This window comes from Mesorhizobium sp. Cs1299R1N1, assembly GCF_037179655.1.
Lineage (GTDB): Bacteria > Pseudomonadota > Alphaproteobacteria > Rhizobiales > Rhizobiaceae > Mesorhizobium > Mesorhizobium salmacidum.
Genome location: NZ_JAPYKR010000013.1, coordinates 53,982 through 109,180, shown reverse-complemented (window position 1 = coordinate 109,180; position 55,199 = coordinate 53,982). Strand labels below are relative to the sequence as shown.

Here is a 55,199-nt window from a genome sequence, read left to right as displayed (position 1 = left end):
TCGGGATCTGGTTGATGTCGACCATTATTCTGCACCCCCTTCAAAACCTTCGCGCGGACGGCGCGGACCACGGTCGCCGCCTTCACGATCGCCGAACGAACGCGGGCCACGATCGCCGCGGTCGCCGAAGCTGCGCGCCGGACGATCGCCACGGTCGCGATCGCCGAAGCCGCCGCGCTCGGAGCGCTCTTCGCGCTTCTGCATCATGGCCGAAGGGCCTTCCTCATGCGCCTCGACCTTGATGGTCAGGAAACGCAGCACGTCCTCGGACAGACCCATCTGGCGCTCCATCTCGTTGAGCGCCGCCGGCGGGCAGGTGAGGTCCATCAGCGTGTAGTATGCCTTCCGGTTCTTGTTGACCCGGTAGGTGAGGGACTTCAGTCCCCAGTTCTCGACCCGGCCGACGGACCCGCCATTTGCTGCGATGACGCCCTTGTACTGTTCGACAAGCGCATCGACCTGCTGCTGCGAGAGGTCCTGCCGGGCAAGAAACACATGTTCGTAAAGAGCCATTATGTATCAGTGCCTTTCTTCGTTTCTCTCCCGGTTCCCGGCGGCAAAAGCCTCTGCAACTTCTCTGACCCGCGTGTGCCTCGAAAGGCGCGGGGAAGAAAGGAGCATGACGAGACGGTCGAGAGCGGAGACACGGGAGGCGGAAGCGCTTCTGGCATCACACGAAGGTTCTAGAAAAAACCTCCGGCCCTCCGTTCAGCCCCCAGCTGGGACCGGCAGATTGGCGGCGTCTATACAGCAATCCGCTGATAAGGCAAGGGCAAGCGGCATCCCTGATGTCGCAGCCACCAGAAAATCAAGCCGCGGCGCGCGCAAGGCCTGGCGGTTTTCCCGGCAACCGGCGCTTAACCACAATATCAGCTTGCGCCGGGTTGAGCCCCACCGTCAACGGTCGATTCATCATGCAACATGCAAAAGACCGGGCAGCCGCGCATATCAAGCGGCAGGCATTTCCGGGGGTAAGGATGCTTCTCAACAGATTCTGGCGCTCGAAGAGCGGCAATTTCGCGCTTTTGATGGGGTTGGGGCTGCCAGCCATTCTGTCAGCCGTGGCCTTCGCGACCGATGTCTCGACCATGATGCGGGCGAAGAGCAACCTGCAGAACGCGCTCGATTCCGCAAACCTTGCCTCGTCGCATCTTGGCGATCTGGACATTACCCGCACCGACGCCTTCAACCGCTATTTCCAGGCAAACATCGCCGGGCATGGCGAACTCGTCAACGCGCAGGCGACGCTGACCGTCGACAAGGGCGTCAATTTCGTCAAGACCAAGGCGGTCGCTTCGGCCGACGTCAATCTGAACTTCGCTTTCCTGTTTGGCCAGAGCAAGCACATCGTGGTCGATGCCTCGGCGGTCGAATCGAACAATCAGCTCGAAGTCGTGCTGGTGCTGGACAATACCGGCTCGATGCGCGGCGCCCGTATGACGGCGCTCAGGGCCGCGACCAAATCATTGCTCGATACTCTCGAATCGACAAAATCGCCGACGCGCCAGGTCCGTGCCTCACTGGTGCCATTCGTCACGGCCGTGAACGTCAACGGCGACGGCTTCGACCCGTCCTGGATCGACATGGACGGCAAATCCTCGACCAACGGCATAAATTTCCCCGTCATCGACGGCAAACGCCCGAACCACATGGCGCTGTTCAAGCAGCTCAAGGACACCGGATGGGCCGAGCCCGGATGGAACGACACGGGATGGAAGGGCTGCGTGGAGGCGCGGCCTGGCGCCTACAACATTTCCGACACGCCGCCCGATCCGACCAAGCCCGACACGCTGTTCGTTCCCTATTTTGCGCCGGATGATCCCGGAGATGCGCAGATGCCGTCCAGCACCTATGGCAATGAGGCAAAATACTACAACAATTCTTATCTCGCCGACACTGGCGACACGGTCAAGCTGGACAAACAGAAAGGCAACAACCGGCTCGGCATCGACTTCAGCGGCCTCGGCAGCGATCCCGACAAAGCCACCAAGGAAAAAGTCGCCAAATATGTGGCGCCAGACAAGGAACTTATCACCGAGACAGGAACGTCCGTCACCGTTGGCCCGAACCGTTCCTGCCCGACCCCTGTCGTTCCCTTGACCGAAGATTTCGACAAGCTGCGCAAGGCGGCAAGCCAGATGACCGAGTGGAACGGCTCGGGCACCAACGTGTCGGAGGGCCTGTCGTGGGGCATGCGTGTGCTGTCGCCCGCTCCGCCTTATACCGACGGGGCGCCGTGGAAGACGCCTGGCATCAGCAAGATCGTGCTGTTGCTCACCGACGGTGAGAATGTCGTCTATGGTGCCAGCGAACAGCCGACGAAATCCGACTACACATCCTATGGCTATCTGGCGGGTGGCCGCTTCGGGTCGGATAACCAGGCGACGGCGGCCCGCAATGTCGACGGCTGGACCAAGAGCGTCTGCACGCAGTTGAAGAACGAGGGCGTGCAGATTTACACGATGGTGCTGCAATCCGACACGCCCGCCAACCGCACGCTTTACAGCGCCTGCGCTTCCGACCCGAGCAACTATTATGCCGTCAATGACCCGACCAAACTGCCGGACGTGTTCCTGCAGATCGCCAACAAGTTCTCGAAGCTGCAATTGACGAATTGAAGCCATGGCCCGAGAGCATCGGGCCTGAGCCGACCGGTCGGCTCAACTCGTATGGGAGACAACCTTGTCGACCGTTTCAGGGAAGAAGTCGGGTGCCGCGAGGCGTTTGCCGAACATCATGTCGTATTGCAACAGACGGAAATCGCGGATCGCCGGGTCGATCTCCTTCTGCCGCGCCCAGTCGGACGTGGCCTCGCCCGTCGGCGTCAGCAACAAGTTGCGGTCGACGACGCGATAGCGCTCCCGCATCTCGCCCAGGAAACCCGTGTAGTAGGGGTGGGTGATGCCTGCGGCAGTCAGGATATGATAGGGCAGGAAGGCAGGGCTCACCGTCCCCAGATTCTCGACCGGGCCCGAGCGGTTCGACCAGATGATCAGCGGTGTCGCGTGATGTTCGAGGGCGGCCTCCGGCGTCGGTTCCTTGCGTGGCGCGACGTTGTCCTTCAAGAAGCCCGTCTCGACATAGACCGGGCCGAGCGGCGGCAGGTGGTCACCGAAAAAGGCGACAATCGTTGGCCGCTCGCGCGTCTTGGCCCACTCGATCAGCCGCTCGAGGCCGCGGTCCGCGTCGGCTGAACCCTCGGCGTAGGAGATCAGCGAGTCACGCGCCCACTGGCTGATCGGGGCTTGCACCGAGTGGGTCGGGTTCGAATAGCGGTTCGGTTCATACGGGCCATGGTTCTGCAGGCTGACGGCGAAGAAGAAGACCGGGTCTTCGCTGGCGTCGGCTTCGCGGATGATCTCGTCGGTCATCGCGGCGTCGGATGCCAGCGGTCCGCGCTTTTCCATGGGCGGCAGCGTCTCTTCCGATTTGAAGTCGTTGAAGCCGAAATCGGCATAGACCGCGCCGCGATTCCAGAACCAGTTTGTGCCCGGATGGATGGCGCGTGCCCTATAGCCTTCGCTCTTCAGGAAGGTCGCCATCGACGGCGTCGGGGTGCGTACATATTGCTGGTAGGGGATGCTGCCGGCCGGCAGGAAGGCGTTCGAGAACCCGGTAAGCGCTTCGAATTCGATGTTGGCGGTCATACCGCCGAATTCAGGCGAGAACATCGAGCCCGAGCGGAGCGCCCGCACATTGGGGATCGGATCCGGGGTGATGGTGACGCCGGGCAGCTTGGTCGAATCCCAGAAGGATTCGCTCATGACGACGATGATATCGGGCTTCTCGGTAGGCACCGAGGCCGTCACATTGGTTCGGTCAATGGCCGCAATTGCCTTGTCGGAATAGCCTGGTGGTGCCGAGACATGCGCCATCGGCACGTTGAGCGCGAAGGCGAGCGCAAAGCCGTTGGAGGCGTAGTTTTCCTTCTGGTCCCACATGATGGGGATGATCTGCAGCCGGTCCCGCGTCCACGAGAAAGTGGCGTAGTCCATGATCGAGACGAAGAAGGCGAGCAGCGGCACCGCCAGCGTCAGCCGGGCAAGGCGGCCCTTGTGGCTGAGGGCTGGAACCTTGCGGCGCCAAAGCCGCCAGCCGTAGACGAGCAGGGACAGGCCCGCGACGATGCCCGCGACCATGGCGAGCGCGGTCATAGGCCGCTCGCGCACCAGCAGCGGCAGCAGGGCGAAGATCTGGCGGGCATAGAGAAAATCCGTCGGATAGAGCGGATCGCCGAGATAATGCGATTTCTGGTGGCCGACAAAGGCCAGCGACAGGGTCAGCGGCGCCACGATCATCAGGCTCTGATGACTGCGCCCGAGCACCGCGTCGAGACCGATCAGGACCAGCGCGAACACGACGATGGTTGTCCAGCCCGGCTTGAACGGCTGCAGGAAGAAGGAAACGGTGCCGGCAACGTCGCCGCGCACGATCAGTTCGACGGCGAACACCAGCACGGCCGAGATCGCCAGGCTGATCAGCCCGTAACGGACGACCGGCCATCGCCGGCCCGGCAGATAGCCGGTGGACGGATCGTCTTCCAGGAACTGCGGCGCGGCGTTGCCGGCACGTTTGAAGCTCTTTGCCACTTTAACTTCCCACCCCAAGACAATCCACGTCATTCGATTGTCATATAATTGTCACGCAAAGCTAGCGCCTATGGCGGAAATAAGAAGAGCCAGCAAACGATTCGTGAGCGGTTTTCATCAGGTGTGATCGCCGCAAAGCCCTTTGGGAACAGGCGCTCGGCGCATGGTTCGGATTCGGCGCCGGGTTGAACCGGGCTTGACTTGGCGGCCTGCCTTGCGTCACAGGCAGGGAAAATTCGTAGTATCAGGCAAGCAAAACAAGTCTGGGGAGCCCTCGCATGGCCATCGCATTCACCTTTCCAGGACAAGGAAGCCAGGCTGTCGGCATGGGCAAGGATCTTGCTGATGCCTTTCCCGAGGCGCGCGGGATCTTCCAGGAAGTCGATGACGCGCTTGGCGAAAACCTGTCGAAGCTGATCTGGGAAGGCCCCGAAGAGACCTTGACGCTGACGACCAACGCGCAGCCGGCCCTCATGGCGGTATCGCTGGCGGCGATCAGGTCGCTGGAAGCGCGCGGTTTCTCGCTGAAGGACAAGGTTGCCTATGTCGCCGGCCATTCGCTGGGCGAATATTCGGCACTCGCCGCCGCCGGCTTCGTTTCTGTTGCCGATGCCGCCCGTCTGCTGCGCATTCGCGGCAATGCCATGCAGGCGGCGGTGCCGGCCGGCGAGGGCGCCATGGCGGCGATCATCGGATTGGAGCAGGCCGATGTCGAAGCTGCCTGTGCCGAGGCCGCCTTGGGCGCTGGCAAGGGCGCTGTCTGCCAGGTGGCGAACGACAATGGCGGCGGCCAGCTGGTCATATCAGGCACGAGAGCCGCGGTGGAACTGGCGGCGAGACTGTGCACCGAAAAGGGTGCCAAACGGGCCCTGATGCTGCAGGTTTCGGCGCCTTTCCATTCCGCGCTGATGACACCGGCGGCCGAGATCATGCGCGAGGCGCTGGCGAGCGTCGCGAGGGCCGCGCCGGTGGTGCCCATCGTCTCCAACGTCACCGTCACTCCGACCAGTGACCCCGATGAGATCGCACGGCGTCTGGTCGAACAGGTGGTTGCCCGCGTGCGCTGGCGCGAAACGGTGGAATGGTTCGGCGCCAACGGTGTCTCCACGCTTTACGAGATCGGCGCCGGCAAGGTGCTTTCGGGCCTGGCGCGGCGCATCAACCGGGACATCGCCACCGCCTCGGTAGGTTCCGCGGCCGAGGTCGAGGCGGCATTGGCGGCGCTTGCATAAAACGCCATTTGATACCATCCCTATACGGGGTGCCCTCTTCTCAACCTGGAGACAAAAATGTTCGAATTGACCGGCCGCAAGGCGCTTGTCACCGGCGCATCGGGGGGCATCGGCGAGGCGATCGCCAGGGTGCTGCATGCGCAGGGCGCGATCGTCGGCCTGCACGGCACGCGCCTCGAGAAACTGGAAACGCTGGCCTCCGAACTGGGCGACCGGGTCAAGCTGTTCCCGGCCAACCTGTCGAACCGCGACGAGGTCAAGGCACTCGGCCAGAAGGCGGAGGCCGATCTCGAGGGCGTCGACATTCTGGTCAACAATGCCGGCATCACCAAGGACGGCCTGTTCGTGCGCATGTCGGACGCCGACTGGGATACGGTGCTGGAGGTTAACCTCACCGCCGTTTTCAGGCTGACCCGTGAACTGACCCACCCGATGATGCGCCGCCGCCATGGCCGCATCATCAACATCACTTCGGTGGTCGGCGTGACCGGCAATCCCGGCCAGGCGAATTACTGTGCCTCCAAGGCCGGTATGATCGGCTTGTCGAAGTCGCTGGCGCAGGAGATCGCCACCCGCAACATCACCGTCAACTGCGTCGCTCCGGGCTTCATCGAATCGGCGATGACCGACAAGCTCAACGACAAGCAGAAAGAGGCGATCATGGCGGCGATCCCCACGAAGCGCATGGGCACCAGTGCCGAAGTGGCGTCCGCCGTTGCCTATCTGGCTTCGAACGAGGCCGCCTACGTAACCGGGCAGACCATTCATGTGAATGGCGGTATGGCGATGATCTGAGCGAGGATCTGAGCGAGGTCCGCGGTAACATCGCCGCGCTGTGAAAACCCACCATTTCGGCTTGGACCTTGGCTATTTTTCGTGTAATGCGGCCCGCAACCCGGCGGTTCGGGCAAAAACCGGTCCGTGGCCGTTGCGTTTCCGGCAGGACCATCTTTCAGCTTGATTAGCGGCATTCCGCCCGCTAACGAAGACAGACAAACAAAAGACGAGGATGCCCAAATGAGTGACACCGCAGAGCGCGTCAAGAAGATCGTCATCGAACACCTTGGCGTCGATGCCGACAAAGTGACGGAGCAGGCGAGCTTCATCGATGATCTGGGCGCTGACAGCCTCGACACTGTCGAACTGGTCATGGCGTTCGAAGAAGAATTCGGCGTCGAGATCCCCGATGACGCAGCCGAGACCATTCTGACCGTCGGCGATGCGGTGAAGTACATCGACAAGGCTTCGGCCTGACGCTTTCCGCAGTCGTCACCGGGGAGGACCTGCGATGAGACGTGTCGTCGTCACGGGCCTTGGCCTGGTTTCACCGTTCGGCATGGGCTTCGAGCACGGCTGGAAGGAACTGCTGACCGGCCGCAGCGCCGCCAAGCGCGTCACCGAGTTCGAGGTGGACGATCTTGCCTGCAAGATCGCCCACGTCATTCCGCGTGGCGACGGCTCCAACGGCACGCTCAATCCCGAAGCCATTCTTGAGCCGAAGGAACTTCGCAAGATCGGCGACTTCATCCTGTACGGGATCGCGGCCGCCGATGAAGCGCTGAAGGATTCCGGCTGGCAGCCTTCAACCGAGGAGGAGCGTTGCGCCACTGGTGTGCTGATCGGCTCCGGCATCGGCGGTCTTGAGGGCATCGCCGAAAACGCGATCATTCTCAAGGAACGCGGCCCTCGCCGCATCAGCCCGTTCTTCATTCCCGGAAATATCATTAATCTCGTGTCGGGCCAGGTTTCGATCCGGCACGGATTGAAAGGCCCCAACCACGCTGTGGTCACTGCTTGCTCGACTGGCGCGCACGCCATTGGTGACGCCGCCCGGCTGATCATCTTCGGCGATGCCGACATCATGCTGGCAGGTGGCGCCGAATCGCCGGTGACCCGGCTTTCGCTCGCCGGCTTCGCCGCTTGCCGGGCACTCTCGACCGAGCGCAACGATAGCCCGCAAACAGCCTCGCGGCCTTACGACCGGGACCGCGACGGCTTCGTCATGGGCGAAGGCGCCGGTGTCGTCGTGCTGGAAGAGCTCGAGCATGCCAAGGCGCGCGGAGCGAAGATCTATGCCGAGGTGACCGGCTACGGCCTGACCGGCGACGCCTATCACATCACCGCACCGGCCGAAGATGGCGACGGGGCCTTCCGTTGCATGACGGCGGCGCTGAACCGGGCAAAGCTTACGCCAGCCGATGTCGACTACATCAATGCGCACGGCACCTCGACCATGGCCGATACGATCGAACTCGGCGCTGTCGAGCGGTTGGTCGGCAATGCGGCGTCCAAGATTTCAATGTCGTCGACCAAGTCGTCGATCGGCCATTTGCTGGGAGCAGCCGGCGCGGCCGAAGCGATCTTTTCGATCCTCGCCATACGCGACAATATCGCACCGGCGACCATCAACCTCGACAATCCCGAACGCGAAACCGCGATCGACCTGGTGCCGAACAAGCCACGCCCGCGCCAGATCGACGTAGCCCTGTCCAATTCCTTCGGCTTCGGCGGCACCAACGCCTCGCTCGTCTTCCAGCGGTATAATGGCTGACGGTCCGGTTACCGGGCAATGCTTTGGAGTGCCGTCAATTTTGCCATATTCGCCTCTACTCTGCCGCAGGGGATTCGTTGAGAGATCGAACGGTAGGGCGAAATGAACACAAATCCGTCAGACAACGGAGAATTCGGGCAAAGGCCGGCGAATACCGGGCCGATCGTGCCGAAGACGGCCAGCGAGGCGCTGCGGCCGGAAGCCGGAACGCCGCCGCCTAAACGCTCGCGCGCTTCGCGCAGCCAGGTCGTCGTGTTCATGAACTTCGTCATCTCCTCGGTGATGCTGATGGTTCTGGCGGCGGGCGTGGCCCTCTATTTCGGCAAGCAGGAGTTTACCGAGCCCGGCCCTTCCGCCAATGGCGACACTTTCCTCGTCAAGCCCAACAGTGGCGTCCAGGATATCGCCGACCAGCTTGAGCGCCGCGGACTGATCAGCGACGCCCGCGTATTCCGCCTCGGCGTGCGTGCCTTCGGCAACGATTCCGCACTCAAGGCCGGAGAATACGAGATCAAGCCCAGGGCATCCATGCGCGACATCATGGAACTCCTGAAGAGCGGCAAGTCGGTGATGTACTCGCTGACTATTCCTGAAGGGCTGACGGTCGAGCAGGCCTTGCAGCGCATCGCCGACGAACCCGCCCTGAGCGGCGATATGCCGGGGAAGACGCCCCCCGAGGGCAGCCTTGCCACCGACACGCTGCGCTTCACGCGTGGCGCAACGCGTCAGCAGATGGTCGAAAAGCTGCTCGCCGATCAGAAGAAACTGGTCGATGAGGTGTGGCAGCGGCGCGCGCCGGATCTGCCCTTGGCCAACGTCGAGGACTTTGTCACCTTGGCCTCGATCGTCGAGAAGGAAACCGGCAAGGGCGATGAACGCTCACGGGTGGCTGCTGTCTTCCTGAACCGGTTGGCCAAGGGCATGCGCCTGCAGTCCGATCCGACCATCATCTATGGTCTGTTTGGCGGCAAGGGCAAGCCGGTGGACCGCCCGATCTACCAGTCCGACATCCAGAAGCAGACGCCTTACAACACCTATGTGATCAGCGGCCTGCCGCCGACGCCTATCGCCAATCCAGGCCGCGCGGCCCTCGAGGCCGTGGCCAATCCGTCGAAGACCGACGACCTCTATTTCGTCGCCGACGGCACGGGCGGCCACGTCTTTGCGTCGACCCTGAACGAGCACAATGAAAACGTCGCCCGCTATCGCGCGCTGCAGAAGAAGCAGGCCGATGAAGCAGCCAAGGCCGCCGCTGCCGCCGGTACCAGCGGCAGTGCCGACAAGCCTGCTGCCGACAAGCCTGCTGACGACAGCGACGGCACCGGTGGCGACAACGGCGATGCCGGCGGTGATGCGGGCGCGGTCCAGTAAGGTGAAGAAAGGCGTTGCCTGGAAGGCGGCGGCCTGACATTTGAAGGAACGCCGGGCGTCCGATTTCGACGCATTCGCGGTGTGGTCATTTTAAGCCGCGCTTGCCCCTCCGGAAAACCGTTTCGGGGTAAGGCGCCAGGGGTGTACAGGGCGACATGAATTTGCAGAGCATGACCGGTTTTGCGCGCGTCGTCGCCGAGCATGACGGCACCGCAATTGCCTGGGAAGTCAAATCCGTCAATGGCAAGAGCGTCGAGGTTCGCCTGCGGCTGCCTCAGGGATTCGAGCGGCTGGAGCCTGTGGTCAGGCAAACGCTGCAGAAGCGTTTCGCCCGCGGCAATTTCCAGGCGACGCTGACCATCGGCCGCGCCCCCAGCGCGCAGACGCAACCTGTCGTCAACGAGGCGTTTTTGAAAGATCTCGCCGGTCTGGCCAAGCGGCTGCAGGAACAGTTCGGCGTTGCGCCCGCGACGGCTGACGGATTGCTGTCGCTGCGTGGCGTGCTCGACGTTGCCGAAACCATCGAAACCGAAGAAGTGCGGGCCGCGCTCGATACCTCCATCATGGCCGCGCTGGACGTGGCGCTGAACGGCCTGGAACAGGCCAGGCAAGGCGAGGGCGCCGCGCTGGCCGTGCTTTTGTCCGGCCATATCGACACCATCGAGACACTGACCCTGCGCGCGGAAGCCGACCCGTCACGCGATACGGCGGCGATCCGCGAACGCATTGCCGAGCAGGTCCGGCTGCTGATGGACGCATCCGCCAATCTGGATGCAAGCCGGCTGCACATGGAGGCGGCGTTCCTTGCCACCAAGGCCGATATTCGCGAAGAGATCGACCGGCTGAAAACGCATGTCGCGTCTGGCCGGGCCTTGCTCGAGGGCGGCGGCGCCGTCGGCCGCAAGCTCGATTTTCTGGCACAGGAATTTAACCGCGAATCGAATACGCTGTGTTCGAAGTCGAATGCTGCCGCCGTCACCGCGATCGGGCTGGAACTGAAGGCGGTCGTCGACCAGTTTCGTGAACAAGTCCAGAATCTGGAGTAGCCGATGGTCGCCAAGGAACCGATGGTTCCCAGGGATATGGGGTCCCGGATCCGCCGCCGGGGGTTGATGCTCGTCCTGTCGTCGCCATCGGGTGCCGGCAAGTCGACGATCGCGCGCAATCTTCTGGAGAGCGATTCAAGCCTCGAACTGTCGGTCTCGGTCACCACAAGGCCACGCCGCGGCTCGGAAATCGAGGGCGTTCATTATCACTTCCGCACGATGCGCGAATTCGAGCGGCTGCGTGATTCCGACGCGCTCCTCGAATGGGCGGAAGTGCACGGCAATTGCTATGCGACACCGCGCGAGCCGGCCGAACTGGCGCTGGCGCAGGGCCGCGACATGCTGTTCGACATCGACTGGCAGGGCGCCCAGCAGCTCAAGGAGAAGATGCGTGCCGACATCGTGTCGATCTTCATCCTGCCTCCATCGATGAAAGAATTGAAGGCGCGGCTGAAGCGGCGCGCCGAGGACCAGGAAGCGGTGATCGAGACGCGGCTGAAGAACGCCCGCAACGAGATCGAGCACTGGAAGGAATATGACTTCGTCATCGTCAATGACGATCTCGACCGTGCCTTCGCCGAGGTTCGCGGCATCGTCGTGGCCGAGCGGCTGCGGCGCGACCGCCGGCCCGGTCTCTTCGACTTCGTGTCGGGATTGTTGGACGAAAAAACCGTCTGACTGGCGTCAGGGCGCCATGCCCTCGACCAGGATCAGATGTCGGCTGAGCGCGGCATCGCGCACCTCCAGCGCCGCCGCATATTCGGCGGATGCGTACCAGCGCCTTGCCCGCTCGATGTCGGGAAATTCGACGACGATCAGCGGACCAGGATGCCAATCACCCTCCAGCGTCTGCACTTGGCCGCCGCGCACCAGATAACGCCCGCCATACCGGGCGATCGAGGCCGCGGCGCGGGAGCGGTATGTCTGCAACGCCTCTTCGTCGCGGACCGTGACATCGGAAATGACATAGGCGGGCATTCCTGGTTCTCCGGCATGTTCGCCAGACTACCTATGCCTCGGTCATCACAATTCCAGACCTGCCGGCGCTAGACCGCATTGGTCAGCCGCACGAACTCCTCGACGCTGAGCGTTTCGGCGCGTCGCGTCGGGTCGATCCCCACTCGTTCGAGCAAGGCCTCGCCGCCGAGGCTTTTCACGCTCTGCCGCAGCATCTTTCGGCGTTGGCCGAAGGCGGCTTCCGTGACCCGGCCGAGTTTCTTCACATCGGCGGGCAGGGGCGTCGCGCGTGGTTCCAGATGCACCACCGAGGAGGTGACCTTGGGCGGTGGCGTGAAGGCTTGAGGCGGGACGTCGAAGGCGATCCTGGCCTGCGTGCGCCAGCCGGCGAGCACACCCAGCCTGCCATAGGCATCGCTGTCGGGTGCGGCGACGATGCGCTGCGCCACCTCACGCTGGAACATCAGCGTCATCGAGGCATAGAAGGGCGGCCAGTCCGCGACCGTCAGCCATCGGACCAGCAGTTCGGTGCCGATGTTGTAGGGCAGATTGGCCACGATCCGGACCGGAGCGTGGCCGGTCCCCGAGGCGAGGGCGGCGAAGTCGGTCTTCAGCGCGTCGCCCGAAATCACCTCCAGCCGACCGGGGTAATGAGCGGACACCTCGGCAAGCGCCGCCAGGCAGCGTTCGTCGCGCTCGATGGCGATGACCCGGCGGGCGCCGTTCGATAGCAGCGCCCTTGTCAGCCCTCCAGGCCCGGGCCCGACCTCGATCACCGTGGCATTCGTCAGGTCGCCGGCGCTGCGTGCGATCTTGCCGGTCAAATTGAGATCGAGCAGAAAGTTCTGGCCGAGCGCCTTTTTCGCGTGCAGCCCATGGCGCTCGATGACGTCACGCAGCGGCGGCAGCCCATCGATGCTCATGCGCGAAGACCGGAAGCGAAAGCGCTCATGCGGTGCCAGCCTTTGCGTCGACGTCAGCCAGTCTTCTGGCGAGCTTCAGCGCCGCGATCAGGCTGTCGGGTCGCGCCACGCCCTTGCCGGCGATGTCGAAGGCGGTGCCGTGGTCGGGCGAGGTGCGGATGAAGGGCAGGCCCAGCGTGACGTTGACCGCCTCGTCGAAGGCCAGCGCCTTGGCCGGGATCAATGCCTGGTCGTGATACATGCACAGTGCAGCGTCGTAGCCTGCCCGCGCCCGGGCATGGAACAGCGTGTCGGCGGGCAAGGGCCCGAAAGCATCGATGCCTTCAGCGCGCAGGATGTCGACCGCCGGGCGCACGATATGCTCGTCTTCCAGGCCCATGGAGCCGCCTTCGCCGGCATGCGGATTGAGGCCCGCAATGGCGAGCCGCGGCCTGGCGATGCCGAAGCGGCTGGCAAGGTCGGCCGCCGTGATGCGCGCGGTCGCGACGATCAATTCGGTGCTTAGGACCTTCGGCACCTCGGCCAGAGCGATGTGGATGGTGACGGGAACCGTGCGCAGGTCGGGGCCTGCCAGCATCATCACCGGCATCGCCTCGACGCCGCTGTGCCGAGCCGCCAGATGCGCCAGATATTCGGTGTGGCCGGGAAAACGGAAGCCGGCATCGTAGAGCGGTTTCTTGGCTATCGGGCAGGTCACCACGGCAGCGGCCTCGCCGGCAAGGCAGGCGGCGACCGCGCGGTCGATCGCTTCGATGGTGCCGGCTGCATTGGCCGGGTCGGGTCGCCCGGGGCTGTCGATGAAGCGCGCCGTCAGGGGAACGATCGGCAAGGCGCGGCCAAAGACCTCGATCGCCTGCACCGGCGTCACTTCCTCGACAGGCAGCGAGACGCCAAGGTGGCGTGCGCGCGATGCGACCACGGCCGGGTCGGCCAGCAGGTAGAAGGCGGGCAAGCCGACGGCGTTCCGCGCAAGGAAGGCGGCAATGGCGATTTCAGGGCCGATACCGGACGGATCGCCGACGCTCAACGCCAGCGCGGTCATCGTGCTGCTCACGTCAGCGCTTGACGATGCGGGCTTTCGCCTTCAGCTCGTCGACATATTTCTTGCTGAGATCGTCGGCGGCCTTGTCGTTGGAGCCTTCGCTCTGGAACACCATCTGGGCGGTCTTGTCGTCGGATACTTCGCGCGACGAGCAGATGCCGATGAATTCGACGCCGCGTTCAGTCTCGCGTGTGACGGTGGCGCCACCGACCTTGGTCGCCTTGATCTGCTCCGCCCAGTCCGGCGGCAGTTGCGGCGCCAGAATCCGTCCGAGGTCGCGAACGGTGACGTCGATCAGGCCTTTGGCGAACTCGCGCGTCGTGTTGCAGCCGTTGAAGCGGGCACGCATGGCGTCGGCCTCGCGCTTGCGTTTGGCCAGCGTCGCGCTGCGTTCGGCCGCTGGCACGACGAAGATGACCTGCTGCAGCATGTATTCCATGGCGCTCGGCTTGGCTCCGCCCTTGTCAAGCATGCGCCGCACCGCGTCCTGTTCGGTTACGCTACCACCTTCGCCGGAACGGTAACGTGCGCTCAGGGCCTGGCTCCATGCCATCTGGGCGCGAATGAACTCCTTGAAATGATCCTTGCCGACGCCGGATTTTTCCATGACGCCGTTGAGCTGGCCGAGCTGCATCTTGTTGTTGGTGGCAAAGCGCTGGTAGGCGGCCTCGACCTGGGCATCGCTGATACGGATGCCAAGCCGTCTGGCCTCGGCCGTGCGCAGCGTCTGGTCGATCATTTCCTGGGCAGCGTCGCCCTTCTTGCGCTGCAGCTTCAGGAAGGCGGCACGATGGGCGATATCACCAGTGGTGATTGCTATGTCGTTGACGACGTACTTGATCTCGCTGGCGAAAGCCGGCGGCGTCATCACTGTCATCGACACGGATGTCGCCGCCACGAGCAACGCGAACCCTGCTGAAAAGAGGTATTTCCTCATCGTTGGCATCCCAATTCTATCCCGGCTCCGCCCAATTCCGTCCCCTTCCGGATACGCGAATCCGTGCCAGCCCTATGCGGCGAAACGATGTCGCCGCTTATTGGATGGTGTCGACTGCGTTGGTCGACGAGCCGAAGTCGCCGAGGGTGCGGAACGACAGGTTGAATCCGATGCTCTGCGTCACTTCCCTGGTGTTCAGGTCACGCGACTGCGCGTACGTCATCAGGTAAGTGAAGCAGGAATCGTTGTAGGCGAAGCCCACCCCGTCCTTGACCAGCAGGCCTTCCTGCAAATCGTAGGTTCCTGTTCCGAACACGCGCCAGTTCTCGGCAAGATGCGTCGATGCGCCGAGCGTAACCTCATGACGGTCGGTCGTGAAACCATAGAGCGGCTGGGCCTGGATGAAGGCATACTTGGCGCTCAACGACACCGGCAGCCCGGAATAGGCGGCTTTGAACTCGGCGCGGCGGATCTCGAAGCTCTGTTCGTCGAAACGGCCGCTGACCGAGGCCGCGAATCCATTGGGGCTGGTTATGCCAAACAGGCCGACATAGTCTGACTTAGTGGTCTCGAGCCCCGAATTTGCACCGACATTGACCAGATCAGGTGCCGCGAAGGAGTTTTCGCCGCCGATCTGATAGGACTGGCCGAAGATCGCATTGGTGCCCCAGCCATTGATATAGGAGCCGGAATAGCGCAGCCCGACATTGGCACGCGAGCCGCCCTCGATGCGGTCGTAGCCGGAGAACTTGTCGCGTTCGAACAGCGTGGTCGCATCGAAAACCATGCTCTGCGCGTCTTCGTTCGGAATGGAGAGGCCGCCGACATACTGTTCGTTCGGGCGCAGGAACACCTGAGCCATCGGCTCGAAAACGTGGCTCGACCCGCTGGCCAGCGAGAACAACAGGGGCCAGCTCATCTCGAGCCCGGCGGTCGCCATGTAGCGGGCAAATGACGAGCGCATGTCGTCCTGCTCGCCCAGATTCGTCGCCATCTGGTTGATCGCGGTGAGCGAGGCCGATGACGCTCTGACATAGTCGACGTCGCCTTGCAGCGCCAGCAACGGTGTCAGCACCAACCCGTCATCGGTGACAAAGCTCCGTTTCCACTCGGCCTCGGCGGTAAGACGGCTGGACTCGCCTTCGATGCCGCGCACGCGCTGCGTACCTGACGGGGGGTAGTAAGGGGTGAAATATGTCTCGTCGAGATCTTCGCGGCGGATGACGCGCGTATTGACATTGAGCGACAACTGGCCGCCGGCGACCGACGCGTCGGGGATATAGGCATAGTCGAGCGAGGGCAGCACCCAGGGCTGCTGACCGCTTCGCGCCGCGACGTTGTCGTTGAGCGTGTTTTCCTGGACTTCGAAATGCATGGCGCGCACGTCGAAATAGTTACGGTCATTGAGACCGGTCAGATAGACCGACGACTGGTGGACGTATTCGTTGTACTTGCCGATGTTGTAGGTGTGCGAGAAATCCTTGTCGGTCTGCAACAGCACGTCCCAGCCGAAATTCCAGCGTTCGTTGATCGCGAACTGCCCCTGCGTGCCCATCATGCCGCGGAACTTGTTGGAATCGCCAGCCGCGCCCGAATCGATGTTGCGGCCGGCGCTGTCGATGAAGGCGTCCGGATTCTGCTGCTGGATCCCGGCGACCTTAAAAGTGTATTCGCCATTGTTGAAGCGCTGGCGCCATTCGGCTTCGCCGAGGAAGCCCTGCTTGGTGTAGCCGCTTCCGGTCACCGTCAGGTCATATGTCGGGGAAAGAGCGAAATAGTAGGGGACCTTGACGCTATACCCCAGATGGCTGTTGTAGCCGATGCTGGGGATCAGGAAGCCGCTCTTGCGCTTCACCGTCGGGTCGGCGATCTCGAATGCCGGCAGGTAGGCCAGCGGAAAGCCGAAGAACTCGAAATTCGCGTTCTCGAAGCGAACCGTCTTCTTCTCGCCGTTCCAGATGATCTTCCTGGCTTTGACACGCCATGTCGGCGCCTTGTCGGGCTTGTCCTCGCACGGTTCGCAGGCGGTGTAGACACCATTGTGGAAAGTGGTCAGCACGCCGCCCATGCGTTCGGCGCTTTCGGCGGCGAAATAGGCCTTGTCGACGGTTTCAACGCGCAGCGCGTTGACGAAGCCGTCTGCGAAATCGTCGGTGATGTCGATGTGCTGCGAATTGATCTTGGTGCCGTCGCTGTTGACGATCTCGACATTGCCGCTGGCAACCATCCGCTTGGTGTTGCGGTCGTACACAACCTTCTGGGCGACGAGGCGGTTGCCGCCATAGTCGATCTGCACGCCGCCGATGGCGGTCACTGTCTGGTTGTCGTTGTTATATTCCAGGGTGTCTGCCGCCAGCAGCATCTGCGAGCCGGACGGAACCGTGGTCGCCATGTTGCCGACATCCTGCGCGAACGCCGGCAGCGGGACGCCGCAGGCGACCAGGCACGCCAAGGCGCTCGCCGCATAAAGGCGCGCCAAACGGGCCTGCCTATCGCTGGGCAAAAACGCCTCCCTCACTAGCCGTCTTCCTTGTATAGCAGGAAAGTCACCCCGAAGAACATAGCTACCACGACCGGCACCCAGGCGGCTATGGCAGTCGGCACGAACCCCGCCACGCCGAACGCCTTCACCAGCACCGAAACGACATAAAGCAGAAACCCGGCAACGACGCCACCCAGAATCATCGTTGCCGACTGCCCCATTCGCGCAAATCGCATTGAAACTGTTGCCGCAATCAGCGTCATGGCGACGAGGAGGAATGGCAACGCCACCAGCGAATCAAACTGCATGGCAAAGGCATTTGCCTTGAGGCCGAAGGAACGGGCAACCTCGATTTTTCCGGGCAGGTCATAGAAGGGAATCGTCTCCGGGCGCGCCAGCCGCTCCTGCACGAATTCCGGCTTCAGATTGGTCGGCACACGATCGTTCGCGACGGGCTGGATGGAGCCGTTCCTGAAGATCTTCACATCCTGCAATTCCCAATAGCCGTCGCGCAGGTAAGCACGCGCCGCATCCTTGCGCTCGACGATATTGCCTTGCTGGTCGAGGATGAAAAAGACCGCGTCGGACATCTCCAGACCCTGGCCGAGGATGGCGCGCGCGCCGATGATCGTGTCGCCGGAACTGGTTTTCTGGCGGATCCAGGGAGCGGCATCGGCCGAAACCGTGTTGGATTTGCCGGAGCGCAGCTCGGTCTCGATCTGTTCGGACAAGGAGAAGGCGTGCGCGGCGAGCGGGTTGATGATCCCGACCGATACGGCGCCGAACAGCAGTGCGCCGATGCAGCATGGCAAAAGGAACTGCCAGGCGGAAACGCCCGCGGAGCGCGCGATGACGAGTTCGTAACGTCGGTTGAGCGACACCAGCGTCGCCATTGCCGAGAACAAGCCGACAAACGGCACCGTCTGCAGCATGATCATCGGCATGCGAAGGCCTGAAATGGCCATCGCCGTGCCATAGGTGAACCCCGGCAGGCCGGTGGTGCGGCCGGACAGTTCGGTGAAATCGATAAGGAATACCAGCGCCAGAAGGCCGAGGAAGAACCAGATCGTGATCGCCACGTAGCGGAAGAAGAAGTAACGGCCCAGCGTCCAGCCCATCAGCCGGCTCCTTGGCCTGAGGTGTCGCGCCTGGATAGACGCAACTTGAGGGCATTCCAGCCGTCGCCGATGCGGCTGGCCAGGTTTGTCATCCAGTCCGCCCAGGCAACCGGCAGTTCCATGGTCCGGTTCGACACGATGAACCAGATCGCCACGGCGGAAGCCACAATCGGCACGCCATAGACCACATAGGAATATTGCGGGACCTCGTCGGCCTTGCTCGCGGCGAAGAAACCCAGCCAGCGCACGAACAGCGATATCGCGATGGCCGTGATCAGCGGATTGACGCGCGCCTCGCGATGCGAACGCGCGTCTCCAGCGACCGCGAGCGCGATCAGGGCGAAAACCATGGAGTATGTCCATTCCGAAAACCGCTGGTCGACCTCGGCCCGGTACTCCTGCGGATTTTGCTGATAGTTCTTGTCGTTAGGGCTTGGATTGAGCAGGTACTGGGTCGTCTGGTCCTTTGGCAGGAGCGTCACCTGGTTGGCCGCCGACATGAAGGCCGACATGTCGAAGGCATAGGACGTGAACCGGATGACACTGAGGTCGCCCGTCAGCGTTTTGCGATGGATGACGCCGTCATTCATCATCAGCACCTTTTCGCCGCCGCGTTCGATGATGCTGCCGGTCTTCGCATAATAGACGAGATTGACGCCTTCCTCGCGCGAATCGGCGACGAAGATGCCACCCAGCCGGTTGTCGGGAAGCCGCTCGCCAATCTGCAGGAACAGTCCTTCCTCGATTTTCCGGAACGTGCCTTCCTGGATGATCAGCGACAAAAGGTCGGCGCGCGACTCCGCCACCAGGGCGCGGTTCTTCTGTCGTGCATAGGGGTCGATGCCGTTGTCCACGGCGAATGAAAAGACGCTGGCGGCCAGCGCCAGCAGCATGATCGGCCGCACGATGGTCCAGCGTGAGGCGCCCGATGCATTGACCACCGCGAGTTCCGAATCCGAATTCATCACACTGAGTGTCTGGGCGACAGCCACCACCAGCGCGAAAGGCACGACGATCGGAACGATGGAGGGGAGAATAAGAGACGCGACCTCGAAGAAGGTCAAGGCTGACTGACCGCTGTCGGTGACCAGGTTGATCTTGGCCAGTACCTGCGTCGTCCACACGATGGCCAGCGTCCAGACCAGTGCTGCCAGGAAGACCACGCAAGCGCGGCGCATGATGTAGCGTTCAACGACCTTCATGAAGGCTTTACTCGATTTTCTCGAACGGCATCATGCCACCACGCCAAAGGTAGCTGTCCGGCGACGCCCGCACAACTGGCTCCGTTGCGCTGCGTTGGGCACGCGAGCCGGTTCCCGTCCCACGTCGCGTGCCGCAGTAGGCCGGAGTGTCGGCGGCAATGGATAAGAAAGGACGAACATCGATGGTTAACAACAGGTTGCGGCATTAAGCGGGCCGTGCCGCGACGAATCGCCATCGATTCCATGTCTCATATGGGTAGCCATTTTGGCAAAGTCTTGCCAAATGCCGGAAAACGACCAAATGTCGCGGATCGCTTCAAACCGCTTCGCGCATCATCGCGCAATCCCCGAAAGCAGGACATGATGAACCCGAGACCATCGATCGCCTTTGCAAAATTCGTCGCGCCCCAGGCGGCGGCGAACAGAAAGGGCACGGTCTTCGTGCTGTCGGCGGATGATGGCTTGAGCGATGCGGCCAGGGCTTACGATCCGGGCAAGACGCTCGACCGGGCTTTCCCGGTCGCCGAGTTTACCGGCAAGTTCGCCGGCACTGTCGAAATCCTGGCGCCGGAAGCAACATCGCTCGACAGGTTGGTCGCGATCGGCGCCGGTAGGGTGTCGGGGCTCGATGAATATGCCTGGCTGAAGCTCGGCGGCACCATTGCGGCATCGCTGCGCAAGGCAACCGACGTGGCCGTGGTCCTCGACCTGGCCGGTGCCTCGCCCGATGGCAAGGACGCCGCAAACCTCGCAGCGGGCATTCTTTTGCGCGGCTATTCCTTCGACAAGTACAAGACCAGGAAGGATAAGGACGACGGCCAGGGGAGCGGCCAGGGGGGCGGCCAAGGGGGCGGCAAGGCCGATCCGAAAAAGCCGGTCAAGGTGACCATCCATACCGCCGACCCGGTGGGCGCCAAGAAAGCTTTCACCGATGCCGAGGCGGTGATCGACGGTGTGCTTCTGGCGCGCGATCTCGTCAACGAACCGGCAAACGTGCTGGGACCTGTCGAGTTCGCCGCCCGCGCCAAGGACCTCGAGGCGCTCGGCGTCAAGGTCGAGATCCTGACCGAGAAGGAGATGAAGAAGCTCGGCATGGGCTCGCTGCTGGGTGTCGCGCAAGGCTCGCCCCGAGGCGCCCGCATGGCGGTCATGCAATGGAACGGCGGCAAGGCCAAGGACAGCCCGGTCGCCTTCGTCGGCAAGGGCGTCACGTTCGACACCGGCGGCAATTCGATCAAGCCGGCCTCCGGCATGGAGGACATGAAAGGCGACATGGGCGGCGCTGCCGCCGTGACCGGGTTGATGCATGCGCTCGCCGCGCGCAAGGCCAGGGCCAATGTCGTCGGCATCATCGGTCTTGTCGAAAACGCCGTCGACGGTCATGCCCAGCGCCCGGGCGACATCGTCACCTCGATGTCGGGACAGACCATCGAGGTGCTCAACACCGACGCGGAGGGGCGCCTCGTCCTGGCCGACGCGCTGTGGTACTGCAACGACCGCTTCCAGCCGAAATTCATGGTCAACCTGGCGACGCTGACCGGCGCCATCATGGTTGCGCTCGGCCTGCATTATGCCGGCCTGTTCTCCAACAACGACGAACTGGCGCAAAGGCTGACCGCGGCCGGACAGTCAACGCAGGAACGGCTGTGGCGCATGCCGCTCGGCGCCGAATACGACAAGCTGATCGATTCCAAGAATGCCGACATGAAGAACATCGGTGGCCGCTACGGCGGCGCGATCATCGCCGCGCAGTTCCTGCAGCGCTTCGTCAAGGACACTCCCTGGGCGCATCTCGACATTGCCGGTACCGCGATGGGCTCGCCATTGAACGAGATCAACCAGTCGTGGGGTTCGGGTTTCGGCGTGCGGCTGCTGGACCGGCTGGTACGTGATCACTACGAGAGCTGACGTCGATCCATGGCCGATGTGCTGTTCTACCATCTGACCGAATCGACGCTGGAGGATACATTGCCCGGCCTGCTCGAGCGCAGCATCGATCGTGGCTGGCGCGCCGTGGTGCAGACCGGCACCGAGGAGCGGCGCGACGCGCTCGACCAGCATCTATGGACTTTCCGCGATGATTCCTTCCTGGCACACGCGACCGATCGCGAAGCTTACCCAGCTGAACAACCAATCCTGTTGACCACCGGCGACGGCAATCCCAACGAAGCCAGGATCAGGTTCCTGGTAGACGGCGCGGCGCCGCCCGATCTTGGCGGCTACGAGCGTGCGGTGTTCCTGTTCGATGGCCATGACGCGGCCCAGATCGAGATGGCCCGGGCGCATTGGAAGACGATGAAGGACGCGGGCCACGCCGTCACCTATTGGCAGCAGACCGCGGACCGCCGCTGGGAGCGCAAGGCGTGAGAGCAGCGCCTAAAGCCGAAACGCGGACCAGAGATGACCCGCGCACCGAGTCATCTCTGTAGTGCCATTGAGGCTTACTGCCCGCCCATTTCCTTCTTGCCGGCGGGCTTACTGCCCGCCCATTTCCTTCTTGCCGGCGGGCTTACTGCCCGCCCATTTCCTTCTTGAATGTATCGAAATCGACCTGCATGCCGTTGAAGATGGTGCTCCAGTGGCGTGTCAGCGCCGCCATCGCCACGGCTTCCTGGATCTCCTCGTCGGTTGCGCCGGCGCGCTTGGCGTCCTGCGTGTCCGACCAGATGCAGTAGGTGCAAGGAATCTGTGCCGCCACGGCCAGGGAGATCAACGATTTGACCTTGGGCGGCAGCGCCGTCTTGTCGCTGAGTTCGATGGCCTTGACCTCGGCCCAGGCGCCGGGCAGACCGGTTTTGGGAAACTGCTTCACAAAGCTCGGTACACCGCCCATGGTCGACTGTATGTCCTTGAGGGTTGCATCATAGTCGTCGGCGTGGGCCGGCGCGGTGCCGAGCGACAGCACGCAGGCTGCGGCGGCGAACAGGAACACATGCTGGGACGAAGACTGCACGGATTTGACGATGCGATGATACGACATGGTTTTCTCCTCTGGTCTTTGTTAGCCTTACGATGTAAGGTGACAGTGAAAATGAACCTTACACTGTAAGTTGTCAAGCGGCGCAATGGATCAATCAATCAAGAAAAAGAGAGCGCGCGGACGTCTGTCGCGCGAGATGATCGAGGACGCGGCTTTCGAGGTGATCGAGAGGGAAGGGCTTGCCGGCTTTTCGATGCGCAAGCTGGCGGCAGCACTTGGTTGCGAGGCGATGAGCATTTATCATCACTTCCCTTCGCAGGCGCATCTCTTTGAGGCGCTGGTCGACAGGCTGATTGGTCCGTTGAAGATGCCGGATCCGGATCTGCCATGGCGCCAGAGGATGCGCATGGTGGTATTGGATTATCGACGTATCGGCCGCGAGCATCCGGCCTTCGCGAGCTATTTTCTCAGCTACCGGATGAATTCGCCCATTTGCCTTGCCTATATCGACAACATCGTAGGCTTGTTCAATGACGGCGGCTTCGATCAGGAAATGGCCGCAAGGCTGTTCCGTGCGGTGGGGTACTATCTGTTGGGGGCGGTGCTCGACGAGACCGCCGGTTACTCAAAGGGCCCGTCGGCGGTCACAACGGTCGGCCGTGAGCAGCTTGAGCGCGATTTCCCCAACATCGCCACCGCGGGACGCTACTTTGGCACCGCTGAATTCGACAAAACCTTCGATCTTGGCCTGGAGATGCTTCTGGACGAGATGGAGCGGATCCGCACTGCTACCCTGGACAGGTCCGCGCAAGGCGGCAGCCATAGCGAGCAGAAGTAGAAATAGCCAAGGTTTTCGATGCGCTTTCTGTTTGTCCTGATCCTGCTCTCCGGCACCGGCATCGGTCTCATCTACCCCTGGGCGATGAGCAATTTCTCCGGTCGCGAAATCGGCACCTGGCGGGTCTATGAGCAAGGCCGGTTCAGGCCGTTGACGGTATCGCTCAAAGATCGCGATGCGCCGGTGCGGGTGCTGGTCGACCTGACCGCCAGGGCCGAGCGCATCGTTTCGCAGCAGCGCACGGTATTGACGCTGACCGCGGCCACCAATGGCCGCACTGTGCTTGCCTCGACGCTGCAGTTCAACCATGTGGACAATCCGCGCCAGGCCAGCCCGCAAATGCCCGACAAGATCTTTCGCGACGAGGCCGGCCTGATCGCCACCGTCAGCCCTGGCGCTTACCTCTTCACAGTCGGCCCGGGCGATGCCGAGGACATACCGATGCGAGCGGTCGACCTTGTCTTGCGCTCCGGCGTCGGCGAGATCGACGGCCGCGCGCGGCCGATAGGCTTCACGCTGATGGCGGTCGGCTTGATCGGCTTCCTGCTATCCCTGCGTTCTGGTGGCGGCCGGCCGGAAAATCCGAACTCGCAACCGCCGCCGCCACGCTGGGGCAGGGGTGCCACATGAACTACCGCCACGCCTACCATGCCGGCAATTTTGCCGATGTCGTCAAGCATGTCGTGCTGACGCGCCTGCTCGACTATCTGAAGCAGAAGGACAAGGCGTTTCGTGTCGTGGACACCCATGCCGGCATTGGCCGCTACGACCTGTCGTCACTCGAAGCGCAAAAGACCGGTGAGTGGCAGGGCGGCATCGGCAGGCTGATCGATGCCTCGGTCGAGGCGAAGGCGGCGGCGCTGCTGGCGCCCTATCTGGCGGCGGTGCGCTCGCTCAATCCCGAGGGCGGCGTGAAGAAATATCCGGGCTCGCCGCTGCTCGCGCGCAATCTCCTGCGCAAGCAGGACCGGTTGTCGGCGATCGAACTGCATCCGAAAGACGCCGCGAAGCTGAAGACGGAGTTCGCCGGCGATTTCCAGACAAAGGTGATGGAACTTGACGGCTGGCTTGCGCTCGGGGCGCACCTGCCGCCGAAGGAAAAGCGCGGCTTGGTACTCATCGATCCGCCCTTCGAGGAAGAAGGCGAGTTCGGCCGCCTCGTCGAGGGGCTGGTGAAGGCGCACAGGCGCTGGCCCAACGGCATCTACGCCCTGTGGTATCCGATCAAGAACCGCCAGGCGATCATCGCCTTCAGGAAAGCGCTGAAGCAATCCGGCATCCCGAAAATCCTCGACATAGAGTTCGAGATCAGGCCGGCCTCTTCGGAACCCAGCCTCGATGGCACCGGCATGGTGGTGGTCAATCCGCCCTTCATACTGGAAGCCGAACTGCGAACCCTATTGCCGGCACTGCACAAATTGCTCGCCGTGGAAAAGCCGGCGCATTGGTCGATGGCATGGCTGGCCGGCGAGCAGGCCCCGCCGCCGGTATAGCTGGATTTGATCGCCGCGCCCCGTGCGACCGCATGATCCGCCCGCAGGGAACTTCGCCGTTACCCGCGGGTTGCTGCTTACAGCAACTACCCGCGCCGGTTTCTGGAAACCATTGTTTCGGCAACCGCTTGACCGCCGTCGAGCGAATCCGCACAGTGCGCGCAATCGACCTTGAGAGGCTGCCATGACTCGCTTCGCCAAATCCGCACTTGCTGCCCTGATTTCGCTCTGCACGCCCCTTGCCGCGCCTCTCGGTATCACCCAGGCGGTCCATGCGGCTGACCTTGCCGTCTATTCCGAGGACGATGGCAGCGTCTGTGGGGAGACATGGGTACTGAGCAAGATCACGCATCGGTTCTCCTACCAGGTGCATCACGTGCCGCATCTGCCCGAGGTCGCCATCACCGATTTTCGCGACATTCGCCAACACCGCTATGAGCAGGCGAGCGAGGAATGGCCGATTGGCCGTCACTATTGCCGGGCAACCGTCAGCCTGTCGGATGGCCGGGACCGGTCGATCTTCTATCTGATCGAGGAAGGCCAGGGCTTTGCCTCGATCGGCGACAATGTCGAGTTCTGCGTCTCGGGCTTCGATCGCTGGATGGTCTATAACGGCCGTTGCCGCGTCCTGCGCTGAACGCGTCTCTTCCTTTCCAGTCTTTTTCGCGCCTGCGGCCTGAAGGGGTCGCGGGCGCTTTGATGTCCTGCGTTGACAGGTGACGCGTTCCGTTGCATTGTGATGAGACAGACCTGTCTCATCACCCGGTTAGCGCATGACACCGTCACCTGCCTCCGACAAACGCCAGCATGTCGTCGAAACGGCCTATGCGCTGTTCAAGCGCGCCGGCTTCCATGCCACCGGCATCGACCGGATCATCGCCGAGGCGGACGTGGCCAAGATGACGATGTATCGCCATTTCCCCAGCAAGGACGAGCTGATCGTCGAGGTGCTCGACTATCGCGCCAGGCGTTTTGACGATCAGCTCGACCAGCTCGCCAGGGAGGGCACCACGCCGGAGCAGAAAATCGCGAAGATCTTCGACTGGCATGGCCGCTGGTTCCGCAGACCGGATTTTCATGGTTGCCTGTTTGCCCATGCCTTGGCCGAGTTCGGCGATCCCCAGCATCCGGTGTTCAAGGCTGTCGCCAGGCAGAAGAATAGCCTCAGGCAGCGCCTGCAGTCGATCCTCGAGCAGGTGATGCCGCGCGGGCAGGCCGAGAGTGGGGCGACGACCCTGTTGATGCTGATCGAAGGTGCGACCCTGATGGCGCAGATGGGGCAGGGAGACACCGCCATCCGCGACGCCCACAAGGCCGCCTTGGACATCATTGCCGCCTCGCGCAGGCCGCAATGAGCCCGCTGGTCATCGGGCTCGCGCTGTGCGCGGCGATTCTGCACGCAAGCTGGAACGCCTTCCTGCGAACGGGTGCCGACAGATTGTGGACCGTCACCGTCATGAGTTTCTCCAGCACGGCGCTTGCCATTCCCCTTGCAATCTTCAATGGTTTTCCGGCGACGCCCGCCTGGCCCTATGTCGGGCTCTCGGCCTGCCTGCAGGTCGGCTACAGCGTGTTTCTGGTGGCCGCCTACAGATATGGCGAACTGGGACAGGTCTACCCGATTGTTCGCGGCAGCGTGCCCCTGCTCGTCACGCTCGGCGGGTTCCTGCTGGCCGGCCAGCATCTCACCGCTCTGGAGACCGTGGGCGTTGCCCTGGTCGGCGGCGGCATCATGGCTCTTTCGCTTGGGCGAGGAAGAGCCACCACGACATCGATCCTCTATGCGCTGGCAACGGGGGCAATCATCGCCGCCTATGCGATGGTCGACGCGATCGGCGTTCGTGCGGCGGGCAATGTCGGCGCCTACACCGCCTGGGTCCTGCTGGCCTATGGCGCACTGCTGCCGGCGACCTTCGTCGCCTGTCGCGGCAGGCTCGCTGTCGATGCGCGGGCACCGGAAACCTGGAAGGCGCTGGGCGGCGGCCTGTTCGCGCTTTTGGCCTATGGCGTGGTGGTGGCGGCCTTCGCGCTCGGGCCTGCCGGTCCGATCACCGCGATACGTGAGACCAGCGTCGTCTTCGCGGCTTTCATCGGCCGGTTGTTTCTCGGCGAGACGCTGACGCCCCGGCGAGTCGGCGCCTGCGCCGTCGTCGCGCTCGGCGCCATTTGTCTCGGCTATCAGCTGTGATGATAATGCCCCCTCGACACACGCGGCGATTCCGCCGCCATGGAAAAATTGTCGGGACGGGCGGCTCGCGGTATCATGAGACGGTGAACCGCTCAAAGACGTTCACTCGGCGCAGAGCTATTTTCTGCGCTGCGTTGCCTCTGCCTGATCGATGATCTTGCGAAGAAAGGCAATGTGACCGCGAAAGGCCCGCCGCCCGGCCGTCGTGGCTCTGATCCGTGTCTGCGGCCGACGTCCGACAAAGAGCTTTTCAATGTCGGCATAGCCAGCTCTGGCCAGCGTATCGAGATGTGCCCCGAGATTGCCGTCGGTGGTCTCGATCATGGCCTTCAACTGGGTGAACTCAAGCGCCTCGCGCCTTTCCAGCGTGTTCAGGACGGCCATGATCCTGAGCCGCGTACTCTGGTGGATAATGTCGTCTGCGCTCATCAATAAGCTCCAATGCGGCAAAGCCTCGGGCTGTCCCCGCTTGACCCGGCAATCTCTGCCAGCGGTGTGTCCCTTGCCTTTGCACGGCCGAAATCAAAGGCGCGATAACATCCCCTGACAGAATACTCTGCCATACAGAGTATTCTGTCAATCAGAAAACAGATGCTCGCAACATGTTTGACAAGGTGATCTTCAGATCGGGTGTCGCATCGCGCTCGTGATCCGCATGGACCGCTCGCTTGCAAAAGATGATCGCCTCGATGAGACGTCAAGTGATGATATTCACGACCGAAGATCATGCGTGAAGTTGCTCGCTGATCTTTGGAGCTTCATGGCGAACTCGCATCGGGAATGCCGGTGTCAAATTGCTGGCGACGCCGGAAGATCAACGGCGGATTTTTCCGGTGATGAGTGTGATTGTGTGTCGATCGCAACCAAAATTTAAGTTGAGAAAATCATACCATTGCTTCGCTGGCTAGCGAGACGCGAGTCAGATATGCATTGCGCGCCGGGGTCATTCACGGCCATCGGCATAACGTGAAGGGGCATGACATGGCTAAGCAGTCATCTAAAGCGCCGGCATCCAAGGCACCGGCAAAGAAAGCACCCGCAAAAGCAGTCGCGGCGAAGGCCGCAACGGCAGTGAAGAAAGCAGCGCCTGCCGCCAAGCCGAAGGCCGCGGCGGCCAAGGCACCGGCGAAGAAACCTGCGGCAGCGGCAAAAGCCGTCGCGAAGCCGGCAATGAAGAAGGCGGCGCCCGCGAAAGCCGCGGCGAAGCCGGCAGCGAAAGCGGCACCGGCCAAGAAGCCTGCGGCCAAGGCGGCGGCCAAGCCCGCAGCCAAACCCGCAGCGAAGAAGGCGGCTCCCGCGAAGGCCGCGGCAAAGCCGGCAGCGAAAGCGGCACCGGCCAAGAAGCCGGCGGCCAAGCCAGCTGCGAAAGCAGCCGCCGCAGCGACCAAGCCGGCGGTGAAGAAAGCCGCGGCGCCGAAGGCAAAGGCAGCGCCCGCGAAGGCGAAGGCTCCGGGCAAGAAGTAGACGGATCGTTGGGGCGTCGCGTGTCCTTCGGGATCCGGCAAGGACGCTCTGACGCTCTGGATCGGAGCATATTCGGCAACGGGTTCAGCCCTCGGGGCTGAGCGTCGGGAAGGGGCCGAGGGGCAAGCAAAGCGAGGCGCCGGTTGGCTGCCTCGCTCGCCCGACTCTCTTTCGCCCTCGCGGTGGTCGGCGAAGGTTCTCGGCGCGACGCTTTGGCGCCTGCGAAGTATGGGCTCCTGTGACGTGTGAACGCGGGGTTTAAACCCGGCGGCTTGCTGTCGTGGCCTGCTGATACTTCCTAGTGTGCCGGTTCAGGTTTGTCGTGATGCCAAGACGGAAACCGCGGCAGGTTTCTGGTCGTTGGTTTTTTGCACTCTGGCGATTGATCGCAAGAGTTTGTCCGGTCAACACTGGACGGTCGCAAACAGGAAACCGATCATGCCGAAGCTGCTCTACGCGTCCGCCTCTCCCTACAGCTCCAAGGTAAGGATGGCCGCGGCCTATGCCGGGATCGCTCTCGAGGAGGTGCCGGTCAGAACCGAGGACAGGCCCGCCGAACTGATCGGCGCCAATCCGCTCGGCAAGATCCCGGTGCTGGTGCTCGACGATGGCCGTCCGATTCACGACAGCCGCGCCATCACGCAGCACCTCAACCGGATTTCGAAGAACGCATTGTTTCCACGCAATCCCGACAAGCGTCTGGAAGCCGAAGTACTGGAGGCGCTGGCCGACGGTATCTGCGATTGCGCGCTGTCGATGGTCTATGAGCGCCGCACCCGCCCCGAAGAGATGGTCTATCAGCCCTGGCTCGACCGCCAGTGGGCGAAGATCACGGCGGCACTCGACCTGCTCAATGCCAATCCGCCAAAACTGCCGAAGAAGATCACGGCCGGTCAGTTGGCGTTGCGTGCCTGCCTCGGCTACCTCTCGCTGCGTTTCGCCGGCAAATGGGAAAAGGGCCGTGGCCGGTTGACCCGCTGGGCGGCGCGCTTCGACGAAAAATTCCCGGAGCTGAAGTCCGTGGTTCCGGCCTAATGCATGTCGCCCGGAAGTGTCCTCGGTTCCGGGACAACGACATGCATAAAATCAAAAGCTTACAGCAGGTCGGGCGAATCCTATCGCCGCGACATGCTGTAAGCGACCGGATATAAAAAAAGCCGGGCGCGAGGCCCGGCTTTTCGTGTCGTGGCTTGAACGACTTAGAACTTCATGCCGAGGCCAAAGGTGACGCGGTTGTCCGTCGCCTTGACCTTGCCAATACCACCTTCGAAGCTCTTGCTGCCGAAGTCGGTGTAGCGATATTCGACACGGCCGAACACGTTGTCGGTCAGCTTGATGTCGGTGCCGACGCCGGCGGTCCAGCCGAGCATGGTGGCGGTGTCGCTGGCGCCGAGAACGGTGTCTTCCACCTTCAGGCTTCTGCCGGCGAGGCCGCCGGTGCCATAAAGCAGGATTTCCGGGGTCACGGCGTAGCCGAGACGGGCACGCAGCGAGCCTTCGAAGCCGCCCTTGGAGTGGATGCCGTTGTCGTCACCCTTCACGCCGTTGTAGCCGAGTTCGGCTTCACCGCCGTACACGAAGTTCTCCTGCTGCCACTGATAGCCGCCGAAGACACTGCCGACAAAACCCTTGGTATCGGTCGAAACGCCGAAATCCTTTTCCTTGGTCTTGCCGCTGAAGCCGTAGCCCAGGTTGATACCGGCATAGGGGCCGGCCCACGAGGCGACCGGAAGTTCGGCAACCGGAGCGGGTGCCGGCGGCTCTTCCGAAACGACGTCCGCGGCATAAGCGGTACCGCTGAGGGCGAAGAGCCCGAGCGCAACAGCCAGCGGCCGTGCGAATTTAAAATTGGCTTGCATTGTTCTTTACTCCTTAAGCCACAGGACACAGGCTTGTTTCTCACGATCGCCATCGACCCGTCCGGGGGGTGAAACGGATCTGGCGTTCGTCGGTTCCAAATGTCGTGTCAAAATGCGGCTGAACCGAACCTGAACTTGGGTCATTCCCCGGCACGAATGAGGCAGAACCTTGACGTTGCATCTTCGCAACAGCGAAATGTCAGCAGCAAGTTCATGCTGCGCTGCACACCGCTTGGTGCAAGGAGTCCAGCGACCTATATTGCGATCCAATGGTTCCGAGTCCAAGAGGGCTCGGCATGCCGAACCGGGCACTTCGCCACAATGTTGCCCCAGGTGCGAACGCCGTTTAACGCATGCCGGGCCACATTTCGTCGGCATCGCGTTTCGGGCCGAAATTGAGGATTGACAGCAGATGAGCAAAGCCACTGCCGTGGCGCTGGTGACCGGTGGGGCGAAACGGATCGGCAAGGCGATCGTCGAGGACCTCGCTAGCCATGGTTTTGCGGTCGCCATCCATTCCAATCGCTCGCACGATGAGGCGGATGCGCTGGCCGCGGGGATTAACCGGTCGGGCGGCCGCGCCGCCGTGGTGGCGGCTGATCTGACCGACATGGATGCCGTCAGCGACCTCGTCGGCCAAGCGGAAGCAGCGCTGGGCCCAATTTCGCTGCTGGTCAACAATGCTTCGCTCTTCGTCGATGATTCCGTGGAAGATTTCGACTGGCACGCCTGGGACCGCCATTTTGCCATTCACGTAAAAACCCCGGCGCTGTTGGCGCAGAACTTCGCCCGTTCCCTGCCGGAAGGGCAGGAGGGGCTGATCGTCAACGTCATCGACCAGCGCGTCTGGAGGCCGACGCCGCGCTATTTTTCCTATGCGCTGTCGAAATCGGCATTGTGGACCCAGACGCAGATGCTGGCCCAGGCACTCGGACCCAGCATCCGCGTCAATGCGATAGGGCCGGGCCCGACGCTGAAGAACGTGCGCCAGGACGATTCGGATTTTGACGCGCAGGTCGCTGGCCTCATTCTGAGGCGCGGCCCGGAATTGCCGGAATTCGGCGCCACCATCCGCTATCTCTGGGAGACGCGCTCGGTCACCGGCCAGATGATCGCGCTCGATGGCGGCCAGCATCTTGCATGGCAGACGCCCGATGTGACAGGCATGGCGGAATGAGTCCTTTGGATCACAAGAACAAGGCGCGCGGCGGCGCTGATGATCTTCCTCCCGAAATCGACCTCGAGGACGAGGCGCTGGAGGAGATCGTCGAACCGGTTGGCCCGGATGTCGCCTTCACGGCCATCGACTGGACGCCGCATGCCGGCGACGCCGAAGGCATGGTCGGTGCCGAGGTGATCCAGACGCTGGTGAAGCGGCTGCCCAATGCGCCCGGCGTTTATCGGATGATGAACGCCGCCGGCGACGTGCTCTATGTCGGCAAGGCGCGCAGCCTGAAGAAGCGTGTCACCAATTACGCGCAAGGCAGATTCCACACCAACCGCATCGGCCGCATGGTGCGCGAGACGTCGACGATGGAGTTCGTCGTCACCCGCACCGAGATCGAGGCGCTGCTGCTCGAAGCCAATCTTATCAAGCGTTTGCGGCCGCGGTTCAATGTGCTGATGCGGGACGACAAGTCGTTTCCGTATATCCTTTTGACAGGCGACCATGTCTCGCCCGGCATTTACAAGCATCGCGGGGCACGCTCGCGCAAGGGGGACTATTTCGGCCCCTTTGCTTCTGCCGGCGCCGTCGGCCGTACCATCAATTCGCTGCAGCGCGCTTTCCTGCTCAGAAGCTGCACCAATTCCTTCTACGAGAACCGCACGCGGCCATGCCTGCTCTACCAGATAAAGCGCTGCGCCGGGCCGTGCACCGGCGAGATCTCGCATGAGGGTTATGCCGAGCTGGTCGCCGAAGCGAAGGACTTTTTGTCCGGCCGCAGCCAGAAGGTGAAGACCGAGATTTCGGCTGCCATGCAGCAGGCTTCGCAAGACCTCGATTTCGAGCGCGCCGCCATCTATCGCGACCGGCTGGCGGCCCTGTCGCACGTGCAGAGCCATCAGGGCATCAACCCGGCGACCGTCGACGAGGCCGATGTCTTCGCTATCCACCAGGAGGGCGGCCAGGTCTGCATCCAGGTGTTTTTCTTCCGCACCGGCCAGAACTGGGGCAACCGTGCCTATTTCCCCAAGGCCGATCCGGCGCTGGAGGGATCGGAAGTGCTGGGCTCGTTCCTGGCGCAATTCTACGACGACAAGCCGACACCGCGTGCCATTCTCCTGTCGCAGACCGTCGAGGACCAGGAACTGCTGGCCGAGGCGCTCTCGACGCGCGCCGGCCGCAAGGTGGCGATCTCCGTGCCGCAGCGCGGCGAGAAAAAGGATCTCACCGACAACGCCTTGCAGAATGCGCGTGAGGCGCTTGGTCGCCGGCTGGCCGAAACCTCGACGCAAGCGCGGCTGCTTGCCGGTTTCGCCGAGACCTTCGGCCTGACCAAGCCGCCCGTGCGCATCGAGGTTTACGACAACTCGCACATTATGGGCACCAACGCCGTCGGCGCCATGGTCGTCGCGGGGCCGGAAGGCTTTGTGAAGAACCAGTACAGAAAATTCAACATCCGCTCGACCGAGATCACGCCGGGCGACGATTTCGGCATGATGCGCGAGGTGATGGAGCGGCGCTTTTCACGGCTGCTCAAGGAACATGGCGACGTTGCTCCCGACGAGACTGCCTCGGCGGATTCAGGCGACGATATCGAAGACGATATCTCCGGAAGCTTCCCTGCCTGGCCCGATGTCATCCTGATCGATGGTGGCCAGGGCCAGATGACGGCGGTGCGCAAGATCCTGTCGGATCTCGGCATCGAGGACCGGGTCGTGGCCATCGGCATCGCCAAGGGACAGGACCGTGATGCAGGCCGCGAGCGCTTCTTCGTCAAGGGCAGGGACTCGTTTTCGCTCCCCGTGCGCGATCCCGTTCTCTATTTCGTCCAGCGGCTGCGCGACGAGGTCCACCGCTTCGCCATCGGTTCGCACCGGGCCCGCCGCAAGAAGGAAATGGTCAAGAGCCCGCTCGACGAAATCGCCGGCATCGGCCCCGGCCGCAAGCGCGCGCTTCTCTTGCATTTCGGCACCGCCAAGGCGGTCAGCCGTGCCGCAGTCGAGGATCTGAGGAAGGTCGACGGCATTTCCGAACAGGTGGCGAAACTGGTCTACAATCACTTCCACGAGAGCTGAAGAAAATCGTCACTTTCAGCTGGCCAGTCGAATCTGGCCTGTTGACCCCCTACATCCGCTTCTGATTTGAGTACGCAGGCAGAAAGAGTCTCTGAAGACATGGCCCAGCGCGCATTTAACCTGCCCAACATGCTGACCTACGCCCGCATCATCGCGGTACCGCTGGTCGTGCTGTGCTTTTTTCTCGAGGGCCATCTGAAATCGAGCGACTTCGCCCGCTGGTCGGCGCTGGTCATTTTCCTGCTGGCGTCCGTCACCGATTATTTCGACGGCTATTTTGCGCGCGCCTGGCAGCAGACCTCCAACATCGGCAAGATGCTCGATCCGATCGCCGACAAGCTGCTGGTCGCCACCTGCCTTTTGCTGCTGGCGGCCGACACCGACCGTCATGCCGGTATCGCCGGCTGGTCGCTGTGGGCGGCGATCATCATCCTGTGCCGCGAAATCCTGGTTTCGGGCCTGCGCGAATATCTGGCGGCGCTCAAGGTTTCGGTGCCGGTGACGCAGCTTGCCAAGTGGAAGACCACCATCCAGATGGTCGCCATCGCCTTCCTGCTGGCCGGACCTGCTGGTGACAAGATCTTTCCGCTGACCACGCAGACCGGCCTCGTGCTGTTGTGGATCGCGGCCCTCGTGACGCTCTACACCGGCTACGACTATTTCCGCGCCGGTCTCAAGCACATCATGGACGAGTGAGATGACGACCCGTCTCATCTATTTCGCCTGGGTTCGCGAACGGATCGGCACATCGCAAGAAGATGTCGAATTGCCCGCCGGCATCGAGACGGTCGCCGACCTCTTGCGCTGGCTGCAATCGCGCGGCGAAGGGTACCAACACGCGCTGCAATATCCCGATGTCATCCGCGTCGCCATCAACCAGGAACATGTCGATCACCGCGAGAAGATATCGGGCGCACGCGAGATCGCACTGTTCCCGCCGATGACCGGGGGCTGACACTCATGTCGGCCGTCCTGGTGCCGACCGTGCGCATTCAGCGCCAGGATTTCGACGTCGCCGCCGAGATCGCCGCGCTGACGCAGGGCCGTGCCGACATTGGCGCGGTGGTCACCTTCTCCGGCCTGTGCCGCGACGAGCAGGGCGCTCTCTCGGCACTCGAGCTCGAGCACTATCCGGGTATGGCTGAAGCCGAGATCGGCCGCATCGCTACCGAAGCCACCGAGCGCTGGCCGCTGCAAGGCCTCACCGTCATACATCGCCATGGCAAGATCGCGCCGGGGGCGAACATCGTGCTGGTGGTGGCCGCTTCGGCGCACCGCCAGGCGGCATTCGAGGCGGCGAACTTCCTCATGGACTACCTCAAGTCGCGTGCGCCCTTCTGGAAGAAGGAGCATCGCACCGATGGCTCCGAGGGCGTCTGGGTCGATGCCAAGGAAACCGACGCCGAGGCAGCTCGGCGCTGGAAGCAGCCGCCGTCCGAATAATACCGTGCAGGCGTCACGGAACGACCGCAATCCTTCTGCCAACTGGTCACGTGACTGATTTGGGCAAGGGAGACGGTCATGCTGGACAGGATCGCCGAGTTCTTCGTCTTCGGCTTGGTGCCGCTGGTCGTCGGCATCCTGGCGGTGCCGGAGCTTTCCCTTGCCGCGGAAAAGGCGGTGAGGGGCGAGGTGATCTATCGCGAGCGCATCGCATTGCCACCCAGCGCCGTGCTTTCCGTCGAGCTTGCCGACGTCTCGTTGGCGGACGCGCCCGCCAAAATCATCGGGCAACAGAAGATCAGGCCCGCCGGTCAGGTGCCGATCAGCTTCGAGATCAAATTCGACCCCTCTGTCATCCGACCGCAGATGACCTATGCGCTGCAGGCCCGGATCACCGTGGACGGAAGGCTGATGTTCATCTCCGATGTGCGCCATCAGCTCGATCCGCTGACCGACGCGCCACAGACCATCATGCTGAAGATGGTCGCACCCAGCAAGGAGCCAATGACTTCCGTCTTTGATCAGCTCTGGGTGGTCGACTATGTCGACGGCATTGGCGCCATCACCGCGCCGCAGGCAACCTTCAAGATCAGCGAGGCCGGCAAGGCCGGCAAGGCCGGTGGCAACGGTCCCTGCAACACCTATTTTGCCACGGCGAAGGTCGAGGGTCAGGCAATCGCGATCGGCGATATCGGTTCGACCTACAAAGCCTGCGCGCCCAATGTGATGGCCGAGGAAAGAGCCCTGTTCGATGCGTTGGCCAAGGCGGCGTCATACACTGTCGATGCCGGCAAGCTCGCCATATCGGACAAGGACGGTCGCGAAATCCTGCGCTTCAGCGCCGCAAGCTGATTGCTCACCCTGCCTGTTCGAACACGGCGCCGTAGTGGTATGGCGGCACGTCAACCATTTCAGCCAGCTTGAAACCGGCCGGCTCCACGGCGGCGATGGTCTGTTCCGGCGACAGTCTCAACTCAGTCTTCGGTCCGCGAGGCTCGCCCAGCACCACCGTTCGCTCGCGCGGCGTCCGATGCCAGTTCACAATGGCAAAACGGCCTGACGGGCCAAGCGTCGCATGGACCGCGCGGGCCAGGCGGAGCTGATCCGGAACTCCATGAAAGGCGTTTGCCATGAAGATGAAATCGGCGGGTCGAGCTGCCAGGCTAGCAACCTCATAGGCGTCGCCCGCCACGAAGTCGCAATTCGACAGGCCATTTTCAGTCAGGCGCCGACGCGCGACTTCGAGCAAGTCGCCATCGATATCGATGGCGGTGACATGACGCGCGACCCTGGCTATCTGCAACGTGAACCAGCCATCGCCGGAGCAGAGATCGATCACGTCCATACCCGGCTTGATCCCGGTGGCCGCAAGCACTGCCGCCGGATCGGGCCACAGCGCCTCCCACCATCCGCTGGTCGGCATATCGGTGCCTTGGAAGAACCCTGGAATTGCACTGGTCATGGTCGGATCGACTCCATCGCGACGGTGCTTCGCGCCCGGCCCATTCACGCATCTCGTACTTTGCCGGACTTTCCGGCGGATCGCTTCATGTGAGATGGCGCAGAGCTTGAGACCATGTCCTACACGAAAAAAGGCCGACATTTCGCCGGCCTTTTCGCATGGAAAATTACGGTGTTCAGCTCAGCCGACGATCTCGGTATCCGAGAACCAGTACTTGATCTCTTGTGCGGCCGTTTCCGGCGCGTCCGAGCCGTGCACCGAGTTCTCGCCGATCGACAGCGCATGCACCTTGCGGATGGTGCCTTCGGCGGCATTGGCCGGATTGGTGGCGCCCATCACATCGCGGTTCTTGGTAATGGCGCTCTCGCCTTCCAGGACCTGCACGATGGTCGGGCCCGAGGACATGGATTCCACCAGCTCGCCGAAAAACGGCCGCTCCTTGTGGACGGCGTAGAAGCCTTCCGCCTCACGGCGGCTCATCCACACCCGGCGCGAGGCGATGACGCGCAGGCCGGCTTCCTCCAGCATCCTGGTGATGGCGCCGGTGAGATTGCGCCGCGTTGCGTCCGGCTTGATCATGGAAAAAGTGCGTTCGAGCGCCATGGGTCGTCCTTGTCTGAATTTGAATTGAGAGTGGCGGGCTCTATACAAGCCGCCCGGCCTATTGCCAAGAGGGGTGAGGAGCGGGGTGAGGAGCGGTCCGCGTAGCGGGCGGAAAGCCAATTGCTTTTGCTTTCCGAGCGACGAACGCCCGGAGCGACAGCGATCGCCGGACCGGTCTACGCTTCCATGGCTGGTCGCCGCAGGCAAGCGGGATCAGATGGCTGTAAAGCAACGGTTTGCTTGCTATAGTCGCTCGGTCGGCGCCGCGCTGAAGTCGGCCCGAAGGGAGACAACATGACCATGACAGACGATCGTCAGGAGCGCATTCGCAACCGTGCACATCAGATCTGGCAGGAAGAAGGGCAACCGGCCGGTCATCACGAACGCCATTGGCACCAGGCCGCGGCCGACGTCGATCGGGAGGACGCGGGGAAGCCGTCGGCGGACAAGAAGCCAGCCAAGAAGGCATCCGGCGCCGGCAAGACAAAAGCAGCCCCCAAGGAAGAAAAGGCCGCCGCGAAAGCCAGCAAGCCAAAGAAGGCGGCCAAATAAGGCGGCCAAATAAGGCCAGCTGTTCGGCCGCTGATTTTCGCAACAGGTAGACGGCGCTCGAGTTGCCTTGCGGGCAGGCAGGCCTTTGCGTCCGTCACGCCGCGGCGGAAACCTTTCGTCCCAGCCCGCCATGAAGGTCGAGGCAGCGGGTGAACCACTGCGCCACCGCGTCGCTGTCTTCGAGCAACTTGTAAGGTGATGCGATACGCGCCCATTGCAGCGCGCCGAAGACGATATAGTCGGCAAACAGCGGCGAGGCGCCGCCGATGAACGGCTGGTAGCTCAACATGGAGCGCAGCGGCTCCAGCGCTGCCCGGAAGGTTGCCAGGCCGGCGTCGCGTGCGGCGACGACGTCCTCCAGCCGCTTGCCGAGGCGTTGCTCCCGGCTCTGTCGGAAATACGAGGCGTTCTCCTCGTCTTGCATGGCATGAAGGTCAACGACCGCCGCGGTGGCGACATAAGGGTGAATGGTCAATTGCGACCAGCGCTCGATGAAGCGCGCCATCGCCTTGCCGCCTTCGCCGCCAAACAGCGTCGGGCGATCCGGATAGGCCTCATCGAGATAGAGCGCGATGGTGAAGGAATCGGCAACGACCTTGTCGCCATCGCGGATAACCGGAACGGTTTTCGAGACACCGCCTTCAATGGCCGGCACTTCGAGAAAACGCGTCGGCGCGGTCGAGGCATCAAGTCCCTTATGGGCCAGCGCCATCGCTGCCTTCCAGCAATGCGGGCTGAACGGACGGCCCTCGTCACGCCCGACGAGATCATAAAGCAGAATGGTCATTGGCGCCGGTTCCTTTGCGGTCTAGGTATCGCTCCCGACACCCGAAACAGGCGCGGCGGGAAAAAGATGAAACAGCACTTCATGATGTTTGCGGCATACAATCAATGGGCCAATGGCCGCATCTACGATGCCGCCGACGATCTCAACGATGAGGAATTCAATCGCGACGTCGGCGCCTTCTTCGGCTCGCTGATGGGCACGCTCAACCACCTGCTCGCCGCCGATCGCATCTGGATGAAACGCTTCACCGGCGAAGGCGCCGCGCCGACGACATTGGACGCCATATTGTACCGGGCCTTGCCTGTCCTGAGGACAGCGCGCGAGGCCGAGGACCGGCGGATCATTGACTGGCTCGGCGGCTTGAACGACAAGGCGCTGTCGGGTCGTTTCACCTATATGACCGTATCGGACATGCGCACCGTCTCGCAGCGCCTGGCCCCCGCGCTGGCTCATGTCTTCAACCACCAGACCCATCACCGCGGCCAGGCGCATATGATCCTGACGGTTCTGGGCCGCCCTTCCGTACCGCTCGATCTGGCGCATTTCCAGCGCACCGAGGAAGGAAGGGCCTTCGCCTGATCCACATGGTTTTGTTTTAAATTCGGGGCGAGCGGTTCGCGCGGGCTACCGTCGCATTTTTTGCCGTAGCCCCGCTTTTACATCAGGCCACTCGGATGATCCCTATTTCTCTTGTCTGCGGTCACCGAGCGGCAAGTGAGACCTATTCGAATTTCAGACAGCCTCTGAAGCCAAGTCGGTGACTTCGCTGTCCAACTGGCGTTGCGTCATGGCCGCTTCCGCCATCACCCATTGTTTGAACAGCAGCACCTTGCGTGCGGCAGGGCTCTTGTGGGGCGAGACAAAGTACCAACCGGCCGTGTTCGGATGATGAACGGCAAACGGAGCGATCAGCTTTTCGGCGCGGATATCGCTGGCCATATAGGCACGGTTGGCAACGGCAAAACCCATTCCTGAGTTGGCCGCCTCGTAGGACATCATGCACGAATCGAAATAGATGCTTTTGGTCTCGCTGAGCACAAAACTGGCACCAGCAAAACCAAGCCAGGATTGCCAGTTCTGGGTGCAGGTGTCGGAATGCAGCAACGTGAAGTGCTTGAGGTCGTCCGGTGTGACCTTTGACAGCGGCTTCTGGCCGAGAACTTCATGGAACAGCTTGCGGCTGCACACCGGCGTCAGGTCTTCCCGAAACAACAGGTCCGATGGCAGTCCGTTGAAGTGGCCGTCGCCATAGCGGATCTCGAGATCGAATTCGGAAGTCGTGAACTCATGCGTCGCGTACGAGGTCGAAACTCGCATCACGATATCGGGATGTTGCTGCTGAAAGAGCGGCAGGCGCGGAAACAGCCAGCGTGCGGCAAATGTCGGCAGCACGGATATCTTCAGCACATGTTCCTGTGATTGCCCGGTCGCTTCCATGCTGGCGGCGACGATCCGCTCCAGCGCCTCGCGAACGCGCGAGACATAGGTCTCGCCCTCCGGGGTCAGCGACACCGCATTGCCGCCGCGCTGGAAAATCTTGAAGCGCAGCTGGTCCTCCAGGCTTTTGACGCGCTGGCTGACCGCCGAAGCGGTGATGAACTGTTCTTCGCCGGCACGCGTGAAATTGCCGTGCCTCGCAGCACTCTCCACGATTTTCAGCGAATTGAGGTTGACCTGACTGAGCAGACGCACGGCTTCGACCTTAAGCTGGGCTTATGGTAGCACTAGCATTCCTAATTTTACAGGGGGAGCTAATTTAATCGACTGTTAACCAAGTGTTTGCCCCCACTTGGAGAAGTACAATGAACGCACATACGATACCCGAATTGCGCTATGCGATGAGCCGCGAGGCCATTATCGGTCACGAAACCGCCTGGAAAGTGTCGCGCTTCGGCGTTGCGCAGTATCTGCATGGCTATGATCCGGCACTGCTTGCCGCGATCGAGGAGGCCGCCCTGAAGCTCAAGGCCAGTCATGCCGTGCACAAGCACCTCGACCTGACCTTCATCACCGGCGCCGATCGTTTCATCCCCGAAATCAAGGAGTTGCTGAACGACAAGTTGCGCCTGGAGCGGCTCTCCGACATGATGGGCACGAAGCTGGAGCCCTATCCGCTGTCGATCGTCGGTTCGACCGTCACCTTCATGAACCCCAGGGATGGCGCCGTCGAATGGCATTGCGACGGCGTTCCGGTCACCGAGCTCATTCCGCTGTCGATCAGCGATCCGCTGGTCGGCGGCCAGCTCGAAATCTATTGCGACGATTCCGAGACCGGCCGCGCCATTCTCGAATCCGGCCGCGAGATTCCGCGCAACCGCATCATGCGCATCGATCACAAGATGAACTACGCCACGCTCGGGCAGTTCCTCGGCGTCCTGCATCGCACTGCGCCGATCCAGTTCGGCGAGCGCGTCACCTTGGTGCTCAACCAGCGCTCTGTGGCCAAGCCCTATGTCGACGACAACAGGATGTTCTATCTTGCCGCCGACAACGATCACGACCGCGGGTGGGTCAACGAACTGGCCGACGACGTGTGGACCAACCAACTGCCGGCCTATCGCCGGTTCGAGGCGGAACATCCGACGCCCACCCCTGCCGAAGCGCCGGTTCCGGGCGGAGCCAGGGAATCATGGTAACGACCCATGACCCTGAAAAGTGGAAACCGGTTTTCGGACAGGATCATGGTCGAACACAGGGATAGCCCTTGCCGGTTCTCTCGGCATCGATCAGGCTCGGTATCCGCGATGGTCTTCGCCACCGGCGCGGTGGCGTTGTGGTCGACAAATGCGCTGGTCGGCAAATCCCTGCTGGCCAGTCACCCGGTGTCGCAAGTGCAATTCCTGCAATTTGTAGGGGCCGCACTGGTGTTCGCGGTCATCCGGTTGATGAGCCGCGAGAAAGCCGCGGCAGTCACGTCGAGCACCGCGCTGGCGCCGCTCGCGGTTGGCTTTATCGGTCTGGTCGGCACCATGGTGCTGCAATATATCTCCTTTGCCTTGATGCCGGTGATAGAAGCCAATCTCGTGGCCTACACCTGGCCCTTGATGGTTGCCGCGGCGGTGATCGCCTTCGACAATCCCCGGCGTCCGGCTTTGCTGGGCCTTGCCGCGGCCCTTGGGTTCGTCGGCGTCGCGTTGGTGATTTCGGGAGGACGTGACCGCACCTGGTTCCAGGGTGATCTCGCCGGCTATCTGGCCGCATTCGGGTCTGCGCTGTGCATGGCTTTCTATTCGGTGATGGTGGGACGGCTCGCCAATTCGCCGGACCGCCTGTTGTTGCCCTCGTCGCTGGTTGGCGTCGCGTTGACACTCATCTGGTCCGCTCGCGAAGGCGTCGCCTGGCCCACCGGGATGGATCTGGCCCTCGGGCTCTATCTCGGCGCCGGGCCGATGGGGCTGGGTTATTACTTCTGGTCGCACGCATTGAAGCTCGGAGGCAGCGGCAAGGTCGCTGTCGTCGCCTATCTCACGCCGATTGCCTCGACGCTGCTGCTGACCTTGTCCGGTGAACGGCTGACGACGACCGCCATTGCCGGAGCCGTCCTCGTGATCGGCAGTTGTGTCGCGGTCGGCCTGGAGCGTACGGAGGCGCAAGACTATGTTTGATGACAATGAACGTCTCGCCAGGCAGGAAGCGCACTGGCTCATCAAGGAATTCGGCGCGGAGGCACCACTTTATGCCGCGATGAAGGCTGAAAAGGCGATTGAGCAGAAGGATTTCGGGCGTTGTGCCCGCTGGAAGCGTATTCTTGAGATATTGGCGGATGGTCGGACAACCAAGTCTGTCGCTTCGAAGTATTAGATTTTCTAATTTGCGCGACGTCGATTTCCCATAAAGGTAGTTGATGCCAAGTCTTGATTCGTTTTGGGACTTGGCGGTCCGTCGGGGGACGCGGTTAAAGAGATACATCGACAAAAGTCTTCACTGGGGTAGATGACTTTGTCACAAATAAGGTGAAAGAATTGTCAAATATCGAGGATAAGACCGTTATCGAGCTAACCGCCGATATTGTCTCGGCCTATGTAGGCAACAATCCGCTTCCGGCTTCTGGCCTGCCTGACCTGATTGCCAGCGTCAGCGCCTCGGTCCGAAAGCTGGCTGGCGCGGCCGTCGTGGAAAGCCCGAGCCTGGTTCCGGCTGTAAATCCGAAAAAGTCGGTGTTTCCCGACTACATCATCTGCCTGGAGGACGGCAAGAAGTTCAAGTCGCTCAAGCGACACCTCAGGACAGACTACGGTTTGAGCCCGGACGACTATCGGGCCAAATGGGGTTTGCCGCCGGATTATCCGATGGTCGCCCCGAATTACTCGGCGACCCGGTCGGCGCTGGCGAAATCGACGGGACTTGGCCGCAAGCCGGCCGCTGCGCCGGCAGTCGTGGCCAAGGCGACAAAGCGTGGCAAGGCCACTGCCTGAGGCCTTGCTGGCCGGGATGGCAGGCCACTGATCAGCTGCTCTGGCGGCGCATTATCTGCGCCGTTTCCAGGCCTTGTGCGGCCAACTGGCCCGCAAGGTCTTGCGAAGCGTTGATGTCCAGTGCAAAAGCGCGGCCATGCTTATCATCAATGACCTCTCGCTCCGCATGGCGGGGCGCTTGCTTCTCGACCACGCCTCGCTCACCTTGCCGGCCGGCACCAAGGCCGGTCTTGTCGGCCGCAACGGCACCGGCAAGACGACGCTGTTCAAGGCTATAACAGGCGATTTTCCCTCCGAGACCGGCTCGATCAGCCTGCCTAAGAATACGCGCATCGGCCAGGTGGCGCAGGAAGCACCTGGCACCGAGGACCCGCTGATAGAGATCGTGCTCAAGGCCGATATCGAGCGCACGGCGTTGCTCGAAGAAGAAAAGACCGCCACCGATCCACACCGTATCGCCGACATCCATATGCGGCTTGCCGATATCGACGCCCATTCGGCCGAGTCGCGCGCGGCCACCATCCTCGCCGGCCTCGGCTTCGACGACGCCGCGCAGCGCCGTCCGGCCTCGTCCTTCTCCGGAGGCTGGCGTATGCGCGTGGCGTTGGCCGCCGTGCTGTTTTCCGAGCCGGATCTCCTGCTGCTCGACGAGCCGACCAACTATCTCGACCTCGAAGGCACGCTGTGGCTTGAGAACTACGTTTCAAAGTATCCGCACACCGTGCTTCTGATTTCGCACGACCGCGATCTGCTCAATCGTGCCGTCAATTCGATCGTTCACCTCGACCAGAAGAAGCTGACGTTCTGGCGCGGCGGCTACGACCAGTTCGAGCGCCAGTACACCGAGCAGAAGGAATTGCAGGAAAAGGGCAGGGTCAAGCAGGAAGCCGCCCGCAAGCACATGGAATCCTTCGTCGAGCGTTTTCGCGCAAAGGCCTCCAAGGCAAGACAGGCACAGTCGCGCATCAAGGCGCTGGAAAAGATGAAGCCGATCTCGGCCATCGTCAATGACACGGTGCGTCCGTTCTCTTTCCCCGAACCTGTGAAGACGGTGGCTTCGCCGATCGTTGCGCTGAACAACGTCAATGTCGGCTATACCGAGGGCCAGCCGATCCTGAAGAAGATGACGCTGCGCATCGACGCCGACGACCGCATCGCGCTGCTTGGCGCCAATGGCAATGGCAAGTCGACGTTTGCCAAGCTGCTGTCGGGCCGTCTGAAGCAGGAGACCGGCACCATGACGGTGGCGCCAGGGCTGAAGGTGGCGATCTTTGCCCAGCATCAGCTTGATGATCTGCGCCCTGAGGAAAACGCCTATGAGCATGTCCGCCGGATGATGCCGGAGGCGCCGGAATCGAAAGTGCGCGGCCGTGTCGCCCAATTCGGCCTCACGACCGAGAAAATGAACACCCCCGCCAAGGACCTGTCCGGCGGCGAGAAGGCGCGGCTGTTGATGGGCCTGTCGGCTTTCGAGGGGCCGAACCTGTTCATCCTCGACGAGCCGACCAACCATCTCGACATCGACAGCCGCGAATCGCTGATTCATGCGCTCAACGAATTTCCCGGCGCCGTCATCCTGATCTCGCACGACCGCCATCTGCTCGAGGCGACCGCCGACCGGCTGTGGCTGGTGAAGGACGGCGCGGTCAATCCGTATGACGGCGACCTGGAGGACTACAAGACGCTGGTCACCGGCATCTCCGGCGACCGTCGCGGCAAGCGCGAGGCCGACAAGGCGTCAAAAGCCGACCGCCGCCGCGATGCGGCCGCGCGCCGCGCCGCTTTCGAACCGTTGGCCAAGGAAATCCGCGCCACCGAGGCGCTGATGGACCGCATCCGCAAGCGCATCGACGGCATCGAGGACGAACTCGCCAACCCGGCGGTCTACGAAAAGGATCCGTCGACGGCGACGAGGCTCGCCAAGGAACGCTCGCAGCTTGCGCAGACGCTTGCCGGCCATGAGGAAAAGTGGCTGACCATGTCGGCCGAGTATGAGGAAGGCACGGCGGAGTAGCGAGAGCGATTCTTCCTTCTCCCCTTGTGGGAGAAGGTGTCGCCGAAGGTGACGGATGAGGGATGTTCCAGGGAACGCCAGCGTCTCATTCCGCTGGAACACCCCTCAACCGTCTCGGCGCTGCGCGCCGATCCACCGCCCTGGGCGAGTCACGGGCCTCGCCCGCCCTTCCGGCCCCACAAGGGGAGAAGGGAAGGCACCATCTGGCCCTACACGTGGCAGTTATAAACGGCTAGTTTGCCCCCATGAACCAGCACGCGAACCTCCGCATCGGCCATTCGGCCTGTCCGCATGATTGTCCGTCGACCTGCGCGCTCGAGGTCGAACTGCTCGATGGCAACCGCATCGGGCGTGTCCATGGCGCCAAGGCCAACAGCTATACGTCGGGCGTCGTCTGCGCCAAGGTTGCCCGCTATGCCGACCGCGTCCATCATCCCGACCGTCTGCTGAAGCCGCTGGTGCGCAAGGGTGCCAAGGGAGAGGGCGTCTGGCAGGAATCAAGCTGGGAGGCCGCACTCGACCTCGTCGCCGAAAAGTTCATCTCGGCCGAGGAGAAGTATGGCTCGGAGACGGTCTGGCCTTACTATTACGCAGGCACGATGGGGCTGGTGCAGCGCGACGGCATCGACCGGCTGCGGCATGCGAAAAAGTACTCGGGCTTCTTCGGCTCGATCTGCACCAATCTCGCATGGACCGGCTGGATGATGGGGGCAGGCGCCTTGCGCGGACCGGACCCGCGCGAGATGGCCAAATCCGATTGCGTCGTGATCTGGGGCACCAATGCGGTGGTGACGCAAGTCAATGTCATGACCCACGCCATCAAGGCGCGCAAGGAACGTGGCGCGAAAATCGTCGTCGTCGACGTCTATGAAAACGCGACCATGAAACAGGCCGATATGGGCCTGGTCCTGAAGCCCGGCACCGATGGCGCGCTGGCTTGTGCTGTCATGCATGTCCTGTTCAGGGAAGGCCTGGCCGACCGCGCCTATCTCAAAAAATACACCGACGATCCCAAAGGACTGGAAGCGCACCTGAAGACGCGCTCGCCGGAATGGGCCTCTGCCATCACTGGCCTTGGCGTTGCCGAGATCGAGGCCTTCGCGCGATTGGTCGGCACGACCAGGAAAACATATTTCCGCCTCGGCTATGGCTTTGCGCGCCAGCGCAACGGCGCCGTCAACATGCATGCGGCGTCCTGCATCGCCGCCGTCACCGGCGCCTGGCAGTATGAGGGCGGCGGCGCTTTCCATTCCAATTCCGGCATCTTCAAACTCAACCAGGATGTGCTCGAAGGCACGAGGATGCGCGATCCCTCGATCCGCTATCTCGACCATTCGCGTATCGGCCCGGTGCTGACCGGCGCCAGCGACGCGCTTTATGGCGGACCGCCGGTGGCGGCGATGCTGATCCAGAACACCAATCCGGTGAATGTCGCGCCCGAGCAGCGGCTGGTGAAACAGGGTTTCCTGCGCGACGATTTGTTCACCTGCGTGCACGAGCAGTTCATGACCGACACTGCCAAGCTGGCCGATGTCGTGCTGCCGGCGACGATGTTCGTCGAGCACGACGACATCTACAAGGGCGGCGGCAACCAGCACATCACGCTCGGCCCAAAACTGATCGAGCCGCCGGAAGGGCCGCGCACCAACCATTTCGTCATCGAGCAACTGGCCGAGCGCCTCGGTGTCGCCGACAGGCCGGGCTTCGGCCTCACCGAACAGCAGCATATCGACATCATTCTTGGCAAGCGCGGGCTGGGCAGCTTCGACTCCTTGAAGGACGAGAAGTGGATCGACCTGCAGCCGGATTTCGACACGGCGCATTTCATCCGGGGCTTTGGTCACGCAGACGGAAAATTCCGCTTCCGCGCCGACTGGACCGGGCAGGCGGCTCCCAACCGGCCGCCGAAGAGCATGGGCTTGTTCGGCCCGGTGGCGCGACTGCCTGAATTTCCCGATCATGTCGACCTGATCGAGGTGGCCGACGAAGCGCATCCGTTCCGGCTAGCGACCTCGCCGGCGCGCAACTTCCTCAACTCGACCTTTTCCGAAACACCGGTGTCGAAGGCCAAGGAGGGCCGCCCGGAACTCCTGCTGCATCCCGACGATGCGGCGGCTCTCGATCTTGCCGACGGCGACCGTGTCGAGATCGGCAACATGCGCGGCGAGGTGGTGCTGCACGCCAGATTGTTCGACGGTATCAAGCGCGGTGTCGTGATCGCCGAAGGCATCTGGCCGAACAGCGCGCATGAGCGCGGCGAAGGCATCAACGTGCTGACGGGAGCCGATGCGCCCGCCCCTTACGGCGGCGCTGCCTTCCACGACAATAAGGTGTGGCTGCGCAAGGCGGAAGACCTGGGCGCCTAGCGCTGCTGATTTCCGTTCCCGATTCCACCTCTGGCCCAAGCACCAGCAGTCGCGAACGCCAACTCCCGTCTCTATAGAGGCAGTCGTCCGTCGCAAATGGGAGAGTGTCGATGGCCGGCGCGATTTCGCTTCTGGGAATACCGCATGACGAGAATTCGTCCTATCTCCAGGGGGCTGCCAAGGCGCCACCGCTCATCAGGCGCGAACTCATCAGCGATGCTTACTCCTCATGGAGCGAGACCGGCTTCGACCTGACCGGCCGTTTCGTCGATCATGGCGACATCGACTTCGCCCAACCGGGCGATCCCTGGCAGCGGATCGAAAGCGAAGTCGACCGCGCACTGGACGCAGGCCATCCCCTGATCAGCCTGGGCGGCGATCACGCCATCTCCTGGCCGGTGCTGCGTGCGGTGCGCCGTCGCCATCCAAGCCTGACGATCGTTCACATCGATGCCCACCCCGACATCTATCATGCCTACGGTGACAATCCGCGTTCGCACACATTGCCTTTCGCGCGGATCATGGAGGAGCGGCTTGCCGACCGCCTGATCCAGATCGGCCTGCGCACCGTGAACGACCATCACCGCGATCAGTTCAAGCGCTTTGGCGTAGAGGTCGTGGAGGCTGCGCATTTCAGCGAAAGCCTGTCGCTTGATCTCAAGACGCCCGTCTATATCTCGATGGATCTCGACGGGCTCGATCCTGCTTTTGCGCCCGGCGTCTCCCATCGTGAGCCTGGGGGGCTGTCGACACGGCAAGCCATCAACCTGATTCAAGGCATCAACCAGCCGATCGTTGCTGCTGATATCGTTGAATACAATCCGAGCCAGGACCTCTCCAATGTGACGGCGCTTGTCGCCGCCAAACTGACGAAGGAGATCGCCGGCATGATGCTCAGGACATCATCAGCGGCGGATTGACAGCGCGGCCGAATTTCACACCGGCAGGGTCTCAGTCGCCTTTTTCCTGTTTTGCCGCTGGCGGATGTCGTCGGCGACCGCCTGGGCTTCGAAGCCGATTTCGCGCAGCAGCCCGGTGACCGCGTTGTGAAAGCCGACCAGATAGAGGCCGAGATCCGAAGCGCGGGCATTGACGCCGCTAGGCCCCGGCTCGATGCCGGGTTCGAGGAACCTGGCATAGCCCGGCCGATAGCCGGTGGCGAAGAGGATGGCGTCGAATTCGCTGTTCCTGCCGTCCGCAAAACGCGCACCGCGTTCCGAGATTTCAGCGATGTCGGGCGCCACCTTGATCGCGCCTTCGCGGATCTTGCCGATGGTGCCGACATCGATCACCGGAATGCGCGATGCAAGCGCGATCTGCTGCAGCAGTCCCTGCTTCGGCCGTCTGAGCCCAAACTTCTCCAGCCTGCCCAGCACCAGATCGAGGATGACGGGGAACAGGGCGTCGTTGATGCGCTGCGGCCCGAGCCGCGTCGCCATGCCGACCATCTGGATCGGCACGCCGAACAGTTCGCGCGGCACGATGTGAACGCCGCCACGCACCGAGATCGTCGGCCGGGCGCCGGCTTCCGCCAGATCGAGCGCAATCTCCGCACCGGTGTTGCCCATGCCGACGACCAGCACCGATTGGCCGGCAAAAGGCGTGGCGTTGCGATAGTCGGCGCTGTGCAGCGTCTTGCCCTTGAAGGTGTCGATGCCGGCGAATTTGGGCAGCAAGGGCTCGGCATTGTAGCCGGACGCGATCACCACATGCGAAGCGCGTAAGGCGCCGGACGTCGATTCCACCCGCCAGCCGCGGCCCTCCCGGGCGACCGCCCGCACCGTTTCTCCGAAGCGGGGCTCGACGTCGAAACGCTTTGCATAGGCTTCGAGATACTCGACCATGAGATGGCGCGGCACATAGCGCGGATAGTCCTTGGGGAAGGCGACGAAGGGCAGCGAGGAGTAACGCTTGGTCGTATGCAGGTGCACGCGGTCGTAGTGACGCCGCCAGGCTGGCGCCGCCTGCTGCTCCTTTTCGAGCATGACGAAATCCAGCCCGGCTTGCCGCAGACAGGCAGCAACCGCCAGGCCCGCCGGTCCGGCACCGATGATCGCGACTTTCGTGGTTTCGTCCATGCGCGCCTCCACCGCCAATTCGCGATCCAGAATGTCAGAAACGTGGCAAGGGTGCCACCGGCTCATCCAGGCAAGGGCACCGTCAATCCGACCTTGACGCGGTCCATGGCGACGAAGGTGCGGAACTTCCGCACATTGTTGCTGCCGAAGAACAGTTTTCGCGTCAGCGCCTCGTAGGCGCCCATGTCGGCCACGGTGATGATGAGGATGAAGTCGCTTTCGCCGGTGACATAATAGCATTGCTGCACTTGCGGCTCCGCCGAGAATTGCCGCTTGGCCGCATCGATCAGTTCGGTGCGTTCGCTTTCCAACTCGACCTCGACGAAGATGGTGATGGGCTGACCGAGGGCCGCCGGCTCCACAATGGCGACATTGCCGGCGATGACACCGGTCTGCTCCATGCGCTTGATGCGGCGCTGCACCGCCGGTGCCGACAGGTTCACCGCCTCGCCGATCAGCCGCTGCGGCGTCGTGTTGTCCCGCTGCAAAATGGCAAGGATAGCAAGATCGAAGCTGTCGAGTGAGGGTGGCGGCTGAGGCACTGGCGCATCCTGACGAAAGAAACTTGCATTCTAGGTGCCGAATTACAGCGCCTTTTGCGCATGTCCTGCAATATCTTCTCTCAGACGACGCCGAGGAGAGACCGTCAATGTTCCTGCCCAATCGAAACGCCTTGCATGCCCGACCGCTGGACGCGGCCGATGCCGAAATCCTCGGCATCGGCGGGGCGGACACGGTCGAGCGTTTCCTTGCCCGCCGCGACAATCATCTGACGACGCCGCTGCACGCGCTACCGGCGCTGGCTGGCGAACTCGGTCTCGCTGCCTTGCATGTCAAGGATGAGGGCTTTCGTCTCGGCCTCGGCAGCTTCAAGGCGTTGGGCGGCGCCTATGCGGTCTTCCGCCTGGTCCTGGAAGAGGCCAGCAAGCGGCTCGGCCGCCCCGTCGATGTCGGCGATCTCGATCGGCCCGAAGTCCGGTCGGTTGCAGCGACCATGACGGTTGCATGCGCCACCGACGGCAATCATGGCCGCTCCGTCGCGCAAGGCGCCGAGCTCGTCGGTGCCAAGGCGGTGATCTTTGTCCATGCCGGCGTCAGCGACGAGCGCGTCGCGGCCATCGCCCGCTATGGGGCCGAGATGATCCGCGTCGACGGCAATTACGACGATTCGATCAGGCAGGCGGCGCGCATCGCCGCGGAGAAAGGCTGGACGGTGGTTTCCGATACCTCATGGCCGGGCTACGAACGCATTCCGGGCCTTGTCATGCAGGGTTACACGGCGATCGTGCGCGAGGCGCTGCGCGAGCTCTCCGAACCGCCGACCCATGTCTTCGTGCAGGCCGGCGTCGGCGGCATCGCGGCCGCGATCGCCGGCCATCTCGCCATCGTGCTCGGCGAAGCCAGACCGGTTTTCACGGTGGTCGAACCCGCCCGTGCCGCCTGCGTCTTCGGCGCCGCCAAGGCGGGGCATCCGGTCAAGATCGCGCATGGCGAGGCGACGGTCATGGCGATGCTCGAATGCTACGAGGCGTCGCCGGTCGCCTGGCGGGTGCTGGCACGCGCCGCCGATGCCTTCATGACCGTCGACGAGGACGACGCCGTCGCGGTCATGCGTCGGCTGGCACGCCCGGCCGGAAACGATCCGGCCATCGTCGCCGGTGAAAGCGGCGGGGTCGGTCTTGCCGGGCTGATCCGCGCGATGGCCGATCACAAGGCCGAGCTTGGCCTCGACGCCACTTCGCGCGTGCTGGTCGTCAACACCGAAGGCGCGACCGATCCTTGCCGCTATGCCGAACTCGTCGGCATGAATCCGGAGGATGTGCTTGCCGGCAAGGTGTTTTCTGAAGCAAAGCCATGACCTCGCTTGACGCACAAAGACTGCTTGGCCGCATCCGCGACGCGCAGATGATGCCGCGCCTTGCGCCCGCGGCGATGATTTTCATGCCGAGCGCCGGCGGCATCAGCCACAATCCGCGCGAACATACCGCCGATGCCGAGCTTGTCGCCGGCGCCAACATTCTGCTTGATGTCGTCACCCGCCTTGCTGATCAGGAGATATCAGGCAATGGCTGAAATCGATCGCGATGCGCTGAAGCTGGAGATGACCGGATGGCGGCGCGATCTGCACGCGCATCCCGAATTCGGCTTCGAGGAGAAGCGCACGGCGGCCTTCGTCGCGGCCAAGCTGCGCGAATTCGGCCTGGACGATGTCGCCGAGGGTGTCGGCGGCACCGGCGTCGTCGGCACTTTGAAGCGTGGCAGCGGCAACCGTGCCATCGCGCTGCGGGCCGACATGGATGCGCTGCGCATATCGGAGCAATCGACCGCGCCATACCGCTCCGGCAATCCCGGTCTCATGCATGCCTGCGGCCATGACGGCCACACGGCGATGCTGCTGGGTGCGGCCAAGCTTCTGGCTGGGGAGGGCGGTTTCGACGGCACCGTGCGCTTCATCTTCCAGCCGGCGGAGGAATGGGGAAAAGGCGCGTTGGCGATGCTCGACGATGGCCTGATGCAGCGCTTTCCCTTCGACGAGATATTCGGCCTGCACAACATGCCGGGCCTGCCCGTCGGGCATTTCGAAACCCGCGCCGGTCCGGTCATGTCGGCCGAGGATATTTTCGAGATCGTCCTCAGGGGATTGGGCGGCCACGCTGCTCGGCCGCATTCGGGTCAGGAAACGCTGGTTGCCGCCTGTGCGCTGGTCACCAACCTGCAGACCATCGTCTCCCGACGGCTGAGCCCGGCCGACATTTCCGTGGTTTCGGTGACCGAACTGATCACCGACGGCACCCGCAACGCACTGCCGGGCCTTGCCCGCATCCTTGGCGACGCGCGCAGTTTCCGCCCCGAGGTCAGCGCCGAAATCGAACGCCAGATGCGCATTGTCGCCGAAGGTATCGCTGCCGCCTACAATGTCAGCGCCGAGGTCAACTACACCAGGGAATTCGTGCCTTTGCGAAACGATGCCGAACTGGTCGATGCGGCCTTCGCAGCCGCCGGGACCGTTTTCGAGCCCGGCAATATCGCGGTCGCCCGCGAGCCGATGACGGCGTCGGAGGATTTCGCCCGCTTCCTCGACCACGTGCCGGGCTGCTTCGTCTTCCTCGGCAACGGCGAAGCCTCGTCACCGCTTCACAATTCCAGCTACGACTTCAACGATGACGGGCTGTTGTTCGGCGTCAATTTCCATGTCGCCATTGCCAGGCAGCGGCTTGGGACTTGAACCTCCGTGGGCTTTTCGCGGCACTTTACGGGGGGAAAAACGCCCGGGAAAGGTTGAAATCCCTGATCTCGCATGACGCAACGGCAAGACTCAGCTAGCCTACCTGGCGCGGCGGACCTGATATCCGCCTGGCCGGCGCTATCAGATTACCTCCCAAGCGGCGCCGGCCTTCTTCCCTGCGCTAAATTAGCTTTCGTTAAATTTAGAATGCTCGCGCTTGGCGGGCCACGAACCGCCAAGTTCCGCCTCGATCGCCTCGAGGAATGCATCACGGCAATGCCTGAGGGCGATGCCGTAATCGTCTGGCGCAGGGCACCATTCACTGGCCGGCAATGCCATTGTTCACGACAGGAATTGCGAGGTCTTGGTCCGCTCCAGTCGCCTTAGTCGGCGGCAGTTTGTTGTCGCAAGCCGAGAGAGCCAAGGCCACCAGCGCGAGGATCAGTACCAGCTTTTTCATCGCTACTTCCTCCACCCCCAAAACGACGCGGTGTCGGTTTGGTTGCGCGATGGCACCGAGGGAACAAAATCCGCTGCCTCAGGTTGACCCAGCGAAGGAGGACCGCCGCATGATCCGTTTGCTCCTGGTTGGCACGTTGGCCTTTGTTACTTACCGTCTCGCCCGCAAGATGATCGATGAGGTACCCGACAGTGTCGATCCTCTCTTGCTGCCGGCGCCCGCGAACGACCGCGAGGCATTGCGCCGGCAATCGGCGTCGATGGGCGTTGACCCGAAACGCTGACCCTCTCGTTCCGCCGAATTGGCGGAGCTGCTTCCCTGTTGCGAACAAAGCGGAAACGATGCTTGATGGGCGATGAACCTCGCTGCCCATGATTCGACCTTTTTGGACTCGACCGTCCAGCCGGCCTATCTCGCCCGGCTAAACGACGCCCAACGCCAGGCCGTCGAACATGGCGACGGCAAGATTGCAGGCCCGCTGCTGGTCATCGCCGGCGCCGGCTCCGGCAAGACCAACACCCTGGCGCACCGCGTCGCCCATCTGATCGTCAAGGGAGCCGACCCGCGCCGCATCCTGCTGATGACGTTTTCGCGGCGCGCCGCATCCGAAATGGCCAGGCGCGTCGAGCGCATCGCCGGCGAGGTGCTAGGCCGCGATGCCGCCGTGATCACGGATGCGCTGACCTGGGCCGGCACTTTTCATGGCATCGGTGCGCGGCTGCTGCGCGATTATGCACTGGAGATCGGCCTCGATCCGGCCTTCACCATCCATGATCGCGAGGATTCCGCCGATCTGATGAATCTCGTGCGCCACGAACTCGGCTTCTCCAGGACGGAAGCGCGCTTTCCGACCAAAGGCACCTGCCTTGCCATCTATTCGCGCGCCGTCAACGCGCAGGTGCCGCTCGGTGAGGTGCTGGGGTCTGCTTTCCCCTGGTGCGCCGGCTGGGCCGAGCAGCTCAAGCAGCTGTTTGCCGGCTATGTCGAGGCCAAGCAGGCGCAGAACGTGCTCGATTACGACGATCTGCTGCTCTACTGGGCGCAGATGACCGCCGAGCCTGAAATCGCAGCGCATCTTGGCGGGCGTTTCGACCATGTGTTGGTCGACGAATACCAGGATACCAATCGGCTGCAGGCGTCGATTCTGCTTGCGCTGAAACCCGACGGCGCCGGCCTGACGGTGGTCGGTGACGACGCACAGTCGATCTATTCGTTCCGCGCCGCCGAAGTGCGCAACATCCTCGACTTCCCCAGGCAGTTCGCCCAGACCGCCGATGTGGTGATGCTGGAGCGCAATTACCGCTCGACCGAGACCATTCTGGCGGCCGCCAATGCGGTCATCGGCGAAGCTTCGGAGCGCTTCACCAAGAACCTGTGGTCGGAACGCAAATCCGCCGACAAGCCAAGACTTGTGACCGTGCGTGACGAAGTCGAGCAGGCCAATTTCGTCTGCGACACCATCCTGGCGGAGCGCGAGGCTGGCACCGCGCTGAAGTCGCAGGCGGTGCTGTTTCGTGCCTCGCACCACAGCGGACCGCTGGAAATCGAACTCACGCGGCGCAACATTCCCTACGTCAAATTCGGTGGCCTGAAATTCCTCGACGCAGCCCACGTCAAGGACGTGCTGGCGGTACTGCGCTTCGCCGAAAACCCACGTGACCGTGTCGCCGGGTTTCGCGTGCTGCAGCTTTTGCCGGGCATAGGCCCTTCCGCCGCCGCGCAAATCGTCGAAGCGATGACGTCGGCGTTGGACGAGGCGATGGGCCTGGCCGGCTGGCGTCCGCCGCAGCGCGCCGCCGACGATTGGCCGGGTTTTGTCTCGCTTTATTCCGGCTTGCGAGCTGGCGCCAAATGGCCAGCCGACCTCGAACAGGTCAGGCTGTGGTACGAACCGCATCTGGAACGCATCCACGAGGATGCGATCACGCGCCGGGCGGACCTGTTGCAGCTCGAGCAGATCGGCTCGGGCTATGCCTCGCGCGAACGCTTCCTGACCGAGCTGACGCTCGATCCGCCGGACGCGACCAGCGATCAGGCCGGGCCGCCGCATCGCGACGAGGACTATCTGATCCTGTCCACCATCCACTCGGCCAAGGGCCAGGAGTGGAAGAACGTCTTCGTGCTCAACACGGTCGATGGCTGCATTCCGGCCGATCTCGGCGTCGGCACCAAGGAGGACATCGAGGAAGAGCGCCGGCTGCTCTACGTGGCGATGACACGAGCCAAGGACAGCCTCAACCTGGTCATGCCGCAGCGCTTCTTTCCGCACGGCCAGGCGGCGCGCGGCGACCGTCATCTCTATGCCTCGCGCACCCGTTTCATCCCGGCCTCCATTCTTGCC

The 55,199-nt window shown here is 62.6% G+C and carries 58 protein-coding genes and 1 pseudogene (2 of these 59 cut by a window edge); 38 read left to right on the top strand and 21 right to left on the bottom strand.

Annotated features, from left to right (window positions below):
• Together rpsR and rpsF are read right to left on the bottom strand one after the other, a co-directional pair.
• Positions 1-25 carry the 5' portion of a 30S ribosomal protein S18 gene (gene rpsR / locus O7A70_RS26070; protein ID WP_006203718.1) on the bottom strand. Its footprint begins 224 nt before the window's first position, so only the first 25 of its 249 coding nucleotides appear in the window; it begins with the start codon at positions 23-25; its stop codon lies off the left edge, out of view.
• Positions 25-513: a 30S ribosomal protein S6 gene (gene rpsF, locus O7A70_RS26065; protein ID WP_027144123.1), complete on the bottom strand. Its 489-nt coding sequence runs from the start codon at positions 511-513 to the stop codon at positions 25-27. The genes rpsR and rpsF overlap by 1 nt, the downstream gene beginning before the upstream one ends.
• Before the next feature lie 464 nt (positions 514-977).
• Between rpsF and O7A70_RS26060 the strand changes: the two genes are divergently transcribed.
• Positions 978-2,618, top strand: a complete 1,641-nt coding sequence (locus O7A70_RS26060; RefSeq protein WP_337142938.1) for a pilus assembly protein — start codon at positions 978-980, stop codon at positions 2,616-2,618.
• A 42-nt stretch (positions 2,619-2,660) separates the two neighbouring features.
• Here the strand turns inward: O7A70_RS26060 and O7A70_RS26055 are convergent, their stop codons facing one another.
• On the bottom strand, positions 2,661-4,622 hold the full coding sequence (locus O7A70_RS26055) for an LTA synthase family protein (protein ID WP_337142937.1): 1,962 nt from the start codon (positions 4,620-4,622) through the stop codon (positions 2,661-2,663).
• Between the two features lie 245 nt (positions 4,623-4,867).
• Here O7A70_RS26055 and fabD point away from each other — a divergent pair, with 245 nt between their 5' ends.
• The 4 genes from fabD to fabF all read left to right on the top strand — a co-directional run bounded on the left by fabD (position 4,868) and on the right by fabF (position 8,372).
• On the top strand, positions 4,868-5,821 hold the full coding sequence (gene fabD, locus O7A70_RS26050) for an ACP S-malonyltransferase (protein WP_337142936.1): 954 nt from the start codon (positions 4,868-4,870) through the stop codon (positions 5,819-5,821).
• Between the two features lie 57 nt (positions 5,822-5,878).
• Entirely contained in the window at positions 5,879-6,616 is a 738-nt protein-coding gene (gene fabG / locus O7A70_RS26045) for a 3-oxoacyl-[acyl-carrier-protein] reductase (RefSeq protein ID WP_337108030.1), read from the top strand.
• 222 nt (positions 6,617-6,838) lie between these two features.
• A complete protein-coding gene (locus O7A70_RS26040; RefSeq protein WP_006203723.1) occupies positions 6,839-7,075 on the top strand; it encodes an acyl carrier protein in 237 nt (78 codons plus the stop codon).
• Positions 7,076-7,109: 34 nt separating this feature from the next.
• Positions 7,110-8,372: a beta-ketoacyl-ACP synthase II gene (gene fabF, locus O7A70_RS26035; protein ID WP_027144118.1), complete on the top strand. Its 1,263-nt coding sequence runs from the start codon at positions 7,110-7,112 to the stop codon at positions 8,370-8,372.
• A gap of 8 nt (positions 8,373-8,380) precedes the next feature.
• Here fabF and O7A70_RS26030 read toward each other — a convergent pair whose 3' ends face one another.
• Positions 8,381-8,632: a hypothetical protein gene (locus O7A70_RS26030; protein WP_337142935.1), complete on the bottom strand. Its 252-nt coding sequence runs from the start codon at positions 8,630-8,632 to the stop codon at positions 8,381-8,383.
• Here O7A70_RS26030 and mltG point away from each other — a divergent pair.
• The 3 genes from mltG (at position 8,631) to gmk (ending at position 11,467) form a co-directional block, all read left to right on the top strand.
• Positions 8,631-9,743: an endolytic transglycosylase MltG gene (gene mltG, locus O7A70_RS26025; RefSeq protein WP_337142934.1), complete on the top strand. Its 1,113-nt coding sequence runs from the start codon at positions 8,631-8,633 to the stop codon at positions 9,741-9,743. The genes O7A70_RS26030 and mltG overlap by 2 nt on opposite strands.
• Before the next feature lie 155 nt (positions 9,744-9,898).
• On the top strand, positions 9,899-10,789 hold the full coding sequence (locus O7A70_RS26020) for a YicC/YloC family endoribonuclease (protein WP_337142933.1): 891 nt from the start codon (positions 9,899-9,901) through the stop codon (positions 10,787-10,789).
• A gap of 21 nt (positions 10,790-10,810) precedes the next feature.
• Positions 10,811-11,467, top strand: a complete 657-nt coding sequence (gmk, locus tag O7A70_RS26015; protein WP_140509905.1) for a guanylate kinase — start codon at positions 10,811-10,813, stop codon at positions 11,465-11,467.
• Positions 11,468-11,473: 6 nt separating this feature from the next.
• Here gmk and O7A70_RS26010 read toward each other — a convergent pair whose 3' ends face one another.
• The 7 genes from O7A70_RS26010 to lptF form a co-directional block, all read right to left on the bottom strand.
• Complete coding sequence (locus tag O7A70_RS26010; RefSeq protein ID WP_337142932.1) at positions 11,474-11,767, bottom strand: DUF1330 domain-containing protein; 294 nt, start codon at positions 11,765-11,767, stop codon at positions 11,474-11,476.
• A gap of 68 nt (positions 11,768-11,835) precedes the next feature.
• Positions 11,836-12,669: a 16S rRNA (adenine(1518)-N(6)/adenine(1519)-N(6))-dimethyltransferase RsmA gene (rsmA, locus tag O7A70_RS26005; protein WP_337142931.1), complete on the bottom strand. Its 834-nt coding sequence runs from the start codon at positions 12,667-12,669 to the stop codon at positions 11,836-11,838.
• Positions 12,670-12,694: 25 nt separating this feature from the next.
• Complete coding sequence (pdxA, locus tag O7A70_RS26000) at positions 12,695-13,723, bottom strand: 4-hydroxythreonine-4-phosphate dehydrogenase PdxA (protein WP_442921213.1); 1,029 nt, start codon at positions 13,721-13,723, stop codon at positions 12,695-12,697.
• Between the two features lies 1 nt (position 13,724).
• A complete protein-coding gene (locus tag O7A70_RS25995; RefSeq protein WP_337142930.1) occupies positions 13,725-14,657 on the bottom strand; it encodes a peptidylprolyl isomerase in 933 nt (310 codons plus the stop codon).
• 88 nt (positions 14,658-14,745) lie between these two features.
• Complete coding sequence (locus O7A70_RS25990) at positions 14,746-17,166, bottom strand: LPS-assembly protein LptD (RefSeq protein ID WP_337142929.1); 2,421 nt, start codon at positions 17,164-17,166, stop codon at positions 14,746-14,748.
• A complete protein-coding gene (gene lptG, locus O7A70_RS25985; protein WP_337143007.1) occupies positions 17,166-18,251 on the bottom strand; it encodes an LPS export ABC transporter permease LptG in 1,086 nt (361 codons plus the stop codon). The genes O7A70_RS25990 and lptG overlap by 1 nt, the downstream gene beginning before the upstream one ends.
• Positions 18,248-19,450 carry an LPS export ABC transporter permease LptF gene (gene lptF / locus O7A70_RS25980; protein WP_337108025.1) on the bottom strand — a complete coding sequence of 401 codons (1,203 nt, stop codon included), beginning with the start codon at positions 19,448-19,450 and terminating at the stop codon, positions 18,248-18,250. Before lptF ends, lptG begins: the two co-directional genes overlap by 4 nt.
• A gap of 363 nt (positions 19,451-19,813) precedes the next feature.
• Here lptF and O7A70_RS25975 point away from each other — a divergent pair, with 363 nt between their 5' ends.
• Positions 19,814-21,358, top strand: coding sequence for a leucyl aminopeptidase (locus O7A70_RS25975; protein WP_337142928.1), 1,545 nt, complete (start codon positions 19,814-19,816; stop codon positions 21,356-21,358).
• A 9-nt stretch (positions 21,359-21,367) separates the two neighbouring features.
• Positions 21,368-21,817, top strand: coding sequence for a DNA polymerase III subunit chi (locus tag O7A70_RS25970; RefSeq protein ID WP_337142927.1), 450 nt, complete (start codon positions 21,368-21,370; stop codon positions 21,815-21,817).
• A 142-nt stretch (positions 21,818-21,959) separates the two neighbouring features.
• Here O7A70_RS25970 and O7A70_RS25965 read toward each other — a convergent pair whose 3' ends face one another.
• On the bottom strand, positions 21,960-22,430 hold the full coding sequence (locus O7A70_RS25965; protein ID WP_337142926.1) for a carboxymuconolactone decarboxylase family protein: 471 nt from the start codon (positions 22,428-22,430) through the stop codon (positions 21,960-21,962).
• A 136-nt stretch (positions 22,431-22,566) separates the two neighbouring features.
• Here O7A70_RS25965 and O7A70_RS25960 point away from each other — a divergent pair, with 136 nt between their 5' ends.
• The 6 genes from O7A70_RS25960 to O7A70_RS25935 all read left to right on the top strand — a co-directional run bounded on the left by O7A70_RS25960 (position 22,567) and on the right by O7A70_RS25935 (position 26,889).
• A complete protein-coding gene (locus O7A70_RS25960; protein ID WP_337142925.1) occupies positions 22,567-23,208 on the top strand; it encodes a TetR/AcrR family transcriptional regulator in 642 nt (213 codons plus the stop codon).
• A gap of 18 nt (positions 23,209-23,226) precedes the next feature.
• On the top strand, positions 23,227-23,838 hold the full coding sequence (locus tag O7A70_RS25955) for a hypothetical protein (protein ID WP_337142924.1): 612 nt from the start codon (positions 23,227-23,229) through the stop codon (positions 23,836-23,838).
• Positions 23,835-24,701 carry a 23S rRNA (adenine(2030)-N(6))-methyltransferase RlmJ gene (locus O7A70_RS25950; protein ID WP_337142923.1) on the top strand — a complete coding sequence of 289 codons (867 nt, stop codon included), beginning with the start codon at positions 23,835-23,837 and terminating at the stop codon, positions 24,699-24,701. Before O7A70_RS25955 ends, O7A70_RS25950 begins: the two co-directional genes overlap by 4 nt.
• Positions 24,702-24,885: 184 nt before the next feature.
• Positions 24,886-25,338 (top strand): hypothetical protein, encoded by a 453-nt coding sequence (locus tag O7A70_RS25945; protein WP_027144529.1) that lies wholly within the window; start codon positions 24,886-24,888, stop codon positions 25,336-25,338.
• Positions 25,339-25,474: 136 nt separating this feature from the next.
• A complete protein-coding gene (locus O7A70_RS25940; protein ID WP_337142922.1) occupies positions 25,475-26,056 on the top strand; it encodes a TetR/AcrR family transcriptional regulator in 582 nt (193 codons plus the stop codon).
• On the top strand, positions 26,053-26,889 hold the full coding sequence (locus tag O7A70_RS25935; protein ID WP_337142921.1) for a DMT family transporter: 837 nt from the start codon (positions 26,053-26,055) through the stop codon (positions 26,887-26,889). Before O7A70_RS25940 ends, O7A70_RS25935 begins: the two co-directional genes overlap by 4 nt.
• 117 nt (positions 26,890-27,006) lie before the next feature.
• Here O7A70_RS25935 and O7A70_RS25930 read toward each other — a convergent pair whose 3' ends face one another.
• Complete coding sequence (locus O7A70_RS25930; protein WP_027144526.1) at positions 27,007-27,318, bottom strand: transcriptional regulator; 312 nt, start codon at positions 27,316-27,318, stop codon at positions 27,007-27,009.
• A 552-nt stretch (positions 27,319-27,870) separates the two neighbouring features.
• Between O7A70_RS25930 and O7A70_RS25925 the strand changes: the two genes are divergently transcribed.
• Both O7A70_RS25925 and O7A70_RS25920 read left to right on the top strand, forming a co-directional pair.
• On the top strand, positions 27,871-28,353 hold the full coding sequence (locus O7A70_RS25925; RefSeq protein ID WP_337142920.1) for a hypothetical protein: 483 nt from the start codon (positions 27,871-27,873) through the stop codon (positions 28,351-28,353).
• Between the two features lie 438 nt (positions 28,354-28,791).
• A complete protein-coding gene (locus O7A70_RS25920; protein ID WP_337142919.1) occupies positions 28,792-29,388 on the top strand; it encodes a glutathione S-transferase family protein in 597 nt (198 codons plus the stop codon).
• A 164-nt stretch (positions 29,389-29,552) separates the two neighbouring features.
• Here the strand turns inward: O7A70_RS25920 and O7A70_RS25915 are convergent, their stop codons facing one another.
• Complete coding sequence (locus tag O7A70_RS25915; protein ID WP_337142918.1) at positions 29,553-30,212, bottom strand: outer membrane protein; 660 nt, start codon at positions 30,210-30,212, stop codon at positions 29,553-29,555.
• 412 nt (positions 30,213-30,624) lie between these two features.
• On the opposite strand from O7A70_RS25915, the gene O7A70_RS25910 reads away from it, so the two are divergent.
• The 6 genes from O7A70_RS25910 (at position 30,625) to O7A70_RS25885 (ending at position 35,747) form a co-directional block, all read left to right on the top strand.
• Positions 30,625-31,389 (top strand): SDR family oxidoreductase, encoded by a 765-nt coding sequence (locus O7A70_RS25910; RefSeq protein WP_337142917.1) that lies wholly within the window; start codon positions 30,625-30,627, stop codon positions 31,387-31,389.
• A complete protein-coding gene (uvrC, locus tag O7A70_RS25905; protein WP_337142916.1) occupies positions 31,386-33,452 on the top strand; it encodes an excinuclease ABC subunit UvrC in 2,067 nt (688 codons plus the stop codon). Before O7A70_RS25910 ends, uvrC begins: the two co-directional genes overlap by 4 nt.
• Before the next feature lie 99 nt (positions 33,453-33,551).
• Complete coding sequence (gene pgsA, locus O7A70_RS25900; RefSeq protein WP_010915213.1) at positions 33,552-34,148, top strand: CDP-diacylglycerol--glycerol-3-phosphate 3-phosphatidyltransferase; 597 nt, start codon at positions 33,552-33,554, stop codon at positions 34,146-34,148.
• Between the two features lies 1 nt (position 34,149).
• Complete coding sequence (gene moaD / locus O7A70_RS25895; RefSeq protein WP_027144520.1) at positions 34,150-34,407, top strand: molybdopterin converting factor subunit 1; 258 nt, start codon at positions 34,150-34,152, stop codon at positions 34,405-34,407.
• A 5-nt stretch (positions 34,408-34,412) separates the two neighbouring features.
• Complete coding sequence (locus O7A70_RS25890; protein WP_337142915.1) at positions 34,413-34,895, top strand: molybdenum cofactor biosynthesis protein MoaE; 483 nt, start codon at positions 34,413-34,415, stop codon at positions 34,893-34,895.
• 78 nt (positions 34,896-34,973) lie between these two features.
• The gene (locus tag O7A70_RS25885) at positions 34,974-35,747 is read left to right on the top strand and encodes a YbaY family lipoprotein (RefSeq protein WP_337142914.1); all 774 of its coding nucleotides are present in this window, start codon (positions 34,974-34,976) and stop codon (positions 35,745-35,747) included.
• A gap of 4 nt (positions 35,748-35,751) precedes the next feature.
• On the opposite strand, the gene O7A70_RS25880 is transcribed toward O7A70_RS25885, so the two are convergent.
• Both O7A70_RS25880 and ndk read right to left on the bottom strand, forming a co-directional pair.
• Positions 35,752-36,357, bottom strand: coding sequence for a class I SAM-dependent methyltransferase (locus O7A70_RS25880; protein ID WP_337142913.1), 606 nt, complete (start codon positions 36,355-36,357; stop codon positions 35,752-35,754).
• A gap of 180 nt (positions 36,358-36,537) precedes the next feature.
• Positions 36,538-36,960 (bottom strand): nucleoside-diphosphate kinase, encoded by a 423-nt coding sequence (ndk, locus tag O7A70_RS25875; protein WP_027144516.1) that lies wholly within the window; start codon positions 36,958-36,960, stop codon positions 36,538-36,540.
• A gap of 294 nt (positions 36,961-37,254) precedes the next feature.
• Between ndk and O7A70_RS25870 the strand changes: the two genes are divergently transcribed.
• Positions 37,255-37,512 carry a DUF2934 domain-containing protein gene (locus O7A70_RS25870; RefSeq protein ID WP_337142912.1) on the top strand — a complete coding sequence of 86 codons (258 nt, stop codon included), beginning with the start codon at positions 37,255-37,257 and terminating at the stop codon, positions 37,510-37,512.
• A 94-nt stretch (positions 37,513-37,606) separates the two neighbouring features.
• Here O7A70_RS25870 and O7A70_RS25865 read toward each other — a convergent pair whose 3' ends face one another.
• Positions 37,607-38,299 carry a glutathione S-transferase family protein gene (locus O7A70_RS25865; RefSeq protein WP_337142911.1) on the bottom strand — a complete coding sequence of 231 codons (693 nt, stop codon included), beginning with the start codon at positions 38,297-38,299 and terminating at the stop codon, positions 37,607-37,609.
• Positions 38,300-38,365: 66 nt separating this feature from the next.
• Between O7A70_RS25865 and O7A70_RS25860 the strand changes: the two genes are divergently transcribed.
• Positions 38,366-38,878 carry a DinB family protein gene (locus O7A70_RS25860; RefSeq protein ID WP_027144513.1) on the top strand — a complete coding sequence of 171 codons (513 nt, stop codon included), beginning with the start codon at positions 38,366-38,368 and terminating at the stop codon, positions 38,876-38,878.
• A 153-nt stretch (positions 38,879-39,031) separates the two neighbouring features.
• On the opposite strand, the gene O7A70_RS25855 is transcribed toward O7A70_RS25860, so the two are convergent.
• Entirely contained in the window at positions 39,032-39,991 is a 960-nt protein-coding gene (locus O7A70_RS25855) for a LysR substrate-binding domain-containing protein (protein WP_337131501.1), read from the bottom strand.
• 110 nt (positions 39,992-40,101) lie between these two features.
• On the opposite strand from O7A70_RS25855, the gene O7A70_RS25850 reads away from it, so the two are divergent.
• The 7 genes from O7A70_RS25850 (at position 40,102) to speB (ending at position 48,014) form a co-directional block, all read left to right on the top strand.
• Positions 40,102-40,935 (top strand): hypothetical protein, encoded by an 834-nt coding sequence (locus O7A70_RS25850; protein ID WP_337142910.1) that lies wholly within the window; start codon positions 40,102-40,104, stop codon positions 40,933-40,935.
• Positions 40,936-40,980: 45 nt separating this feature from the next.
• The gene (locus tag O7A70_RS25845; RefSeq protein WP_337143006.1) at positions 40,981-41,904 is read left to right on the top strand and encodes a DMT family transporter; all 924 of its coding nucleotides are present in this window, start codon (positions 40,981-40,983) and stop codon (positions 41,902-41,904) included.
• Positions 41,897-42,100: a hypothetical protein gene (locus tag O7A70_RS25840; RefSeq protein ID WP_027144508.1), complete on the top strand. Its 204-nt coding sequence runs from the start codon at positions 41,897-41,899 to the stop codon at positions 42,098-42,100. Before O7A70_RS25845 ends, O7A70_RS25840 begins: the two co-directional genes overlap by 8 nt.
• A 161-nt stretch (positions 42,101-42,261) precedes the next feature.
• On the top strand, positions 42,262-42,714 hold the full coding sequence (locus tag O7A70_RS25835; protein WP_084636740.1) for a MucR family transcriptional regulator: 453 nt from the start codon (positions 42,262-42,264) through the stop codon (positions 42,712-42,714).
• A gap of 136 nt (positions 42,715-42,850) precedes the next feature.
• Positions 42,851-44,728: an ABC-F family ATP-binding cassette domain-containing protein gene (locus O7A70_RS25830; RefSeq protein WP_337142909.1), complete on the top strand. Its 1,878-nt coding sequence runs from the start codon at positions 42,851-42,853 to the stop codon at positions 44,726-44,728.
• Between the two features lie 245 nt (positions 44,729-44,973).
• Positions 44,974-47,094, top strand: a complete 2,121-nt coding sequence (locus O7A70_RS25825) for a molybdopterin oxidoreductase family protein (RefSeq protein WP_337142908.1) — start codon at positions 44,974-44,976, stop codon at positions 47,092-47,094.
• 110 nt (positions 47,095-47,204) lie between these two features.
• On the top strand, positions 47,205-48,014 hold the full coding sequence (gene speB, locus O7A70_RS25820) for an agmatinase (protein ID WP_337142907.1): 810 nt from the start codon (positions 47,205-47,207) through the stop codon (positions 48,012-48,014).
• Positions 48,015-48,029: 15 nt separating this feature from the next.
• On the opposite strand, the gene O7A70_RS25815 is transcribed toward speB, so the two are convergent.
• The gene (locus O7A70_RS25815; protein WP_337142906.1) at positions 48,030-49,172 is read right to left on the bottom strand and encodes a flavin-containing monooxygenase; all 1,143 of its coding nucleotides are present in this window, start codon (positions 49,170-49,172) and stop codon (positions 48,030-48,032) included.
• Between the two features lie 62 nt (positions 49,173-49,234).
• Positions 49,235-49,714 (bottom strand): Lrp/AsnC family transcriptional regulator, encoded by a 480-nt coding sequence (locus O7A70_RS25810; protein ID WP_337142905.1) that lies wholly within the window; start codon positions 49,712-49,714, stop codon positions 49,235-49,237.
• A 107-nt stretch (positions 49,715-49,821) separates the two neighbouring features.
• On the opposite strand from O7A70_RS25810, the gene O7A70_RS25805 reads away from it, so the two are divergent.
• From O7A70_RS25805 to O7A70_RS25795, 3 genes and pseudogenes are all read left to right on the top strand, one after another.
• On the top strand, positions 49,822-51,030 hold the full coding sequence (locus tag O7A70_RS25805; protein WP_337142904.1) for a diaminopropionate ammonia-lyase: 1,209 nt from the start codon (positions 49,822-49,824) through the stop codon (positions 51,028-51,030).
• 26 nt (positions 51,031-51,056) lie between these two features.
• Positions 51,057-51,245 (top strand): annotated as a pseudogene (locus O7A70_RS25800) (Zn-dependent hydrolase); the annotation flags it as partial.
• The gene (locus O7A70_RS25795) at positions 51,238-52,398 is read left to right on the top strand and encodes a M20 aminoacylase family protein (protein ID WP_337142903.1); all 1,161 of its coding nucleotides are present in this window, start codon (positions 51,238-51,240) and stop codon (positions 52,396-52,398) included. The pseudogene O7A70_RS25800 and the gene O7A70_RS25795, both read left to right, overlap by 8 nt.
• 319 nt (positions 52,399-52,717) lie before the next feature.
• On the opposite strand, the gene O7A70_RS25790 is transcribed toward O7A70_RS25795, so the two are convergent.
• A complete protein-coding gene (locus O7A70_RS25790) occupies positions 52,718-52,858 on the bottom strand; it encodes a hypothetical protein (protein WP_337142902.1) in 141 nt (46 codons plus the stop codon).
• Positions 52,859-52,967: 109 nt separating this feature from the next.
• On the opposite strand from O7A70_RS25790, the gene O7A70_RS25785 reads away from it, so the two are divergent.
• Complete coding sequence (locus O7A70_RS25785) at positions 52,968-53,141, top strand: hypothetical protein (protein ID WP_015318449.1); 174 nt, start codon at positions 52,968-52,970, stop codon at positions 53,139-53,141.
• Positions 53,142-53,213: 72 nt separating this feature from the next.
• Positions 53,214-55,199: the 5' portion of an ATP-dependent helicase gene (locus O7A70_RS25780; RefSeq protein ID WP_337142901.1), read on the top strand. The gene runs 108 nt beyond the window's last position; only the first 1,986 of its 2,094 coding nucleotides appear in the window; the start codon lies at positions 53,214-53,216; its stop codon lies beyond the right edge, outside the window.

Excerpts from the sequence above, each read along its gene's own strand:
- rpsF (WP_027144123.1), bottom strand. The coding sequence starts at position 513 with ATGGCTCTTTACGAACATGTGTTTCTTGCCCGGCAGGACCTCTCGCAG.
- O7A70_RS26060 (WP_337142938.1), top strand. The coding sequence starts at position 978 with ATGCTTCTCAACAGATTCTGGCGCTCGAAGAGCGGCAATTTCGCGCTT.
- O7A70_RS26055 (WP_337142937.1), bottom strand. The coding sequence starts at position 4,622 with ATGACGTGGATTGTCTTGGGGTGGGAAGTTAAAGTGGCAAAGAGCTTC.
- fabD (WP_337142936.1), top strand. The coding sequence starts at position 4,868 with ATGGCCATCGCATTCACCTTTCCAGGACAAGGAAGCCAGGCTGTCGGC.
- fabG (WP_337108030.1), top strand. The coding sequence starts at position 5,879 with ATGTTCGAATTGACCGGCCGCAAGGCGCTTGTCACCGGCGCATCGGGG.
- O7A70_RS26040 (WP_006203723.1), top strand. The coding sequence starts at position 6,839 with ATGAGTGACACCGCAGAGCGCGTCAAGAAGATCGTCATCGAACACCTT.
- fabF (WP_027144118.1), top strand. The coding sequence starts at position 7,110 with ATGAGACGTGTCGTCGTCACGGGCCTTGGCCTGGTTTCACCGTTCGGC.
- mltG (WP_337142934.1), top strand. The coding sequence starts at position 8,631 with ATGAACTTCGTCATCTCCTCGGTGATGCTGATGGTTCTGGCGGCGGGC.
- O7A70_RS26030 (WP_337142935.1), bottom strand. The coding sequence starts at position 8,632 with ATGAACACGACGACCTGGCTGCGCGAAGCGCGCGAGCGTTTAGGCGGC.
- O7A70_RS26020 (WP_337142933.1), top strand. The coding sequence starts at position 9,899 with ATGAATTTGCAGAGCATGACCGGTTTTGCGCGCGTCGTCGCCGAGCAT.
- gmk (WP_140509905.1), top strand. The coding sequence starts at position 10,811 with ATGGTTCCCAGGGATATGGGGTCCCGGATCCGCCGCCGGGGGTTGATG.
- O7A70_RS26010 (WP_337142932.1), bottom strand. The coding sequence starts at position 11,767 with ATGCCCGCCTATGTCATTTCCGATGTCACGGTCCGCGACGAAGAGGCG.
- rsmA (WP_337142931.1), bottom strand. The coding sequence starts at position 12,669 with ATGAGCATCGATGGGCTGCCGCCGCTGCGTGACGTCATCGAGCGCCAT.
- O7A70_RS25995 (WP_337142930.1), bottom strand. The coding sequence starts at position 14,657 with ATGCCAACGATGAGGAAATACCTCTTTTCAGCAGGGTTCGCGTTGCTC.
- lptF (WP_337108025.1), bottom strand. The coding sequence starts at position 19,450 with ATGAAGGTCGTTGAACGCTACATCATGCGCCGCGCTTGCGTGGTCTTC.
- O7A70_RS25975 (WP_337142928.1), top strand. The coding sequence starts at position 19,814 with ATGAACCCGAGACCATCGATCGCCTTTGCAAAATTCGTCGCGCCCCAG.
- O7A70_RS25970 (WP_337142927.1), top strand. The coding sequence starts at position 21,368 with ATGGCCGATGTGCTGTTCTACCATCTGACCGAATCGACGCTGGAGGAT.
- O7A70_RS25965 (WP_337142926.1), bottom strand. The coding sequence starts at position 22,430 with ATGTCGTATCATCGCATCGTCAAATCCGTGCAGTCTTCGTCCCAGCAT.
- O7A70_RS25960 (WP_337142925.1), top strand. The coding sequence starts at position 22,567 with ATGATCGAGGACGCGGCTTTCGAGGTGATCGAGAGGGAAGGGCTTGCC.
- O7A70_RS25955 (WP_337142924.1), top strand. The coding sequence starts at position 23,227 with ATGCGCTTTCTGTTTGTCCTGATCCTGCTCTCCGGCACCGGCATCGGT.
- O7A70_RS25950 (WP_337142923.1), top strand. The coding sequence starts at position 23,835 with ATGAACTACCGCCACGCCTACCATGCCGGCAATTTTGCCGATGTCGTC.
- O7A70_RS25945 (WP_027144529.1), top strand. The coding sequence starts at position 24,886 with ATGACTCGCTTCGCCAAATCCGCACTTGCTGCCCTGATTTCGCTCTGC.
- O7A70_RS25940 (WP_337142922.1), top strand. The coding sequence starts at position 25,475 with ATGACACCGTCACCTGCCTCCGACAAACGCCAGCATGTCGTCGAAACG.
- O7A70_RS25935 (WP_337142921.1), top strand. The coding sequence starts at position 26,053 with ATGAGCCCGCTGGTCATCGGGCTCGCGCTGTGCGCGGCGATTCTGCAC.
- O7A70_RS25930 (WP_027144526.1), bottom strand. The coding sequence starts at position 27,318 with ATGAGCGCAGACGACATTATCCACCAGAGTACGCGGCTCAGGATCATG.
- O7A70_RS25925 (WP_337142920.1), top strand. The coding sequence starts at position 27,871 with ATGGCTAAGCAGTCATCTAAAGCGCCGGCATCCAAGGCACCGGCAAAG.
- O7A70_RS25920 (WP_337142919.1), top strand. The coding sequence starts at position 28,792 with ATGCCGAAGCTGCTCTACGCGTCCGCCTCTCCCTACAGCTCCAAGGTA.
- O7A70_RS25915 (WP_337142918.1), bottom strand. The coding sequence starts at position 30,212 with ATGCAAGCCAATTTTAAATTCGCACGGCCGCTGGCTGTTGCGCTCGGG.
- O7A70_RS25910 (WP_337142917.1), top strand. The coding sequence starts at position 30,625 with ATGAGCAAAGCCACTGCCGTGGCGCTGGTGACCGGTGGGGCGAAACGG.
- uvrC (WP_337142916.1), top strand. The coding sequence starts at position 31,386 with ATGAGTCCTTTGGATCACAAGAACAAGGCGCGCGGCGGCGCTGATGAT.
- pgsA (WP_010915213.1), top strand. The coding sequence starts at position 33,552 with ATGGCCCAGCGCGCATTTAACCTGCCCAACATGCTGACCTACGCCCGC.
- moaD (WP_027144520.1), top strand. The coding sequence starts at position 34,150 with ATGACGACCCGTCTCATCTATTTCGCCTGGGTTCGCGAACGGATCGGC.
- O7A70_RS25890 (WP_337142915.1), top strand. The coding sequence starts at position 34,413 with ATGTCGGCCGTCCTGGTGCCGACCGTGCGCATTCAGCGCCAGGATTTC.
- O7A70_RS25885 (WP_337142914.1), top strand. The coding sequence starts at position 34,974 with ATGCTGGACAGGATCGCCGAGTTCTTCGTCTTCGGCTTGGTGCCGCTG.
- O7A70_RS25880 (WP_337142913.1), bottom strand. The coding sequence starts at position 36,357 with ATGACCAGTGCAATTCCAGGGTTCTTCCAAGGCACCGATATGCCGACC.
- ndk (WP_027144516.1), bottom strand. The coding sequence starts at position 36,960 with ATGGCGCTCGAACGCACTTTTTCCATGATCAAGCCGGACGCAACGCGG.
- O7A70_RS25870 (WP_337142912.1), top strand. The coding sequence starts at position 37,255 with ATGACCATGACAGACGATCGTCAGGAGCGCATTCGCAACCGTGCACAT.
- O7A70_RS25865 (WP_337142911.1), bottom strand. The coding sequence starts at position 38,299 with ATGACCATTCTGCTTTATGATCTCGTCGGGCGTGACGAGGGCCGTCCG.
- O7A70_RS25860 (WP_027144513.1), top strand. The coding sequence starts at position 38,366 with ATGAAACAGCACTTCATGATGTTTGCGGCATACAATCAATGGGCCAAT.
- O7A70_RS25850 (WP_337142910.1), top strand. The coding sequence starts at position 40,102 with ATGAACGCACATACGATACCCGAATTGCGCTATGCGATGAGCCGCGAG.
- O7A70_RS25845 (WP_337143006.1), top strand. The coding sequence starts at position 40,981 with ATGGTCGAACACAGGGATAGCCCTTGCCGGTTCTCTCGGCATCGATCA.
- O7A70_RS25840 (WP_027144508.1), top strand. The coding sequence starts at position 41,897 with ATGTTTGATGACAATGAACGTCTCGCCAGGCAGGAAGCGCACTGGCTC.
- O7A70_RS25830 (WP_337142909.1), top strand. The coding sequence starts at position 42,851 with ATGCTTATCATCAATGACCTCTCGCTCCGCATGGCGGGGCGCTTGCTT.
- O7A70_RS25825 (WP_337142908.1), top strand. The coding sequence starts at position 44,974 with ATGAACCAGCACGCGAACCTCCGCATCGGCCATTCGGCCTGTCCGCAT.
- speB (WP_337142907.1), top strand. The coding sequence starts at position 47,205 with ATGGCCGGCGCGATTTCGCTTCTGGGAATACCGCATGACGAGAATTCG.
- O7A70_RS25815 (WP_337142906.1), bottom strand. The coding sequence starts at position 49,172 with ATGGACGAAACCACGAAAGTCGCGATCATCGGTGCCGGACCGGCGGGC.
- O7A70_RS25805 (WP_337142904.1), top strand. The coding sequence starts at position 49,822 with ATGTTCCTGCCCAATCGAAACGCCTTGCATGCCCGACCGCTGGACGCG.
- O7A70_RS25795 (WP_337142903.1), top strand. The coding sequence starts at position 51,238 with ATGGCTGAAATCGATCGCGATGCGCTGAAGCTGGAGATGACCGGATGG.
- O7A70_RS25790 (WP_337142902.1), bottom strand. The coding sequence starts at position 52,858 with ATGAAAAAGCTGGTACTGATCCTCGCGCTGGTGGCCTTGGCTCTCTCG.
- O7A70_RS25785 (WP_015318449.1), top strand. The coding sequence starts at position 52,968 with ATGATCCGTTTGCTCCTGGTTGGCACGTTGGCCTTTGTTACTTACCGT.